The organism is Microvirga sp., from assembly GCF_014699075.1.
GTDB lineage: Bacteria > Pseudomonadota > Alphaproteobacteria > Rhizobiales > Beijerinckiaceae > Microvirga.
Genome location: NZ_JACXAB010000024.1, coordinates 1 through 57,671 on the forward strand (window position 1 = coordinate 1; position 57,671 = coordinate 57,671).

Here is a 57,671-nt window from a genome sequence, read left to right on the forward strand (position 1 = left end):
GTCAGCACAATCTTGGTATGCCAGAGGGATCCATGCTCCAGCCTGGAGCTGCTCCTGATCGGATGTCTGCTTCTGCGTAGATACTGTTGAAAAAGTCCGCAACTGCCAGTTTTCGCGTTGCTGGCATACAGGATGCTGGGCCTGACCTGGTGCTCTGACGCTAGTAATAGACGGACCCGGCAGCGCCCGGGAGTTTTTCAACGAAATCGCGTACTAAGCAGACATTCACATAGCCATCCTCTACATCTTACTTTGACCCACAACAGACCTTCCGCAGTTAACTGACTTACGAACTCACCCCGGGGGCAGTGGGCGGGGACGAGAGCCGCTGTCGATGGCAACGAACGTGAAGACCGCCTCTGTCACCTTAATCTCTTCGTCCCCGTCACGGGAGCGGCGCCAGGCTTCAACCTGGAACTTCATGGACGTCCGTCCCGTGGAGATCAGGTCAGCGTAAACCGAAACCTCGTCACCCAGATGAACCGGAGTGTGAAAGACCATCCCGTCGACCGCAACGGTCACGCAGCGCCCCCGCGCACGCCGAGCGGCTGCATTGCCGGCGGCCAAGTCCATCTGCGCCATCAGCCAGCCGCCGAATATGTCTCCCGCCGGGTTCGTATCCGAGGGCATTGCAATCGTCCGGATCACAGCCTCGCGCGCACCGGGGAGTTCAACGCTCATGATGGCTCCCTTCCTGGCTCCAGCCGTCTCGCTCAGTGCTCCAGGATCGGCCTGATTTCCTGAAGATTTCCGATGGTGTGCTCCAGATGGCGGCGCAGGGCCTGCGAGGCCTCTTCATTCCGCTCCCGCTCCAACAGGTCGAGGATCTGGAGGTGCTCCTCGCATTGCTGGCGGTAGCGCTTGCGGTCGACCATTGAGCGATAGGAGAGCAGGCGCCGGACGCGGTTGATGCGCCGGACCGCCTCTAGGAAGAACGGATTGCCGGATGCGCCGATGATCGCCTCGTGGAACCGCACGCCCCGCTCATGGAGCGCGGCGGCACTGTCCGTCTCGATGGCGCCGCCGAGAAGGCGGAGCTCTGCCTCGCGGCAGCGGGCGGCGATGTCACGATCAAGGCGGTAGGTCGGCTCCAGCAACGCGGCGGGTTCGAGCGCTAGACGTACCCTATACGTTTGCTCCAAGCTCTCTGGCGTTGTCAGCATCGGCGAGAACGACCAGCCGTAGCCAGGGCGACGTTCGGCCCAGCCCTCCTGGGCAATCCGGCCCAACACCGCATTTAACTGTGCCTTGCTGATCCCGTAGGATTCCTTGAGGTACGCCTCGGAGGCAGGTTCAGGCAGGCGGCCTTGGAGGTGGTCTTCCGCAATCCTGAAGTAGACCTCGGAAGCATCATCCTTGGTGGATAGGCCAAGGGTCTCGGGAGACACGTCCTTCACGTCCGACACGAAGTAGCCGCGGTTGCGCTGATGCGTCAGGACGCCCTTAGCGGCGAGCAGTTGCAACGCCTGACCGACCGGAAAGCGCGAGACGCTGAACCGCTCGGCTAGTTCCTGTGCAGTGAGGTGCGTTCCTGTGGCTAACGCGCCACTTCGGATATGCTCCAAGATCTGTGCGGCGAGACCTTCGGTCAACTCGCGTTTTCCGTTGACCGTGCGCTCCCCGGCTGAACTCATGAACATACCCTCGCACTCGACCTTCAAGATGGCTCCACCTTCTCCTTAACCGATTTGTCGAGATCCCGGTACTCCGGGACGCGAGGCCGAGAGAGCCTCGCCCCTCACGCTGTCAGTCCTCGGCTGCTCGGAATCGGCTCAGCCCCTTCATGACAAACGGTGCCAGGAGCGCCATCGCAGACAGGGACAGCAACGTGGCCGAGCCTGGGTTCTCGAGGAAGACCATCGGGTCGCCCAAAGTCATCTGCATGGCCCTCCGGAGCTGAGCCTCGGCCATGGGTCCCAAGATGAGGCCGACCACCATGGGAGCAACCGGATAGTCCCAGCGGCGCATCAGCAAGCCCAGGAAGCCGAACACGAACAGCATCCCGACCTCGACCACAGAAGGCTTGGCTGCAACCGTGCCCATGGCGGCGAACACGAGGATGCCCGCATAGAGCCACGGTTGCGGGATTGCCAACAACCGAACCCACAGCCCAACTAAAGGCAGGTTGAGGACGAGGAGCATGGCGTTGGCGATGAAAAGGCTGGCCACCAGTCCCCAGACCAGGGCCGGGTTCTCAGTGAACAGGAGGGGCCCCGGGTTGAGCCCGTACTGCTGGAACCCGGCCAACATGATGGCCGCCGTAGCTGAAGTCGGGAGGCCGAGGGTGAGCAGCGGGACGAGCGTTCCCGCCGCAGAGGCGTTGTTGGCGGCTTCGGGACCGGCGACACCCTCGATGGCTCCATGGCCGAACTCCTCCGGATGCTTCGAAAGCTTCTTCTCGGTTACGTAGGACAGGAAGGTGGGCACCTCGGCGCCACCGGCCGGCAGCGCCCCGATGGGGAAACCGAATGCCGCTCCCCGCAGCCACGGCTTCCATGACCGCCGCCAATCCTCCCGGGTCATCCAGAGCGAGCCCTTAATGGGCACGATCTCCTCGGGATTGCTCTTGAAGCGCGACGCCACGTACAGGGCCTCACCCACAGCGAAGAGGCCGACGGCAAGCGTCGTGACTTCGATGCCATCGAAGAACTCGGGAACCCCGAAGGCCATGCGGGCCTGTCCGGTGAGCTTGTCGATCCCGACGAGGCCCAGCATCAGTCCGATCGTCAGGCTCGTCAGCCCACGCAAGGGCGAGTCGCCGAAGGTGGCAGACACCGTCACGAAGGCGAGCACCATGAGAGCGAAGTAGTCCCAGGGGCCGAAGTTGACGGCCAATTCCACCAGCCACGGCGCCAGGAACGCAAGACCGATGGTTGCGATCGTGCCCGCAACGAAGGAGCCGATGGCGGAGGTTGCCAAGGCGGGACCGCCGCGGCCCGCCTTGGCCATCTTGTTGCCCTCGATGGCGGTTGCCACCGAGGCGCTCTCGCCGGGCGCGTTGATCAGGATCGCGGTCGTCGACCCTCCGTACATGCCGCCGTAGTAGATGCCTGCGAACATGATGAGCGAGCCGGTGGGATCGAGCTTGAAGGTGACGGGCAGGAGCAGCGCCACCGTCAGGGCCGGACCGATGCCGGGCAGCACCCCAACGGCGGTGCCAAGAAGAACGCCGACAGCCGCAAACAGCAGCTTCGAGGGCTCAAGGGCAACCAGGAAACCCTGGCCGAGGGAGACAAACGAGTCCATGGCAGGCTCCTTCAGAACAGGTGCTCAAGTGGCCCCGCCGGCAGGGACAGCGTCAGGAGCTTGCTGAACAGCAAATGGATTGCGACACCGAGGCCGAACCCAATGGTGGCATCGACCAGCAGCGCGCGCCGACCGAACGCTCGTGAGGTGACGGCGAAGAGGATGGTCGTCGCGAGAATGAAACCGGCACCGAACGCGATGCAGAGCAGCAGGGCCACCAGGCCGAATGCGATCCAGCCAATGGCGATGCCATCAGCGTGCTCCGGGACGGGCAGCCCATCCCTGAACGCCACCACGATATGTCCCAGACCGAGGGCGGCAAGTGCCCCCGCAACCACATACGGCATCGCCGCAGGCCCGATCCCGTAAGTGGCCGACAGCGTCTGGGCAGCTGCATCTCGCCAAACCAGCGCGGCGAATACGAACAGGGTGAGACCGACCACCAGCGCGCGCTTGTCCGCACGCCGCTTTGCAAGCAGCGACATTGCAAGATCATCCTGTGACGTTGAAGCAGGAAAAGGGGAGCCCGCATGGGCTCCCCAGGTGTCAATTGTCAGGACTTCACGAGACCGACCGACTTGAGCACATCGCCGACGCGAACCTGCTCCTCCTTGAGGAAGGCGGAGAAGGGTTCGCCGGCGAGATAGAAATCTTCCCAGCCGCGCTGCTTGAGGATCTCGGCCCATTCCTTCGACTTGACCACCTTCTCGACAGTCTCGGTCAGGGACTTCTTCTGCTCGGCCGTGATGTCCGGGCCGGCCACGATGGCGCGCCAGTTCACCACCTCGACGTCCAAGCCCTGCTCCTTGAGCGTCGGAACGTCGGCGTTGGCGAGACGCTTGCCGGACGAGATCGCCAGCGCCCGCAGCTTGCCGGCCTTGATCTGGCTTTCGAACTCGCCATAGCCGGAGATGCCGGCCGTCACGCGGCCACCGAGCATGGCCGCCAGGGCCTCGCCGCCGCCCGAGAAGGCAATGTAGTTGACCTTCGACGGATCAGAGCCCGCCGCCTTGGCGAACAGGGCCGCCAGAATGTGGTCGGCACCACCTGCTGAGCCCCCAGCCCAGGTGACCTTCGCCGGATCGGCCTTCACGGCATCGGCCAGTTCCTTGACCGACTTGATCGGCGAGTTGGCCGGCACGACGATGACGAGCGGATCGCCAGTCAGGCGTGCGATTGGCGTCACCTGATCAAGGGTCACCGGTGACTTGTTGGTGAGAATCGCGCCGACCATGGTGATGCCGTTGACCATGAGCTGGCTCGGATCACCCTTCGCCTGGTTGACGAACTGGGCCAAGCCCACCGTGCCGCCGGCGCCGGTGACGTTGACCACCTGCACGCTCTTCGCAAGCCCTGTCTGCGTGAGCACCTGCTGGATCGAGCGGGCGGCCGAGTCCCAGCCGCCGCCGGGGCCGGCGGGGGCGATGATCTTGAGTTCCTGCTGCGCGAAGGCCGATGATGCGACGAGCGTCATAGCGGCAAAAGCGACACCGCGGATTGTCTTGGTCAAATGGCTCACGAGTTCCTCCCTTTGGGTTGCGTGAGATGTTGAACGCGAAGCGGACGTTGCCGCTCAGCGCCTGATGCTCGGCGAGGCTTCTCGCCGAAGGTTTTCACCGTCGCCGGTGGTCTCGGATGCGGGCGTCTCGCGGCTTGTGGCCTCCGCGTTGACGACGCGACGCAGGATGAGGGGGATGATGCCGCCGCCGCGCAGGATCTCGACCTCGAGGCTGGTCTCAATGGCGGCCGTAGCCATGAAGGCTTCGCTCTCGCCAGAGGCGCGACGGATGCTGACGGGCACCGCACAGCGCGAGCTGATCCTCGCCGGATCGGCATCGATCAGGATCTGATCGCCCGGACGCAGGTGCAAATCGTTCGGATGGCGCTCCGCCGGAAGGCGTAAGGGCAGGATGCCCATGCCAATCAGGTTCGAGCGATGGATGCGTTCAAAGCTCGAGGCCAGCACCGCGCGGGCGCCAAGCAGCGCTACGCCTTTGGCCGCCCAGTCCCTGGACGAGCCCATGCCGTAACGCTCACCCGCCACGACGACGACGGAGGCGCCTACATCGGCGTATCGCTCGGCGGCCCGGAACAGAGGCAGGTGCTCGCCGGAGCCGACATGGATCGTGGAGCCCGGTGCGATCTGCGGATCGAGGAGGTTGCGGACAGACTTGTTGGTGAACAGCCCCCGGACCATCGCCTCCCAGTTGCCGCGGCGGGACGCGAAGACGTTCAGGTCACGAGGGTTCTCGCCGCGCTCGACCAGATACTCCGCCGCCTCGCTTCGCGGCGGAACGGCGCCGGCCGGGGAGATGTGGTCGGTGGTGATGTCGTCGCCAAGCACGAGCAGGGGATGGGCCGCATAGGTGCCGAGCAGCGTGCCCTTGCCGAAGCCCGCGAAAGGCGGACGCCGGATGTAGGTCGAGTTCTCATTCCAGGGAAACAGGGGCGTGCCGGGAGCGTCGAGCACTCGCCAAGTGTCGCTGGCCTCGGCTTCGTCGTACGAGGCGTCGTAATCGCCGGCATCGATGGCCATGGCCAGCGCCGCGTCGATCTCATCGCCCGTGGGCCAGAGATCAGCCAGCCGGATGTCTTCGCCTGACGCCGAGCGGGCAATGGGATCGGCGAGGATGTTGCGATTGACATCACCGGCTAATGCAAAGGCGACCACAAGAGGAGGAGAAGCGAGAAAGCCTGCCTCAAGCTGCGGATGCACGCGCCCCGGGAAGTTGCGGTTGCCCGACAGCACGGCGACGGGAACGATGCCACGCTCCGTCATGGTCTGCTCGATCACGGCGGGCAGCGGGCCGGAATTGCCGATGCAGGTGGTGCAGCCGTAGCCGACAATCCCGAAGCCGATGGCTTCCAGATCCTCCAGCAGTCCTGCGCGGCGCAGGTAGCGCTCCGCCGTGGGAGACCCGGGTGCAAGGGAAGTCTTGACCCAGGCCGGTGGGGCGAGGCCCAAGGCACGCGCCTTACGGGCGACGAGGCCGGCAGCGACCAGCAACCTGGGATCGGTGGTGTTGGTGCAGCTCGTGATCGCCGCGATGGCGACGGAACCGTTGCCGGGCTGTTCGGCTGACGCTGGAGCAGGCCGAGCTGCCAGCAATGGCGCCATTGCCTCAATGGTTTGGCTTGCCGGAATGCGGTCCTGCGGCCGGCGCGGACCGGCGAGGCTGACCTCGACCTCGTCGAGGTTGATCGCGACCACGTCCGTGAAGCAGGGAACGGCTTTCGGATCGAACCAGAGGCCTTGCCGCCTGGTGTAGTCCTCCACGAGCTGCACGTGATCGGCGGAACGGCCGGTCTCGCGCAGGTAGCGCAGGGTCTGATCGTCGATGGGGAAGAAGCCGGAATTGGCGCCGAACTCGGGCGTCATGTTGGCGACGACGGCGCGGTCGCCGGCGGAGAGCGTCGGGACGCCCTCGCCGAAGAACTCGATGAAACGGTCCGCCAGATCAATCCGGCGCAGGCGCTCGGTCACGGTGAGTGCAAGATCGGTCGCTAGCACGCCCTGCCGGAGGCGGCCGGTGAGGCGGACGCCGACGATCTCCGGCACACGGATCATCACCGGCATCCCGAAAAACACGCTCTCCGCCTCCAGGCCGCCGACACCCCAGCCGAGCACACCGATGCCGTTGATCATCGGGGTGTGGCTGTCGGTGCCGATCAGGGTATCGGGCATGGCCCAGGACACACTGTCCCGTTCCCTGGTGGTGACGACAGTCGCCAGGCGCTCCAGGTTGAGCGTGTGCATGATGCCGGTGCCGGGCGGATGGACGCGGAACCCGGTCAGGGCGCGCGTGGCCCACTTCATGAAGCGGTAGCGCTCCGCATTGCGCCCGTACTCACGCTGCATGTTGCGCTGAAGGGCATCGCGGGAACCGAACACGTCGACACCGAGGGAATGATCGGTCGAGACGTCGACAGGCAGAACGGGATTGAGCAAGCTCGGGTCGCGCCCTGCCTCTGCTAGGGAAGCGCGCATGCCGGCGATGTCCACCAGGGCCGGGCCGCAGGTGGTGTCATGCATCAGGACGCGGCCGGGCAAGAACGGGATCTCCTCCTCGCTGCGTCCAGTACAGAGCCAGTTCAGGATCGCCGTCTTGGCCCGGGGAGCATCCTCGCTCGCATTGCGCAAGACGTTCTCCAGCATGATGCGCAGGATGTGCGGCAACCGCTCGAGGTCGGCGCCAGCCGCCGCAGGCAGGTCGATCATGCGGTGACGTTTGCCAGCGCTCGTGATGTCGGCAGTCTTGGGCATCGGACCGCTCTGCGTTTCCTGGTTAATAATTGTGCGGCCGGTCTCTCAGCGGACCTTGCTCGCTCAATGCGACACATAATTTGCATAATAATAACGATAAATGCAAGTCAAATTGCATTTAGGATGAGAGATATGTTAACTGATCTCCGTGCCAGCAGGCCGCTGCTGTGGCCGGCACGGGAGGAAATCACATGAAAGCAATGACTTCGGGGGCTCTCAAAGCCATATTGGCCGTCAGCCTTGGCGCAATCTCCACGACCGCTTTCGCGCAGGCCGACTACCCGACCCGCCCCATCAAGCTGATCGTGCCTTTCACCGCAGGTGGAGGTGTCGATACGGTTGCTCGCATCCTCGGCGAGGAACTCAAGGGCGTTCTGGGCCAGTCCGTCGTTGTAGAAAATCTGCCGGGCGCCAGCGGCATGCGGGGGGCGGAAACTGCCGTTCGCGCGGAGCCGGACGGCTACACCCTTCTGCTGTCATCAGCCGGTGAAGCCGCGGTGAACCCGCACCTGTTCAAGAACATCAAGTACGCCCCGAGCCGTGACCTCACCCCGGTCACCCTGGTGGTCAAGGTTCCAAATGTCCTCGTGGTCAATGCCGCATCGGGCATGAAGTCCCTCGATGACCTGCTCGCGTTCACCAAGAGCAACGCAGACAAGGCGTCGTTCTCGTCCAGCGGGGTCGGCAATCCCCAGCACTTGGCCGGCGAGCTCCTCAACCGCATGGCCTCAGTCAAGCTAACGCACGTTCCCTACAGAGGCGCGGCCCAGCAGGTGACGGATGTCCTCGGGAATAACGTCACGGCAACCTTCGCGAGCTACCTGGCTGTCGCCTCCTTTGTCGAGGCGGGGCAGGTCAAGGCGCTCGCCGTCACCTCGTCGGAGAGGATCCCGAGCCTGCCGTCAGTCCCTGCCATGGCCGAGCACCCGCAGCTCAAGGGCTATGACGTGACCAACTGGTTTGGCCTGTTCGCGCCGGCCGGCACACCCGGCCCCATCGTCGACAAGCTGAACAAGGCGGTGGTCCAAGTGCTCAGCAATCCGGCTACGGCCAGGAAGCTGGCGGACCTGGGCAGCTACCCGTCGCCCATGAAGCCTGAGGAGTTCAAGAGCTTCCTCACGGCGGAGTCGGAGAAGTTCAAGAACATCATCACGACTGCCGAAATCAAGGCACAGTAAACGTGCGCGGCGTCGGGGGTTCGGCACCATATGACAACAGCCTCACCGTTCTACTTCGCCTATGTCGGGTCGCGCACGACACGGGAGCGCAACGCGCGGGGGGACGGCATTAGCGTCTACCGTGTCGATGCCGCCACCGGTCGGTGGACCCATGTGCAACTGATGGACGGGCTTCTCAACCCGTCCTTCCTGGCCTTGGATCGCAGCGGCCGGTTCCTGTACTGCGTCCATGGCGATGCCAGCGAGATCAGCGCCTTCAGCATCGATCCCGGAACCGGGCGGCTGACCTTCATCAATCAGGAGACCACCGCGGGCAAGAACCCGGTGCACCTGAGCGTCGATCCCGGCAACCGCTTCCTTATCGTGGCCAACCACGTCACGTCGAGCCTGGCGGTGGTGCCGCGGCACGAGGACGGCTCGATCGGAAAGCATGTGGATCTGGTCATCCTCGAGGGACAGATCGGCCCGCATCGTGTCGAGCAGCCCTTCGCCAAGCCCCATCAGGTCGAATTCGATCCGAGCGGGCGCTTCGTCATCGTCCCGGACAAGGGACTCGATCAAATCTTAACGTTCGCGGTTGATGGCGTGACGGGCAAACTCCTCGCGGTGGATGCGCCGCCCGCTCCAGCCAGAGAGGGTGCCGGACCACGGCATGTTGCGTTCCATCCTGGCGGTGCCGTTGCCTATGTCGTGAACGAGCTCGACTCCACCGTCACGGCCTACCGGCTCAATCCCGGGCACGGCAACCTGACGCCGTTTCAAGTTGTGAGCGCGCTGCCGGACACGTTCATCGGCCCCAGCCGCGCCGCCGAGATCATGGTGTCGACGGATGGGCGGTTCGTGTACGCGTCAAATCGGGGGCACGACAGCATCGCCATCTTCTCCGTCGATCCGCCATCGCGCCGGTTGACGAGTATCGGCTGGGAGAAGAGCCATGGCAGAACTCCTCGCTTCTTCACGCTCGATCCGTCCGGAGCATGGATGTTCGTTGCCAACGAGGACAGCGACAATGTCGTGACCTTCAAGGTCGATCGGAAGACTGGGATGCTGTCGCATGAGGGGGAGGCCGTCCGAACCGGCAGCCCCGTATGCATAGTCTTCGCGACCACGGTGTAGGTGCGTGCTCGAGACGTCCGGGCACGCCGAATTCGAAAAGGAAATGGTCTCATGGCGAATGTCGACCAGAGAACGCGCGAGTTGCTGGCCCCAACGGGAAGCCTGCGGATAGCCGTTGCGGTAGGCAGTGCAATCTCTGCGGTCTGGACGAGGCGGGATGCAGAAGCGGGTGAGCCCCGCGGCCCGACGGTGGATCTCGCCAGGCACATCGCCGAACGCCTTGGCGTTCCATTGTCTCTCGTCGAGTGCGCAAGCTCGGGAGAGATCATCGAGACTGCCTCATCAGGAACCTGGGATGTGTCGTTCGCTCCCGTAGATGCCGAGAGAAAGAAGCTTGTCGACTTCGGTCCGAACTACTTTCTCGGCGAAAGCACCTACATGGTTCCGGCCGGATCGCCGATCACCAGCATCGAGGAGGTGGATCGCAAGGGCATCCGAGCCTATGGGATTGAGAATACCGCCACGATCCGCAGTGCACGCAAATCCCTGAAGAACACATCGGCCATCGGGCTCCAGGGCCTTGATGAGGCTCTCGAAAGGTTCCGCAATGGCGAGGTGGATGCGCTCGCCCTCGGAAAGGAATCCCTCCGAAGCCTGCTCCCGCGGTTTCCTGGCGCACGGATGCTGGACGGTCATTTCCATGCTGCTGGCACTGCGGTGGCAGTGCCCAAGGGCCGAACCGAAGCATTGGAGATAATCAGCGGCATGATTGAAGACCTGAAGAGCGATGGAACCGTTCGCCGGTTCTTCGATGCTCACGGCATGGAAACGGCGACGGTCGCACCCGCCGGATCACGTTCCTGAAGAAGTACACGCTCCGGTCAGCCCGACGATCCCCTGATGGTGAGCAATGTCGGCTCCTGGCACTCCCGAGACGTAAGCACGAGGTCAGAAATCCTCGTGAAACCGGACACTCCGAAGCGTCCATAAACATCGCTATCTGACCCACAGGCGACATTCGAAGGATCACTCGCGGCCCACGTCATCACTACGGTCAGGAGCACCGCTGCTGATGTGCTTGTGATATGGCGCACCTCACCCACTGAGCATCGAGCCGATGGCGATCAGACACCCAGCGCCAGACCCAAAGCGGCCGAAGAGCCCAGAGAGCTAAAGGCACAACGGACCATCGCAACACAGAAAGCCGCCCCGCGTGGGCCGAGCGGCTTTCCCAAAATTCCACCAAAGCACTCTATCGATCCACGACAGCGCGGAACGTGATCTCAACGAGCTGTTGCGGGAAGGCGAGCCGTGACACGCCAATTAGGTTGCTCGCGAGCTGGGGTATCTCTGCACTATAAACCTGCTTGCGAACCTTGGAAGCCGCACTGAACGCTGCGTCGACGTCCAGCACGTAAAGTGTCTCCTCTACGACGTCATCGAAGGAGGCTCCGAACTGTGCTAGCAGGATCCGCGCATTTTCGTAAGTCTGGCGGATTTGCGCTTCCATGTTGTCGAAAGATTGGGGCTTTCCAGTTTCATCGAGATCGGCCGGAGCCACAAGGTTGCCCACAGAGTCGTGGCTCAATTGCCCAGAGACGTAGATCGTATCCTTGACCTCGATCGCCTGCGCATATCCGAAGGCTTTCTCCCAGGCGACGCCGTGATTTGCTGCCTGAACCGGTGCCGTAGTTTTGCTATCACTCATCCATTGCGCTCCCTAGCTTGCTGTCGGTCGACTGTACGATAGGCGTGGTAGGCCCCTCAGCCGCTGCAATTCCGACCTGTTCCGCGTAATGGCGGGATGTTCCCCGAGTTGGGTCAGCCCTGCCTTAAGCCTTGATGAAGGCCAGGACGTCGGCGTTGAACTTGTCCGCCTCGATCTGCGCCAAGCCATGCGATCCGCCCGGGTAGACCTTGAACTGGGCGCCCTCGACGATCTTCGCGGCCTTTTCCGCCGAGGCCTTGATCGGCACGATCTGGTCGTCGTCGCCATGGATGATGAGCGTCGGCTTGTCGATCTTCTTCAGGCCCTCGGTGTAGTCGACTTCCGAGAACTCCCGGACGCAATCGTACTCGCCCTTGATGCCGCCCATCATGCCCTGAAGCCAGAAGGACTCACGAAGGCCGTCATTGACCTTCGCACCGTCACGGTTGAAGCCGTAGAACGGGATTGTGAGATCCTTGAAGAACTGCGAGCGGTCGCCCGCCGTGCTCTGGCGGATGCCGTCGAAGACCTCCATGGGCGTGCCCTCCGGATTGGTCTCGGTCTTCAGCATCAGCGGCGGCACGGCCCCGACGAGCACCACCTTCGCGACACGCGCGGAGCCGTGGCGGCCGATGTAGTGCGCCACCTCGCCACCGCCGGTGGAATGGCCGATCATCACGATGTCGCGCAGATCAAGCATCTCGATCAGTTCGTCCAGGTCGTCGGCGTACTGGTCCATGTGGTTGCCGTTCCAGGTCTGGTCGGAGCGGCCGTGGCTGCGGCGGTCATGCGCGACGACCCGGTAGCCCTGCTGGCCGAAGAACAGCATCTGGCTGTCCCAGGCATCCGCGGACAGCGGCCATCCGTGCGAGAACAGGATCGGCTGACCCGTGCCCCAGTCTTTGTAGAAAATCTTGGTTCCGTCCTTCGTCGTGATCGTGCCCATTGAAAGTCTTTCTTATGCTTGGGTGGGCGTTGCCGCCGCGCCCGATGCCATGGGCAGGGGACGGGAGGCTGTGCCGCCGCGGCGCCGAGGAAGGCGTCGCGGCGGGTGACGGGAGGGGCGATGTGCGGCTGATCGTGCAGCGCAACCGCCCCTCACCGCAATCTCAATGCGTGTCCCGGTTGGGTCTGCCGACCGCCAGGAAGTGTTGCACGAGAGGCGGCTCGGCCCCTTGATGGAAGCGGCGTGTCTCGGCCTGGATGTCGGCGTCGGCCTTCGAGACCCGCTTGTGCTGGCGAAGGTGCTCGGCCCAGGACTCGACGAAGAACCACTCCACGATGTGCTCGGGATCCGCCGCGTCCTCGGACACACCCCAGGCGTAGGCGCCGTCGCGGCGGCGCCCTTCTGAGAGACGCTCAAGAGCCGTCAGGAAGGCGGAGCGATCCGCCTGCCGGATGCGGTAGGTGACCATGATCATCACCGGTCCCCGGTCATGCGCGACGGGCTCGGCCATCGCCGGCTCGGGCCAGTGCAGCGAGGGCGTGAGATCGCCTTCCCCGCTCGGCAGGGGAGCCCGGTGCGCCAGCAGCGCCGCGATGGCGAGGCCAGTGCCCGCCACGATCAGGGTCGTGTCGGTCGTGATCTCCTGGGCGAGGAAGCCCCAGCCCAGGGAGCCCGCCGCCATGGCGCCATTGAACGCCGTGAGATAGATCGCCAGACCACGGCCCCGGATCCAGTTCGGCAGGATGGTCTGCATGGTGCTGTTGAGCGTGGTCAGCATGGCGATCCAGGCGATGCCGAGCACGAAGGTCGCGATGATCGCCACGACCTCGGAGTTCGTCAGGGCCAGGAGGGTGGTCGCGCCGGCCGTCACGAGCGACATGGCGAGCACGAGCCGGTCTTGACCCAGCCGGGCGCGAACCCGCGGCAGCAGGAGCGCACCCAGGATGGCGCCGGCCCCGACGCTGCCGAGCATCAGACCGTAGAAGTCCGGGCCACCGCCGATCTCCTGGCGGGCCACGATGGGGAGGAGCGCCCAGACGGCGCTGGCGAAGGCGAAGTACAGCACCGCGCGCCACAGGATGCGATGCAGGTCATGACTGACCCGGGCATAACGCAGACCCGCCCGCAGCGCCCCGCCGAAGTGCTCCCGCAGGCCATCATCCGCATCGGCTTCCCGCCGCCACCAGAGCAGGGCCCCGCCAACGAGGATGTAGGTCATGACATCAAGGCCATAGACCGCCGCCGCTCCGAGGCCTGCCAGCAGGAAGCCTCCCAGGGCCGGACCGATGGAGCGGGCGATGTTGATGCCCAGGGAGTTCAGGGCCACGGCGCCCTTCAGGTCGGAGCGGGGAACGAGCTCAGGCGTGATCGCCTGCCAGGCCGGGGTTGCAAGCGCCGCACCGACTCCGCCAAGGAACGTAAGGGCCACAAGGCTCTCGACCGTGACCGATCCGGTCCAGGACAGGAACGCGAGCGTCGAACTCACGATGCCGAGCATGATCTGGATGGCGATCAGGAAGCGGCGCCGGTCGAGGATGTCGGACAGCACGCCGGCCGGAATGGCCAGGAGGAAGACCGGGAGGGTGCCCGCCGCCTGGATCATGGCGACCGCGGCAGGCGAGGCGGAGATCTCCGTCACGAGCCAGGAGGATGACACGTCTCGCATGAAGGTGCCGACGTTGCCCAGCACCGTCGCGGTCCAGATCACCGCGAAGAGGCTGTGCCGCAGCGGCGCGAAGGTGCCCGGTGGCGGGGGAGGCGCTGCCCCTTCGGTGATCGTTCCTTGAGCTCCGGTCATGGCTGTCCTCTCCGGGAGTTGACGAACAGGGCCGACATGATAAGTCCGCCCACGATGGCGGCATGTTCGAAGAAGGTTGCCGTCTGGCGCCCCCGATCCGGACCCTCGAACATCCAGAACGGATGCGCGAGCACGGTAGCTATGACGGTGAACACGGCCAGGATGCCGGCGCCGAGCCAGCAGGTGCGGCGGGTCAGGAAGAGCGCCGACCCGCCAAGTTGCGTCAGGATGACGGCGGCGGCGATCAGCGCCGCGGGCTGAAGGCCAAGGCCTGTGACCTCGGCGGTGGCTCCGCCGAAGTCGACGAGCTTCACGACGCCGCTGATCAGGAAGGGCGATGCGAGCGCCAGGCGTGCCAGGGCGTCAAGCCCGGGCAGGGCCAGCATCCGGTTGATCGGACGGGGAGCCGCGATATCAATCATCGCATCCTCCCTCAGAACGCCCAGCACGAGCAGCCGAGCACGCCCCAGAACGAGCGGGCGTCCGAGGTTGGCGTGTTGGCGCCCCAGGCGCTGGCATGCGCGTGGCCATGCACGCCGCAGGAACTGGCGCAGGCGCAGGCCGCCGCCGCGAAGGCGTATTTGCGGGCCTCGTCATTGCCGGCGCGCTGCTGGTAGCCGCCATAGCTCCGGACGGGCGACCAGTCCGGCATGGGTGGAGGCAGCGACGGCGCGAGATCCTTGAACTCGGCGTCGCCATGCACGGGCGTGCCACCGAGAAGGGTGAGGACCGACGTGATGTCCTGGATCGCGTCCTCCGGAACGGCGAAGTAGTCGTCGGAGAGCACCGCCAGATCGGCCAGTTGGCCTTGCCTGATCTGACCCTTCTTGGTCTCCTCGTTTGAGAACCAGGTGTTGGCCTCGGTCCACAGCCGCAGGGCACTTTCGCGATCAAGGCGATTGGCTGCTGGATAAAGCGTCAGACCACCCAGCGTCCTGCCGGTCACAAGCCACGACAGGGAGATCCAGGGATTGTAGGAAGCAACACGGGTGGCGTCCGTGCCCGCGCCGACGGGCACGCCGGCCTCCAGCATGCGCTTGATGGGCGGCGTTTGCTCCGCCGCCTTGGTGCCGTAGCGCTCGACGAAATCCTCGCCCTGGAACGCCATCCGGTGCTGGACCGCAATGCCGCCGCCCAATGCGGCGATCCGGTCGATGTTGCGCTCGTCGATGGTCTCGGCATGGTCGAAGAACCAGTGCAGGCCCTCGAAGGGAATGTCGCGGTTCACCGTCTCGAACACGTCAAGCGCCCGGGTGATGGTCTCGTTATAGGTGGCGTGCATCCGCCAGGGCCAACGGTTCTCGACCAGCAGGCGGACGACCGGCTCGAGGTCGCCTTCCATGTTGGGCGGCATCTCAGGCCGCTCGACCTTGAAGTCCTCGAAGTCGGCCGCGGAGTAGACCAGCATCTCGCCAGCACCGTTGTGGCGGTAGAGATCGTCGCCCTGGCCGGGCTTCACCTGCTTGGACCAGCTGTCGAAGTCCTTGAGCTCTTCCTTCGGCTTCTGGGTGAACAGGTTGTAGGCAAGGCGCACCGTGAGCTGGCCTTCCCGGTGCAGCTCCTCGATGATCTGGTAGTCGTCCGGATAGTTCTGGAAGCCGCCGCCGGCATCGATTACGCCGGTGACGCCGAGCCGGTTGACCTCGCGCATGAAGTGGCGCGAGGAGTTCTTCTGGTACTCTGGCGGGAGCTTCGGACCCTTCGCCAGGGTGGCGTACAGGATCGTAGCATTGGGCCTGGCGATCAGCAGGCCGGTGGGATTGCCGTTCGCATCCCGCTGGATCTCGCCGCCGGGCGGGTTTGGCGTGTCCTTGGTATAGCCAACCGCCCGCAGCGCCGCGCCGTTGAGCAGGGCACGGTCATACAGGTGGAGGATGAAGACAGGTGTGTCGGGCGAGACGGCGTTGATCTCGTCGAGGGTCGGCAGACGCTTCTCGGCGAACTGGTGCTCGGTGAAGCCGCCGACCACGCGCACCCATTGCGGGGCTGGGGTGCGGTCCACCTGCTCTTTCAGCATCCGCATGGCGTCCGCCAGGGAGCGCACGCCGTCCCAGCGCAGCTCCATGTTGTAGTTGAGGCCGCCGCGGATGATGTGCATGTGGCTGTCGATCAGCCCGGGAATGACGCGGCGTCCCTTGAGGTCGATCCGCTGCGTGGTCGGTCCGGCGAGAGGCATCACCTCCTGCTCGTTGCCGACGGCTGCGAAGCGCCCGTCCCGGATGAGAACGGCCGAGGCTTCGGGCTTCTGACGGTCGAGGGTCGTGATCCTCCCGTTGAACAGGATCAGGTCGGCTTGCATGGACGTGGCTCCCATCGGGGACTGGGTTGGGTCTGAAGCGCCGGCGGACGCGTGTGATCCGTGAAGGACAAAGCCCGCTGCGGCGCCGAGAAACGTGCGGCGCGTGGTCATGACGCCCTCCTTTGGGCATCGGGGGTCTGTTGCGAGGATCTGGCCCCTTCCGGCAGGTGGCCGAAGACGTGCGGACGCACCTGATGCGACCAGGACTGTGTCGCTGGCGCCTTCTGCCAGAAGCTCTTGATGAGGGGAGGGATCTGCTCGCCGACCAGGATGCCGAGCAGCCCCACCAGGGCGACCACCGGCGGCGCCGGCGAGCGCACGTTAAGCAGGCTGTAGATGATGCCGACCAGCAGGCCGGCCCCGAGCGACAGAAGGTAGACTTTCAACAACGCCTCCCTGGAGGAATGCACAAGGAGGGGCGACGTATCGGTGACGATGCGGCGCCCCTTCGGCAGGGGGCGGGACACCTGCCTTCAACGACTTATTCGGCAGCGACGGCCGGGGCGGATCCGTGAGCGCCTTCGCTGGCGCCGAACATAGTCTTGGCGTAGATGATGCCGAGGCCGTAGGAACCGCCGAACTTCTTCGCGATGCCCGTGGTCATGTCGTAGGTCTCGGTGCGGGCCCAGTCGCGCTGTAACTCCAGCAGGTATTGCAGCGAGGTCATCGGCCGGACGCCGGCCTGGACCATGCGTTCCACGGCACGCTCGTGTGCCTCTGTGGAGACGTCGCCACAGGCATCGGTGATGATGTAGACCTCGAAGCCCTGGTCGAGCGCCGAGAGGGTCGGGCCGACGATGCAGACGGAGGTCCAGAGGCCGGCGAAGACCAGGCGGTTCTTCCCGATCCGGTTCACCTCGTCGATGACGGCAGCGTCCTCCCAGGTGTTCATGGAGGTGCGGTCCAGGAGCTTCTGGCCTGGGAAGGCGTCAGTGATCTCGGAGAACATCGGGCCCGAGAAGCTCTTCTCCGCAACCGTGGTCAGGATCGTCGGTACCTTGAAGCCGGCGGCCGCCTCGGAGATCAGGGCTGCGTTGTTGCGCAGGTTCACCGCGTCGATGGACTTGGTCGCAAACGACATCTGCGACTGGAAGTCGATCAGGATCAGGGCGTGATCGGTGGGGCTGACGAGCGTCGAGCCGGGGGTGGGAGTGGCTTTTGGCATGGGTTGTCCTCGCGTTTAGGTTTCGTCCGATGCTGTGTTCCGTGTGAGGCACCGACCAGCGCACCGATGACCGGTCGGGCAAGCTCAGGCTCCCACGAAGGCCAGGAGGTCCTCGTTGAGTTGATTCTTGTGGGTTTCGGTGATGCCGTGCGGCCCGCCCGGATAAACCTTGAACGTGACATCCCTCACGAGCCGCGCGGACGCGCGTCCCGCCGCATCGAGTGGCACGATCTGGTCGTCGTCCCCGTGCAGGATCAGCGTCGGTCTGTCGAAGGTCTTGAGGTCGTGTGTGAAGTCGGTTTCCGAAAAGGCTTCGATGCAGTCATAAGCATTCTTGTGACCGGCCATCATGCCTTGCGCCCGGAAGGACTCGATGAGGCCCTGGGAAAACTTGGCGCCGGGCCGGTTGAACCCGAAGAACGGTCCCGCGGCGAGGTCCCGGTACAGGTCGGCGCGGTTGTTCAACGAGGCGGCGCGCATTCTGTCGAACACCTCGATGGGCGTGCCGCCGGGATTGGCCTCGGTCTGCAGCATGAGCGGTGGAACCGCGGCGATCAGCCCGAGTTTCGCGACGCGTTTCGTGCCGTGGCGTCCGACATACCGCGCGACCTCGCCGCCACCGGTTGAGAAGCCGAACAACACAGCGTCCTGCAGATCAAGCCAATCCATCAACTCGGCAAGGTCGTCCGCGTATGTGTCCATGTCGTTGCCATGCCAAGGCTGGCTGGAACGACCATGCCCACGGCGATCATGCGCGATGCAGCGGTAGCCGTTCGCGGCCAGGTGCAGCATCTGCGCCTCCCAGCTGTCGGCGTTCAAAGGCCAGCCGTGACTGAAAACAACCGGAGGACCGCTCCCCCAGTCCTTGAAGTAGATCTGCGTTCCATCCCTGGTACTGAGCATCGTCATCGGACCGGGTCCTCACGTGATAGGTTGATCAGCCCAGGCCATCGAACGATGGCTCGACCAGGTGGTTCGCATCCTCCTGTTCCAAGGAGTTGTTGGCCTGCTGCTCCCGGTGTGGAGTTCACCCCGGAGGTCTGCGTGGATCATCGCGTTTCCGTCAGGGCCGCCGATTTCCGCAGCCACAGTGCCCCGATCCGGTCCGGACAGGGAGTTAATCGCCGTGAATTTCTGTGAAATGGCGCAAATACGCGGCGTCCTCGCGAGCGGAGTTGCGTCCGACGATCCTGAGACGCGTCGGGCAAGACTTGGAACCGCTAAAGAGGCTCCTGACGGAGCAATCCGTGCGGGATTCGGTCAGGATAAGGGGGATTGCGTGCTTCTTCGGGCTGCGAGAGCCTCTGCGAGAGCCGCGGCTGCGGCGACATCGGCTGTCCGGAAGCCCTCCTCGAACTTGGCGAGGACCGGGGCGAGCAGTCCGAGAGCGTCGTCAGGACGCCCCAGCGACCTGTGCAGTCGTGCCAAACTGGTTACGGTCCGTAGTTCCCAAGAGAGGGCTCCCTGCGTGCGCGCCAATGCCAGTGAGCTCGCGAAGGCCTGCTCGGCCGCTTCCGGTTGTTCTCTCAGACAGCGAAGCAATATCTCGCCTTTGACGCGCATGAGTTCGGGTCTGAACCAATGTTCTTCCTTGGCTTTGCTTCCGGCCAGCGCCTCCTCGATCACCGCCATCGCTTCCGCGACCCGGCCCGCTGCCGCGAGCCCTTCCGCCAGAGCGGCTTGGAACGGTGAATGCTGCACATGGAAGGCCGTCTGCGGCAGCTCCGTCAGAGCTGTCTTCAACAGTTGCGACCCCGCTTCCGCGTCTCCTTGGTCGATCAGCATCTGTGCGCTGTAGGCCCGCACCCAGGTGCCGTAATTGACCTGACGTTTCGTGAGCTCCTGGAGGCGGTTCACAAGGCGCTCGGCCGCGGAACGATGCCCGGTCAGGAGCGCTAGCCGGCAACCGCAAAGAGCGACAGCGGCGAAATCCGAGGAGTCGTGCTGGAGCGCGCTCGTTTCATCGACGATGTCCAACGCGACACGCATGGCCCGGTCCGGGAAACCTTGCAGCCACAACGTGTGCGCAAGAACAGCAGTCGCTGCGGCGCGTTGGTCGAAGTGGTAGCGGGCAAGATGCGACCGGTCAGCCGGCGCGACATACCGGGCCAGCATCTGCTCGACCACGAGACGGGCGTCGGCCAACTCGCCAAGAGCCCAATGCGCCGCGCCGGCCATCCGGAAGCCAATCAGGACGTCATCGTCGAGGCCCGCTCCCTTGGCGATCTCCTGGAACCGATGCGCGGTCGAGAGGCCTTCGCTGTGGGGGCCGCTCGTATAGTGGTGGAGCCACAGCCCCCACAGCGTCCGCAACTGGTAATCAACATCGCCCAAGCGCTTGGCGATGGCGAGGGCGGCTGACCAAGCGGCTTTCGTTTCCGGGCTGGCTCCCCTGATGTTGATCGTGGCGCCCGCCAAGGCCGCATAGAGCTGCATCTCACGACGACCGCCCTGGGCGGCGGCCGGTCCAAGCGCAACGAGGGCGCGCTCCACACACGAGCGACACTCCTCCAGCAGTGACAGGCTCAGCCAAAGCGGAACGGCAGCGGCCGTGAGCGTGGCCCCGAGATTGCGGTCACCCTGCTCGGAGAAGCACCAGTCCAAGGCAACGCGCACATTGCTGATCTCAGAGTCACTCCGCGTGAGGCACGGTTCCGGCGCAGCCCCGGGGCCGCCTGCGGGACGGGAGAGAGCCGCCGCGAAATATTCGGCATGGCGGCGCGCGAACTCGAGGTCCTCGCCACTGTCTGAGAGCTTCTCCCGTGCATAGGCCCTGACGGAATCGAGCAGCCGGTAACGGATCGTCGGCGCCCCCTCCGCCACAACGAGCGATTTCAGCACAAGGTCGGCCACGATGTCCGCGAATTCGGCCGGAAGGAAGTCTGCGCCCGTCACGGCAGTCGCCGCTGCCAGCGATACCGCTCCCTGGAAGACCGAGAGCCGCCTGAGCACGGTGCGTTCCATGGGGGAGAGGAGCTCGTAGCTCCAGTCGATGGCGGACCGAAGCGTCTGATGACGCTGCAGTGTGGTCCTGCGCCCGCTCGTCAGGACGCGGAAGCGGTCATCCATCAAGGAGGCCAGGCCTGCGATGCCGAAGGCGTGCACCCGCGCCGCCGCCAGCTCAATCGCCAAAGGAATGCCATCCAAGCGGCGGCAGATCTCGATCAGCAGCGGGACCTCGGTCTCCAAGAGAGCGAAACTATCGTTGCTGGCCTTCGCCCGCTGGAGGAATAACTGCAGGGCTGGATAGGCCAGGGCCGCCTCGTGGGAGAGGCTCCCGCCTTCCGCGGGGAACGCGAGCGGCGTCACATGGACGACGTTCTCCCCCTCGGCGCGCAGAGGCTCGCGACTCGTCGCGATGACGCTGATGGCCGGGGCCTCGATCATGATCTGCTCGGAGAGGCTCGCGGCAGCGTCGATCAGATGCTCGCAGTTGTCGAGCAACAGGAGCATCTGCTTGTCGCGCAAGGTGGCCAGCAAGCCGGGAAGCGGGTTCTCCGACCGCACCGGGTGGCCGAGGGCTGAGGCGAGCGCCGTCGGAACGAGCCGCGGATCCTCCAACGTGGCGAGCTCGACGACCCGGACCCCATCCGCAAACCTGTGGGCATTCTGGGCGACAGCGAGAGCCAATGAGGTTTTGCCCACGCCGCCGGGGCCGACCAGCGTCACCAGCCTTTCCGACAGCTTTGAGTCGACTAGGGCGACGAGCTCCTCCCGACCCACGAGCGGCTTCAGGGGAAGGGGCACGCTCGGTGCGGTCGGCACCGGACCTGGCTTGGGATCGGGTTCTTTGGAGGGCGCCGTTGGCGCTGTCACATCGACCGAAAGCGCGTAGCCTCGACCCGGGACGGTGACGATATAGGGTTTGCCGGAGGAGCTCTCGCCAAGGGCCCTGCGCAACGAGGAAACCTGCACCCTGAGATTGCTCTCCTCGACGAACACCCCCGGCCAGACGACGCTTGAGATCTCATCCTTGCTAACAATCTCGCCTGCCTTACCCGTCAGGACGAGGAGAATGTCAAAGGCACGGCCGCCCAAGGCAACCGGTTCGCCATCCTGCAGAAGCAAACGCTGGGCTGGGACGAGCCGGAACGGACCAAAAGCGATCTCGGAAGTCGTTTTAAGAATAGTTTCCGAAACGGGCCCCTGATCCTGCAGCTCAGAGTGACCTTTCTCATGCAACGGCAAGCTCACCGGTTCGTCCCCTGCCTTGATCGATTGATGCTCTTGCTGCGCGGGATCGGCAGAAGCGAAACCTGAACGACTGGGACGTAAATCGTCTTGCTGCCATCTACAACCGAGTCTGCGCATATCTTCCGCGTCAATTCAATCTCCCAGGGTCGGCTTGTCCGTTCACAAGCCTTCAGGGGAATTTTGTTGCAGGGCGATCTCAGCTGCGAGGAGGTCGAGGCCCACACGGATACGTGGGGATTGACGGTATGCCCGGCAAATGGGGTGGGGCGAGAACGAAGCCGCGTCTACTTGCTTGCTGGCAAGCCTCCCCGCAACAGGCAGTTCTGGGTCTAAATAAACCCGCAAATGTCGATTGATGGCAGGTTCCAGAAGTAAGCCGAATTTTTGTATATGGCGCGACAAGCGGGCCTCCATCTGGTTCGTTCAACATTACACTTTGCCCCAAAGGCGACACCCAACCTCATTGTTTTGAACTGTGACTTACTGGTGGGGCTGACGTCGTCGGCAGTAGGGCAGGAGCATGCCTCCCGTTAGCCCGGGCACGCTGCGCCACCTGACCTGAGTCCGGCAGCAACCTCTGACCGATGCCGCCTGCTTTGCTTGACCGCAAGAAGCGGGATAGCCCACCTGACTTACCTGATGACATGATCAGGCCAACTCCCACCAGTTTGTGTCCTCAGCTTGCGGATAGATCATCTGGCGGCTGCCCGGCCGCCGCCAGAACAACGACTTTTGCGCCAACTGGAACTCGCTTGTACAGATCGATGATGTCTTGGTTGAGGAACCGCACGCAGCCGGACGATACCATCGAGCCGATCGACCACGGCTCCGTGGTGCCATGCAGACGATAAAGCGTGTCCTGTCCGTCTCTGTAAAGATAGAGCGCGCGCGGGCCGAGCGGGTTCTCCGGCCCGCCATCCATGCCGTTCTCATACTTGGCGTAGCGATCCGGTTCCCGCCGGATCATGTCGCGGGTCGGCCTCCAGCGGGGCCATTCCGCTTTGCGGCCGACGATGGCGGTGCCCTGGAAGTTAAACGCCTCCTGTTTACCGACGCCAACGCCATACCGAATGGCATGATTGCCCCCGAGGGTGAGATAGGCGAACCGTGTGGCAGTGTTCACCACGACTGTTCCGGGCTGCTCCCGCGTCACGTAAGGAACGATACGCCTCAGAAATCGGCTGTCGATTGCGGTGGTGTCTACGGCCGGGAGCGGGAACGGCTCTGTGACGATATCCGTGTACAAATCTCCATGGAGCGGATCTACCACGGGTACAACTGTCGACAACTGAGGCTTAGGCTGTGACGTGCACGACGCAAGCAAGGCAGAAGACCCGAAGACGAACATGCGCCGGCTGATCATGGTGAATTCTCCACGCAACTATGGTGATAGAGGTTGCTTACGGCTTCGAATGACCCCTGCCGGGGCAGTAAAAAGTCGATGACGAGGGCCGAGGGATTGCAGCGCAAACCGGGTGGCTTACTGACCCGACTCGGGTGACGAGCGCCGCGCTCTGACAAGCTGGAGAGCCACCGCAGCAAATCCGAGCCCTAGTCCAAGCCCGACCACTGCGGACCAGCCGCCTGCTTGCCAAGCCACCGTTCCGGATGCCGAGCCGAGGGCTCCGCCGAGGAACATGGATCCCATCAGGATTGTGTTGAGGCGAGCCCGCGCCTCCGACTGCAATGCGAATACAATGCTCTGATTGGCGACCAAGGCTGCCTGCATGGCGACGTCTAAGATGATCACTCCAAGGATAAGCCCCACGAGCGATCCCGAGATGCCAAAAACTATCCATGAGATGGAGGTCAGGGCAGCTCCTGTCAGTACTATCCGAGTGGAGCCATGCCGGTCAGCGAACCGGCCAGAAACAGGTGCTGCGACAATCCCAATGGCGCCCACGATGCCGAACAGGCCGGCGATGTCTGCACCAAGACCGTAGGGAGGCTGCTCGAGGCGAAAGGCGAGGATGGTCCAAAAGAGTGTAAACGCCGCGAAGATGAGCGCCTGAGTGACCGCCGCAAGGCGCAGCGCCGGCAATCCAACCCAGAGATGCGCGAGGGAGCGGATGAGCGCACCATAGGAGTGCGACGTGTCAGGCCGGCTCGTAGGCAGGTAGAGCGCCATGAGACCGCCGGCACCGAGCGCCATCGGAGCACTCAGCCAGAACATCTCCCGCCATCCCACCTGGGCGGCCATGAACCCGGCCAGCGTCCGACTCAGCAGAATGCCTGTGAGAATGCCGGACAAGACGACCCCGACGGTGGCACCGCGACGCTCGGGGGAGGACAGATGAGCGGCCAGGGGCACGATCTGCTGCGCGACTGTCGCAGCAAGGCCGACAATGAACGAGCTTGCGACGGCAAGAGCCGGAGTTGGCGCTATGGCGCAGAGCACGAGTGCGAGCGCCAGCGCACCGAACTGTACGACGATCAGCCTCCGTCGCTCAATCCGGTCACCGAGAGGGACGAGCAGGACAAGTCCCAGCGCATATCCCAGCTGAGTTGCGGTAGGGATCATGCCTGTTAGCGAGCCGGGCATGTCTCGCTCCATCACACCGAGCATCGGCTGGTTGTAGTAGATGTTGGCGACCGCAATTCCGGCGGCTACCGCCATCGCGAAGATGGTTCCGCGTCCTAGAGTGGTCGGAGCGGTGAGATCCACCGGGGTCTGCGCGAGCATTGTACCTCTCCATCGGCTGATGCGGCGCGGGTTCATCCGCGAGCCAATGGGCATCAAGCTATTCTATCTCGCAAGGAGCTGTAGTACCCTAGATTGATAGGCGACTATATCTTCAGGCGATAGAATGGACTTCCTGACACTCTCGGTATTTGTTGAGGCAGCCGGTGCGGGGAGCCTTGCTGCGGCTGCTCGGCGGCTGCGCATCGCCCCGATGGCCGCCACACGGCATCTCGCTGCTCTGGAAAGGGAGCTCGGCGTCCGCCTGATGCACCGGACAACACGCTCGCTGGCTCTGACCAACGAGGGACAAACCTTTTTGCCTCATGCGCAGGCTCTGCTGGAAGAGCATGATGCCGCATTGGCGAGTATGCGCCAGGCGGCATCGGGCGCATCAGGCCTCTTACGCGTGACAGCGCCATCCAGCTTCGGCCGCAAGGTACTGGCCCCTGCAGCGGTTGCCTTCATGAAGGCCAACCCTGACGTTCGCGTTGACCTTCTCCTGACAGACAGCGTCGTTGATATCGTGAGCGAAGGCCTCGACCTTGCTGTGCGGATCGCGAAGCTGAGTGATACGAGCTTGATCGCTCGCCGCTTGGCTCCCAATCCAAGGGGGCTCTTCGCATCACCGGAATATCTCAAAGCGAGAAGGCCGCCATCAACCCTGGCTGACCTGCGGAACCATGAGTGTCTAGCGATTACGGGCACCACCCATTGGAGCTTCAGCGGCCCCGATCAAACGGCACCCGTGAAGATCGGTGGCCGTTTCACGGCGAGTACCATTGAAGGAGTTTATCAGGCGTGCATCGGTGGGCTCGGTATCGCACTCCTCTCGGAGTGGATGGCGAAGGAGGGTCTCGCGAGCGGCGCACTCGCGGAGGTCCGGATCACGGACGCAGCACCCGAGATGCTCGCGATCTGGGCCATCTACCCAACGCGACGGATGGTCCCGGCCAAGGTGAGGTTGTTTATTGATGCACTCTCAAGCGCGTTGAACTCGGCGGCATAAGACCTCCGACTCGGCAGCAGGGGAGAACGACTGCTTCTGGCACTGAGCTGAAAGGAAACGGAACGTCCGCTTCCGACAGTAACACCAGAGGTTCCTGTCAATGGACGAATTTCACCACCTGACCCAGAGCTGTCCTTCGTCCGTCAAGTCTCTGGTCACGACCTGTTATGCCAAGCATTCAGGCCCTTGGCTGCATCAACGGAGCAAGGGCGTCGCTCCTTGTAACAGGGCGGGACCATTGTTCCGGATCGCTGCATACCCCTGTACAGGTCTGGGGGAGGCCGGGAAAAAGCCCAGATCCGAGGGTTGTCGGCGCACTAGCCGCCGTAGCGGCTCTCCGCTTGCACGGCACGCCTTGTCGGTCGAGAGCTACCTCAGCCAAACCACATGGAGACAGAACCGCCGGGCTTGAGACGCTTCCGCCAAGAGAGCTGAGGAATAGCGCTCATCGTTCGGCGGAAAATGGCTGACAAATTGCTGCAGACGGCTATTGTCCGCCTGAGGCCTCCGCCATGCGGAGCCGCCCACATGTCCCGGAGTCTGAATGACCACGGGCCGTTCTGGCGAGGTAAGCCCAATCATGTCGACGACGTCGCAAGCGAGCATCAATGCAGTGCTCGAAACCGCTGTGCCCGTGGCTGCGGCCGAGGAAGTGAAGGCAATTGCGCTTCAGCATTTCAGCATTCGCGGCGAGCCGACTCAGCTGCCTGGCGAGCGGGATAGCAACTTCCACATCAGGACGGAGGACGGCAATGATTTCCTTCTGAGGATCAGCAATCCTGTCGAAGACCGTCAGGTGACGGATTTCCAAACCAAACTCCTGCTGCACATCGAGCAGGCAGATCCCTCGTTGCCTGTGCCGCGCATTGTCAGATCCGTCGAAGGCACGCCCGACATCATGCTCGCGCTTCCGGGTCAGCCGCCAAGCGTCGTGCGCCTCTATACGTTTCTCCAGGGCGTCCCCATGTACAAGGCACAGCCCAGCCGGCGCCAGCGGCGGAACATGGGCGGAGTGCTCGCCCGGATCGATCTCGCCATGCGGGAGTTCCAGCATCCGGCTTCCAACCATGAGCTGATGTGGGACATGAAGCACGCCCACCGCCTTCGCCCCCTGCTAGTGCATATTGAGGACCTGCAACGGCGTGCTCTTGTGGAGCGGTTCGTCGACCGGTTCGAGCAATTCGTGCTGCCGGCCATGCCGAACCTGCGCACGCAAGTCATCCACAACGACCTGAACCCGCACAACGTGCTCGTGGCGGGCAGCGATCATGGCCATGTGACCGGTGTGATCGATTTCGGCGATGCGGTGCTAGCTCCCCTAGTGAACGATCCTGCGGTCGCCGCGGCCTATCGGAATGTGGATGCCGGGCATCCGCTTGAAACTGTCTCCGACTTCATTGCCGGATACCATGCCGTACTTCCGCTTGAGGACGCCGAGTTCGAGATCCTGTTCGACCTCGTTGCGACCCGCATGATACTGACGGTGCTGATTACCAGCTGGCGCGCCGACATCCAGCCGGAGAACCGCGAATACATCCTGCGCAACGCGCCGTCAGCCTGGGCTGGGTTGGAGCGCTTTGCCTCCTTGGACAGCGTGGAAGCGCGCGCCTATCTTCGCCGAAACAGCCGCCCGGAGTGACCGATGTCCATGATCAACGCCTATGATCCTTCCAAGGCGACCGATGTAGCCGCGCGCGAGCAGGAGATGATCGCCCGTCGCCAGCGCCTGCTCGGGCCAGCCTACCGGCTGTTCTATGCCAACCCAGTCCATGTGGTGCGCGGGGAGGGTGTGTGGCTTTATGATCCCGATGGCCAGGCTTATCTCGACGTCTACAACAACGTGGCGTCCGTCGGCCATTGCCACCCGCACGTGGTGGCTGCGCTGTCCAAGCAGGCGTCCACTCTCAATACCCATACTCGCTACCTGCACGACATGGTTCTCGATTATGCCGAGAAGCTTCTCGACTATTTTCCGATCGAGAACCCGCAGGTGATGTTCACCTGCACGGGCAGCGAGGCGAACGACTTGGCCTTGCGCGTGGCGAAAACGCATACAGGCGGCACCGGTATCATCATCACCGACTTTGCCTACCATGGCGTCACGAGCGTCATCGCAGAGATGTCGCCCTCGCTCGGTGCCGGGATGCGGCTCGGAGAGCACGTGCGCACCGTGCCGGCCCCGGACCATTATCGATCGAATGGGCAGGACGTGGGCGTAGCCTTCGCACAGCATGTTCGTGCCGCGATCGACGATATGAGGGCTCATGATATCAAGCCCGCTGCGCTGATTGTCGACACGATCTTCTCAAGTGACGGTGTGTTCTCGGATCCAGCAGGCTTCCTGAAGCCAGCGGTCGAGGAAATCCGCAAGGCTGGCGGGATTTTCATCGCGGACGAGGTCCAGCCCGGCTTCGGTCGCACAGGCGAGGCTATGTGGGGATTCCAGCGCCATGGGGTTGTGCCCGATATCGTGACTCTCGGAAAGCCCATGGGCAACGGTCATCCCGTAGCCGCCATGGTGGCGAAGTCTGAGGTCCTAAGTGAGTTCGGGAAGCGCGTGCGCTATTTCAACACCTTCGGCGGCAACCCCGTTTCCTCGGCCGTCGGCATTGCAGTGCTGGAGGTCATTGAGCGGGAAGGCCTAGTGGAGAGTGCGAGAAGCGTGGGCACTTATCTCCGACAAGGCCTGCGGGAGTTGGCGAACCGCTATCCGATCATCGGCGATGTGCGCGGGGCCGGTCTGTTCGTCGGCGTGGAGTTGGTGCGCGACCGTGCAACCAAGGAGCCCGCGGCGCAGGAGACGGCGGCCCTGGTGAACGGCCTGCGCGAGCGGCGAGTGCTCATCAGCGCGACGGGACGCGCGGCGAACGGCCTGAAGATCCGCCCACCGCTGGTCTTCTCGAAGGCGAACGCCGACCAGTTCCTATCCGCCATGGACGAGACCTTGGCTGGCATCATCTCCCGGTCTTGAGCAACCTGATAACAGCGAGCGACCGGCGCTGCCGCCGGTCGCTAATCATCTGGTTCCTGCCGATTATGAGATTAGATCGGCCCATTCTTCAACAGCTGCTCACGGCTCAAGCGGAATGCGGCCGCGCGGCGATGCCCTTCGAGACCTTCGCTCTCGCTCTGGCGGCAGGCGGGCGGCGCAACGGCCGCAACACCGCGCTCGTCAAGCCATTGGTGCGTGCAGATTTTCACGTAGGAGCCGACCCACAAGCCGCCCGTGTAGCGACCGGCGCCCATGGTCGGAAGCGTGTGGTTGGTGCCGCAGCACTTGTCCGAATAGACCACGCTGGCGAGCGACCCAATGAACAGCGAGCCATAGTTGCGCAGCTTCTTGGCGGTCGCATGCGGATCGCGCGTGTGCACCTGCAGGTGCTCGGCTGCGATAAAGTCTGAATAGGCGATCATCGTCTCATCATCGGTGCAGACGGCGATCTCGCCATAGTCGCGCCAGGCAGGGCCGGCAACGTTTGCGGTGGGTAGACCCTGAAGCTGGCTTTCGACTTCCGCGAGAGTGGCCTCGGCCAGTTCCCTGCTTGTGGTGATGAGGCCCACACGGGTGCGGATGTCGTGTTCGGCCTGCGCCAGAAGGTCCACCGCGATCATCTCCGGATCGCCCGTCTCGTCTGCCACCACGAAGATTTCGCTGGGACCGGCGAGCTGATCGATGCCCACAGGGCCGAACACCTGGCGCTTCGCCTCGTTCACGAAGGCGTTGCCGGGACCGACGATCTTGTCGACAGCCGGCACCGTCTCCGTGCCATAGGCCATCGCGGCAATCGCCTGCGCACCGCCGATGCGGAAGATCCGGTCGGCGCCTGAGAGATGGCAGCCGGCGATCATGGCTGGGTGGGCCGTCGGTGGAAGGCAGGCGATCACCTCCTTGCAGCCGGCGACCTTCGCAGGCACGATTGTCATGATCGGAGCGGACAGTAGGGGATAACGCCCGCCGGGCACGTAGGCGCCAACGGTTTCGATCGGGATCACACGGTGCCCCAGGTTGAGGCCGGGCAGAGCTTCGACCTCGAGGGGCAAAATGGTGCCGAGCTGAGCCTGTGCGAAGGCGCGGACGCGCTCGATGGCGAACTCCGTGTCCTGCCGGGTCTGCGGATCGAGGTTGCGCACGGCCTCGGCGCGCTCCTCATCCGTGACTTCGAAGGCGGCCACATCGACCTTGTCGAACGCGTTGCCGTATTCTCGCACAGCCGCATCCCCGCGCGTGCGCACGGCGCCAATGATGTCACGAACGGTGGCTTCGATCGCGCGATTGTCCGTGTCGGCGTCGCGCTTCGGGGCTTTGAGGTGTGTAACCTTCTCGGTCAGGGTCGACATCGGTCGTAACATTGTTTGTTCCTTTTGGCAGGGATCAACTCTCGATGATGTCGTGGAGCTTCTCAATTAGCCCTGACCCTCTTGTTCATTATTCTAACCATGCGTAAGATGATGAAAATTATGAGCGGCTTGGGACCGCACCGAACCCCTATCAGGTTTAGACGGGGGCGAGGCCCCCGAACTAAAATGAGGTAGGCATGCCGAAGATCGGGACCCGGCTCAGAGAGCTTCGCCGCCGGCGAAACCTCGGAGTCCGTGAGGTGGCCTTGAGATCCGGCATCTCACATTCCTCAATCTCCCTCATCGAGCGGGACCGCATGAGCCCATCGGTCGACACGCTCAGCGCCATTCTGGATGCTCTTGGCACCACCCTGACGGGCTTCTTCTCGGACCTGAACTCCACCGTGCGTCATTCGCCATTCTATGAGGCCGATGAATGGGTTGAAATTGGGAAGGCGCAAACGGTCTCCTACCGCATGCTGGGCATGAACCATCCCAACCGGCAGATCCTGATGCTGCACGAGACCTATGCGGTCGGAGCCGATACGGGAGAGCCATTCTCCCATTCGGCGCAGGAAGCTGGAACAGTGCTCCGCGGTGCCGTTGAGGTTACGGTGGGCGACGAGTGCCGAGTGCTCAAGGCAGGGGATGGCTACTATTTCGACAGCCGCATGCCCCACCGCTTCCGTAACGTTGCCAACGAGCCGAGTACCGTTCTCAGCGCCGTCACGCCGCCAACCTATTGACCTTCAAGTTGACGGGGGGTGGCCGGTTCGATGTTTAGTATTTTCACCGCTAGGCGGCCAAGCCGCTTCCAACTTCCGCCAGGGATGTGCTTGCCTGCCGGAGGAACCAATAACCAGAGAGGGATCCAATCATGAGACTTGCCAAGAAACTGACGCTCGTCGGCTACCTTACGGCCCTCGTTGCGGGTGCGGCCGTCACATCGGCTCAGGCTCGCGATCTCACCATCGTGTCCTGGGGAGGCAACTACCAAGACGCGCAGAAGAAGATCTATTTCGAGCCCTTCGCCAAGAAGACCGGCAAGCCGGTTCTCGACGAGAGCTGGGATGGCGGCATCGGCGTGATCGCTGCCAAGATCAAGGCGGGCGTACCGAACTGGGACGTGGTGCAGGTCGAGTCCGAGGAGCTCGCGCTCGGTTGCGCGGACGGCTATTATGAGAAGCTCGATTGGAGTAAGCTCGGTGGCAAGGACGCCTACCTTCCGGCCGCTGTCAGTGATTGCGGCGTGGGCGCCATCGTATGGACGACCGCCCTCAGCTATGACGCGAACCGCTTGAAAGAAGCGCCGCAATCCTGGGCTGACTTCTGGGACACCAAGAAGTTCCCCGGCAAGCGCGGCTTCCGCCGTGGCCCCAAATACGCGCTTGAGTTTGCCCTGATGGCTGACGGCGTGCCTCCCGTTGATGTCTACAAGGTGCTGAGCACGCCGGAGGGCATCGATCGCGCGTTCAAGAAGCTCGATGAGTTGAAGCCGAACATTGTATGGTGGGAATCGGGCGCTCAGCCGCTGCAGCTCCTGGCCTCTGGCGAGGTGGTCATGACTACCGCCTATAACGGCCGCATCTCGGGCATCAACAAGACCGAAGGCAAAAACTTCAAGGTTGTGTGGCCCGGCAGCCTCTACGCCATCGACAGCTGGGTGATCATGAAGGGCAGTCCGAACAAGGACGCCGCGATGGACTTCATCGCCTTCGCGAACGTGCCGGAAAACCAGGTGAAGCTGCCAGAGTACATCGCTTACGGCCTTCCGAACAAAGCGGCCGCAGCCGCCGTACCGGCAAACCTGCAGAAGGACCTGCCGACCGCGCCTGAGAACCTGACTGGCGCGGTACCGCTCGACGCCGACTTCTGGATTGACAACATCGAGGAGCTCAACAAGCGCTTCAACGCTTGGCTCGCAAAGTAACGGCGAGGCAATCCACGCAGACAGGAGCGGGTGATATGCGAGTTTCAGAGGCTCGATGGCGCGCCCGATACATTACCCTGCTCCTGGCTTGGCCAATCCGCCATTGAATTGAGGCGCGGGCGAAAGCCCGCGCCTCTCCTGCAGAGAGATGGCTTTTGCCATTATGGCCGATCTGAGGGCGCAGGATGCAGCACCCGCCAAGGCGTCATCTGCGGCAATTACAATCGAGGGCATAGCAAAATGCGACCTTTCATTCAGTTCGAGTCGGTCTCAAAAGCCTTCGGCAGTCTCACCGTGGTGAACTCGCTCGATCTCGCCATTGAAAAGGGCGAGTTCATCAGCCTTCTGGGCCCGTCCGGCTCCGGCAAAACCACGATCCTGATGATGCTGGCGGGCTTCGAGCGACCGACCCAGGGCGCAATCTATCTCGATGGCAAGCGCATCGATCACCTGCCGCCTTACCGCCGGCAGATGGGCGTCGTGTTCCAAAACTACGCCCTTTTCCCTCACATGAGCGTCGCCGAGAACGTGGCCTTCCCGCTTGAAATGCAGCGCGTGCCGCGCGCCGAGATCACTGAGCGGGTCGAGCGCGCGCTCGACATGGTGAAGCTCAAGCAGTTGAAGGACCGGCGGCCCTCGCAGCTCTCGGGCGGCCAGCAGCAGCGCATCGCGCTCACGCGCGCCCTCGTGTTCGAACCGAGCGTGATCCTCATGGACGAGCCGCTCGGCGCGCTCGACAAGCAGCTGCGGGAGCATATGCAGCTTGAGATCCGTGATCTGCACAAGCGCCTCGGTCTCACCATCGTCTTCGTGACCCACGACCAAGCCGAGGCACTCACGATGTCGGACCGGATCGCGGTGTTCAACGCTGGGCGGATCGAGCAGATCGACGATCCTGAAGTCATCTACGACACGCCGCGCACACGCTTCGTGGCGGAGTTCATCGGGGAAACCAACCTGATTGAGGCTAAGGTCGCGAGCGTCGATAATCAGGTCGCCCGTCTCTCCCTCGGCGCCGGCCTCAGCGCGCGTGCGCATGCTGGGAATGGTCTCTCAGCTGGGCAGACGGCATCCTTCTCCCTGCGTCCCGAGCGGATTCGTCTCGGGGCAGCACCAGGGGGGAGCAACGCACTCGATATGACCATCACCGACTGCATCTATCACGGCGATCACATGCGGGTTCAACTCACCCGTGACGAGTTCAGCTTGGTGGCGCGGTGCGAGCGGCTGGCGGGCAACTGGGCTGTCGGCGCTCCCGTCGTCGCCTCGTTCGACCCCAGCGATTGCACGGTGCTCACCCAATGAAAGCAGCTATCCTTCGTGAGCGCTCTGGTGCCCTGCTGCTGGTCTCGCCAGTCCTCGTCTTCATGGCCGTTTTCTTCCTGTGGCCACTCTGGGCGATGGTCACCGCCGCCTTCGTCGACGACGCAGTCAGCAAGGTTCTGCCGCGAACGGCGGCCAGTATCGTTTCCTGGGATGGCCAGGGTATTCCCTCGGGAGCAGCCCACAAGGCACTCGTGCAGGATCTCACGGCCGCCACGGACGAGCAGGCTCTAGGCGAGGCCGTGCGCCGGCTCAACAGCGCGGCATCGGGCTTCCGCACCCTGCTCGGGCGGACCATCCCTGCAGTCAAAGCCGCGTCTGATCCCGCACAGGTTGATCTTCTCACGGTCGATCCGCGCTGGAAGGACACACGCTTCTGGGTAGCGCTCAAGGAAGCGATGCCGCCCTATACGGATCGCAACATCCTGGCCGCCGTCGACATGAAGCGCGATGGGTCGGGCAGCATCGTGCTCGAGGGTGCGGACGCCTCGGCTCACCGCCTCATCATGCTGCGCACTCTTCTGGTCGCGGCCATGGTGACAATCGCCTGCGCTGCCATTGGGCTTCCCTACGCGATGCTTGCGGCTTCGCTGACAGGGTGGAAGCGGTCGGTTCTCCTGCTTGCGGTTGTCCTGCCGCTCTGGACATCGCTGCTTGTGCGTACGGCTGCCTGGTTCATCCTTCTGCAGAACGAAGGCCTCATCAACCGTGCGCTGCAGGCGATCGGGCTCATTGATTCTCCACTGCCATTGATCTTCAATCGGCTTGGCGTGGTGATTGCCATGACCCACGTGCTTCTGCCCTTCATGGTGCTGCCGATCTACAGCGTAATCCTTGGCATCCCACGCAACCTCATGTCTGCTGCGCAGTCGATGGGAGCAGGACCGGTTCGAGCGTTCTGGCGCGTGCTGCTGCCCTTGAGTCTGCCAGGTCTTCTCTCCGGATCGCTGCTCGTCTTCATGGTTGCCATAGGCTATTACATCACTCCGGCGCTGCTCGGCGGAGCGAATGATCAGATGATCAGTTCCGTGATTGCGTTCTACGCAACCGGCACCGCCAACTGGGGGCTCGCAGGCGCTCTCGGCCTGATCCTCCTCGTAGTAACCACCGTGCTTTACACCATCTACGGGCGCTTCTCGACGTCCTCCCAAGTGCCAGGAGCTTGAGGCTATGTTTCGGGCGCTTCAGTTCACCTTCGGAGCCGCGATTGTCATCTTCCTGTTGATGCCAATCTTCGCCATCCTGCCACTGGCGTTCACGTCTAGCGTGTTTCTCAACTATCCCATCCCTGCCTACTCGATGCGCTGGATGCACGAGCTCACCACAGCCGATGTATGGCGAACTTCCATCGTCAACAGCCTCATCATCGGCGGCGGCGCGACAGTGTTTGCGACCGTGCTCGGCACGTTGGCCTCCCTCGGGATGCGCAAAGGGGCTCTGCCGATGGTCGGCCTGCTGCGAACCTTGTTCCTGCTCCCGATGGTGGTGCCGGCTGTTGTCCTCGGTGTTGGCATGCAGATCTTCCTCGTTCGGCTTGGGCTTGCGAGTACCTATCTCGGCGTCATCATCGCACATGCAGTTCTGTGCATTCCCTTCGTGATCGTCAGCGTCTCGGCTGCCCTACAGGGAATCGACCCATCCATCGAGCGCGCGGCGAGCAGCCTGGGGGCTCCGCCCGTCACGGTGTTTCGGCGCGTGACCCTGCCGCTGGCTATTCCGGGTGTGGTGTCGGGCGCGATCTTCGCCTTCGCAACCTCCCTCGACGAGGTCGTGCTGACCCTGTTCGTGGCGGGCCCGAACCAGAGGACGCTAGCGCGGCAGATGTTCTCGAGCATCCGCGAGAATATCAATCCGACAGTCGCCGCGGCAGCGCTTCTCCTCATCATCGGTACGCTCTGCCTCGGCGGGCTCGCTGCTCTGCTGCGATGGCGTCAGAAGCGAAGCGCTCTCGAGACAGCGCCATCAGCAATATGACTAAGCTCTCTTCATAGCTGAGGGTCATGGCTAAAGCCTCGGTTCACATCGCCGTCAACCGAGGTTCAAAAACCAAAGGATTAATGATCATGCGCGGCCTCCCTAATTCCATTCAAGCCCGTGATGTGGAATACGTGCTCCATCCCGCCACCAATGCCAGGAAGCACGAGGAGATCGGGCCTATCGTGATCGATCGCGGCGAGGGGATCTACGTCTACGACGATCAGGGAAATCGTTATCTTGAGGCTTTGGCCGGCCTATGGAGTGTGGCTGTCGGCTTCGGAGAGAAGCGCCTCGTCGAAGCTGCAGCGCGGCAGATGGCGAAGCTGCCCTATTATCATACCTTCTCCCACAAGACTAACGAGCCTTCGGTTCTGCTGGCGGAGCGTCTGGTGAAGATGACGCCGGATCGTCTCAAGCGCGCCTTCTTCACGAACTCGGGATCCGAGGCGAACGACAGTGTCATTAAGATGGTGTGGTACTACAACAATGCACGGGGGCTGCACCAGAAGAAGAAGTTCATCTCCCGCACCAATGCGTATCATGGGATCACTCTTGCCTCAGGCAGTCTAACAGGTCTTCCTACCAACCAACGAGATTTCGATCTTCCATTCGTCCCCGTGCGACACGTCACCTGCCCGCACCACTACCGTTTTGCTGAACCGGGCGAGAGCGAAGAAGCGTTTGCAGATCGTCTTGCCGCCGAGCTGGAAGCGGTCATTCTGGAGGAGGGCCCCGAGACGGTGGCTGCATTCATCGGTGAGCCGCTGATGGGCGCGGGTGGTGTCCTGCCGCCTCCCGCAACCTATTGGGACAAGATCCAAGCTGTTTGCCGCAAGTACGACGTTCTGATCGTTGCTGATGAAGTGATCAACGGCTTCGGCCGCCTCGGGACTATGTTCGCGTGTGACTATTACGGAATCGATCCCGACATTATGGTATTGTCGAAACAGATCACGTCGTCCTATCAGCCTCTCGCGGCTGTGATGATAAGCCAGGAGCTTTATGACGGCATCGCCGACAATTCCCATAAGATCGGCACGTTCGGTCATGGCTTCACCGCATCCGGCCATCCGGTTCCTGCGGCGGTTGCGCTCGAGAATCTCGACATCATCGAAGAGAAGAACCTGGTCGAGAATGCGCGGCGCGTGGGCGAGGTGATGCAGGTCGAACTTCGCAAGCTGGCAGGTCGCCCCCTTGTTGGTGAGGTGCGTGGCGTCGGGTTGATCGCAGCTGTTGAGCTGGTGGCGGACAAGGCGACGAAGGCAAAGTTCGATCCCGTTGGCAAGATCGGTGCGCACGTCTTTTCACGCGCTCATGGGAATGGATTGATTATCCGAGCCATTGGTGATGTCATCGCGTTCTGCCCGCCACTGATCATCAATGAAGAGCAGGTCCACGACATGGTGAAGCGCTTCAAGCTCACGCTCGATGAAACGGTTCAGGAGTTGCTGAATAGGGATGTGGCATCCATGTAGCCGAAAGACATGCCGTCTGTTACATGCCGCCGATGAGAGCTTATGGGAGGGGAGTAGAATTCATCTCCTGTAAACCCCCACTGAATGATGGAGTTCGGATGCTGCCGGTTTCATGCTCATGACCGGCAACATCGGTTTGTTTCTCCAGAGTGCGACGTCAGTTGATGGCACTGAGCGGAAGCAGACCGAATGTCTCCTACGACCGCAATACCGGACGTTCTAAAGCCAGTTGCTCTCTTGTTTGAACCTCACTGACACAATCCCAAGACAGGAGTTCAATCCTCTGTCCGAAAATGCATCGACCAAGTGAGTTTGCTCGGGTTTGTCAGTCTTGGTGACGCACAGGAACGGGTGCAAGAGCGCGGGCGACGAGCGGAGCCTTAACGATCTGCTCACCATGCTGAGTGGAAGGCGCGTTGCCTTGTGAACACGTTCTCTGGTTCGGGGTTAGCTAACCGAACTCCTGAAGGAAGGGCACCCGCATGATCCCGATCTCACCGCTCTGGAGCCGAGCATCCCAAGCCGCATGTGCGACCCTGGAGGCAAGCCCCATCCATGTGCTCGTGGTTGAAGATGATCTCACGGTTCGCGCCGTGGCAGCCGAGGCCTTGGAGGAAGCCGGGTTCGTGGTTCTGATTGCTGCCAGTGCCGAAGAGGCCGAGATCATTCTCAGCCAGGAGATGATTGATGTCCTGTTTACGGACATCGATTTGGGTGGGCGCGACGGTTGTGACCTCGCCCATAGAGCGTTCAAAGCACAGCCTGATCTTCCGGTCGTTCTTGCTTCGGGCCGGTCACGGAGGTGTCACGCAGCGCGTATCCCCGTGGGTGCAGCGTTTCTCGCCAAGCCTTACCGTCTGTCGCATTTGATCGATGAAGTGCATCGTGCGGTACAGGGGGAATCAATTCCGTAGCCATTAGCCTCGGATCTCTATCAGCACGGCACGATCGCATTTCATCCAACGGAGATATCCATGCGCTTTGCTCTCACGATGCTTGCCGCCTCCTTCCTTCTGGCTTCTCCTTGCATTGCTCAGGTACCAGGCGAGGTCGAGGCGTGCCGCCTGTCGGGCCTGGCGGCTCTCAAGGAACGGTCACCCTCGCTTGAGCACCTGACCTTCGACGTGGAGTCGCTGGCGATCTCAAAGGCAGACACTCGGGTCGAGGATACACCGATCAAGATGGTGGTCATGGGCGAGGCTTACCTTCAGCGCGAGAAAAGCGACAAGCCGAACCGTTTCGTGTGCCTCGTCAGCGACAAGGGCAAGGTCGTTCTCACCTTCTTTACCGAGCAGTAGTTCCAACCGTACGCGTCCGACCGCTCAGCGCCATGCCGGCTACCGGCGTGCCAGGACGATCTCGGAGGTCTGCTGGGTGGGGCCGCCGGGCGTGAGATTGTCCGCAACGGTAATGCGCAACGTGCCCTGACCATCGTTCCTGATGACCATAGCGGCCTGCTTGTCGCCATTGACTGGGCGGGGCCACTCGATCCTGAGATTCACGGCATCGCCGCTGCGGGTGCCTGTCAACTGAGCGGGACCGATCCGAGAGCCCGTGTAGGTGCCATGATAGGTGCCGGAGCGGGGATCGTAAGCGAGGTCAACACCGATCGGGCGAGTGAAGATGAGAGCGGCGCGGCAGGTTCCCTGCGCGCTGATCCGGTTTTCGGCCGGGCTTCCGGTGACGGAGCAGGTTACCTGCCGGGGCTGAGAACTGCCCTCGCGCTGGACTTTGCCGGAACCGGACCAGGTGCCGCGAAAGCGCTCAAGAAAGTCGATCTCGGCGGCTTGAAGGGGATTGCACGTAAGCGCGGTGATAATGCACGACAGGGAGACGGCTGCGATCAGGTGGGGCGAGGCTGTGGTCATGCAAGCATTTCCCGTGATCTGCATCAACGCTAGGTCTCCGTGCGCGTTCCCAATACCGGCGAAGCAGGAATTGAGCCCGGACGGACTTCTTTCACTGGCAGATTCTGTAACGATCACTTGATCCGTGGCGTTCAATGTCGACGTGGAGATGATCGCCATGCGCCTCGTCCGAGCCCGGACCCAGGATCGTCGTGAACCAGCCGCAGGCAGCGGTCCTAAGCGCCGCAAGTGCCGGATCCGGCGCGGCGCCGGCGTCCGGCCTGACCCGCAGAGTCACTCCGTTGGCGAACTCGAAGCCGGAAATGTCGATGGCAAGCCCTTCTGCGTGGGACGAAAGCTTACCTGTTGTTGCACCATTCCGGTTGCGGCATTCGAAGCCGGGGCCGGTCCGGACAGCCTTGAGTTCCGTGTCCTTGATGCCGGCCACCAGGGGAGCGACCAGATCTCCCATCCAGTGCCCGAGTTGATCGGCAAAGCGGCAGGCCAGGATAGGCTCGTCCGTCAGGCGAACCGAGGATCCCTGCCGGGATGGCACCGGAACCGCCCTCAGCCGAACCGGGGCTTCGATCCGGCAGCGATCATCCGAACTTGGAGGCTGCTCCGCCGTCTCGATGTCAAAGCCCGCCGCTTTGAGTGCAGTTAGGCACATGGCGGGATCGGTTTGAGACGGTGCCGCAGCCTCGGTTAGGGGCTTCTCGGCTTGGGGAGCAGGCGTCTGTGCGGGAACGGCAGCATCACGGGGTCGCGGCGGGGGCAGAGGTGGATCCGGTTGGCCCGCTACAGTGCTGCTCCACAGCATAACCATTATCGCCAGTGCCTGTCGGTTCTTCACCATGCTCTCGCCTTGCTCTCAGAAGCAACGCAACGGTCACGCTTAGGGTTCAACCGATGCAGATTATTGCCGGGCTTCTGCAACAGATGGAAGGCGTTGTTTCTGCCGCTACGCTGAAACCGGCTCGAGAGCTGACAGTTGCCCTGACTAACGTATGTTGGCCTGACGCTCATGGTGCTGCGGCAGGCTGACGGGACAATCCAGGGAGAAAGCCGATGCCTCACGACGCCTCAGGCGACGTGCGCCTGCCCCATGTCGCTGACGTTTGCCCGGACGTCGCGACCTTCATGATCGCCAGAGCCTTCGCCGAGGTCTATCGCGATGTGCTTGTAGAACCTGTTCCTGAACCGCTCGCGGCAATTCTGCGGCAGATGGGCAGCAGTGAGGACCAATATGACCATGATGCAGCCTGAGGCGCATATCGCCCTGATCGTCGAGGACGATCCCGATGTTCGGGAACTCGCTGCGGCGCTGCTGGAGGAAACGACGCTCGACGTCGTGGAGGTTGAGAATGCTGAAGCAGCGCTGCATTGCCTCCAGGATCGGGGAGGGGAAGTGGCGATGATCTTTGCCGATATTCGCCTGCCCGGCACGATGGATGGCGTACAGCTTGCAAGGGCAGCCTGCACCCTATGGCCTACGATCCGGATCGTTCTGACGTCCGGTGCCGCAAGTGATCGGCCGGACGCATTGCCGGACTCCGTCACCTTCATACCGAAGCCGTGGCGCGGCCTCGACGTGCTGGTCGAGGCGGACAAGGCCATACGCGAACCGCAGCCGCCGGTGGCCTGAATAAGACCCTCTGAATCCATCAGGCCAACCGTTGTCCTCCTGGTTGAGGACGAGCCATTGGTACGGATGACTGCCGCCGATGACCTGGATGACGCCGGCTTCCGGGTGTTGGAGGCCAAGAACGCCGACGAGGCGCTGGTGGTGCTTGAGGCGCACTCTGACGAGGTACAGGTGCTGTTCGCGGATGTGAACATGCCGGGATCAATGGACGGCATGGCCTTGGCCGAGCGTGTCTACCAGCGCTGGCCGCATGTGCTGCTGCTGATCTCATCCGGCTACGCCCGACCGCATCCAGACGAGATCCCGGATCATGGCCGTTTCGTGCCCAAGCCGTATCGCGGTGAGACTCTCGTCCGGCGTATCACGGAGATGATGCGGACGCCGCGGCGATCGTAAGGTTCGGAAGGGCGTTTGCCTGTGGTGTGACGGAGATCCTCACCGACGGTTCAACACCAAGCTTCTCGTCGTGAGCGCATCACCCGTCGCGGCAAAGGCTGCCGTGTTGTCGAAGATGCACCAAGTTTCGACCCCCGCTGCGGCATCGCTCGCAATCCTCTCGGCAATGGCGGCGAGATATTCCGGTGTGTAGGCAGAGTAGTAGATCCTGGGAGAGCCGTGCAGGCGATAGTACGATAGGCTACGCCAGCCACCTGGCTCGTCCGCGCCTGACACCGGGGCCGGATCGGCTGCCACCCGGGCAATCCGAAGCTCGTCGAGCAGGCCCTCGACGTCCGGCGTGAACCAGGAGGCATGGCGCGGCTCGCAAACAAGGGGGCCTCCGACGCGGCCTCGCAACCCGCTCAGGAAGGTGTCAGCAACACCAACTTCGAACCTCAAGCTTGGAGGCAGTTGAACCAGCAGTGGACCCAGCTTGGGTCCGAGGCCGCTCACCTCCGACAGGAAGCAATCCAGCAGGCCATTAGTGTCGTTGAGACGGAGCTCGTGGGTGATGGCCTTCGGGACCTTCACGGCAAAGCGGAAACTCTCCGGCACCGACGCGGCCCAGCGCTCATAGGTGGTCGTTCGATGGGGGCGATAGAACGAGGAGTTGATTTCGACCGCGTTGAGGACGGCACTGTAGCGCTCCAGGTGGGATCCCGTGAGTGGAAAAGGGGCTGCGTGCTCCTTCGGAACGCTCCAGGCGGCCGTGCCGATCCGGACCATGGGAGTGGCTCCGTCTGTGATGGTACCGAGCCTGCGGGGCCTCGGGTGATCGGGATCATAAATGTCGTCCATATCCTCTCATCGATAAAGCTAACTTCCGTTCCGCCTTGATGGGGTTCATGGACAGCCCTTGATCGGTCGAACGGCCTTGCCGTGCCAACGCCGTCTGCCGAAAGGGCGTTCCGCCCATAGACCAATCCCCACAGACCAATACATTGAAACGCTAGCCACGAGCTTGCTTCCGACCTGGGCCGGAAGGTCGCCCTATGCTGAGATCATCATTTCAAACGTCACGAAATTGTTCGTGCATTTCGGCTCAGGAGATACGTCTTGGCCTTGCTTGGGGTCGCGGTCATCAACGGGCGGCGCTAGGCAGAACAGAGACGTCGCTATTTGAAATCACGGGTAGCCACCTTGATCGCCGGGACGCTCTCTCGAGCTTTCTCAGGGACGGCCGAGAAAGCTGCCGTCTCCGCCGATCCGATCCTCAGCCTGTCCCGGGTGCCGATCTTACTCTCGTCCCCGCGTCCGTACCTCAGACGTAACTCGCCGTCTCGGTCCGCAACTGAGCGCAGGAGGTCCGAGAGGTCGAGAAAGTGCTCGGCAATAAGGTGAGTGACGCCGCCTTCGCGCTGAAGCCGTCCCCGGCAGCCGATCATCCCGGACGAGAGGATCAGCCGCCGGTGCTTCTCGAACACAGTCGACCAGATCACGAGATTGGCGACATCAGTCTCGTCCTCGATCGTCATGAAGGTCACGCCCTTGGCCGAGCCAGGCTTCTGGCGCACAAGGACGAGGCCAGCCACGGTAACCCGCCGCCCGTCCCGAACTCGGTGTAGATCCTCGCAGGATCTGATCCGGCGTTCGGTCAACTCCTGTCTCAGGAAGGAAACGGGATGCCGGCGCAAGGTCAGGCCTTTCGAGCGGTAGTCCTCGACAACCTCCCTTCCTTCGGTCATCGGGACGAGCTCGACCTCCTGCTCATCAACTTCCGGTCTGATCATCCGGTCTCGCTCATCGGCGGCCGCGAACAGCGGCATGACCTCGTCCGAGAGGCCCTCGATGGTCCAGAGCGCGTCGCGTCGGTTGACGCCAAGAGAGCCGTAGGCGTCGCCTTCGGCCAGATGCTTCAGCGCTTTGACCGATATCCCGGCGCGACGCCAGAGATCCTCGATGGAGGCGAATGGCTGCTCGGTGCGGATAATCGGGATCAGTCCGCCATCCCCATTGGAGAGGCCATGCACCATCCTGAGACCGAGGCGGATGGCAAAGCGCCGAGGGTTTCGGGTCTGCTCCAGGGTACAGTCCCAGCGCGAGTGGTTGACGTCGACGGGACGCACCTCGATCCCATGAGCCTGCGCGTCCCGCACCAGTTGGGCGGGTGCATAGAAGCCCATCGGTTGCGAGTTCAGGATCGCGCAGCAGAACACGTCCGGATGGTGGCACTTCATCCAGGACGACGCATAGGCAATCTTGGCGAAGCTAGCCGCATGGCTCTCCGGAAAGCCGTAGGAGCCGAAGCCCTCGAGCTGCTTGAAGGTGCGCTCGGCAAAGGCCGCGTCGTAACCACGTGCGACCATGCCCGTGATCAGCTGCTCACGGAATCTGGACACGCCAGCCGTGAACTTGAAGGTCGCCATGGCACGGCGGAGCTGGTCGGCTTCGGACGGCGTAAACCCGGCGCACTCGATGGCCACCCGCATGGCCTGCTCCTGGAACAGCGGTACCCCCAGCGTCTTCTCCAACACGCGCCTGAGTTCGGGTCGCGGGTATTCGACCTCTTCGCGCTTTTCTCGCCGGCGCAGATAGGGATGCACCATGTCGCCCTGGATCGGGCCGGGGCGGACGATCGCCACCTGGATGACGATGTCGTAGAAGGTCTTCGGCTTCAGCCGCGGCAGCATCGCCATCTGGGCGCGGCTCTCGATCTGGAACGTGCCCACCGTATCTGCCTTCTGGATCATGGCGTAGGTTGCCTTGTCCTCACCCGGGATCGTGGCGATGTCGTAACTCTCACCCTTGTGCTCGCGCAGGAGATCGAAGGCACGCCGCATGCAGCCCAGCATGCCAAGACCCAGCACATCGACCTTCATGAACTTCAAGGTGTCGATGTCGTTCTTGTCCCATTCGATGACCTGACGATTCTCCATCGCGGCTGGCTCGATAGGGACCAAATCGTCGAGCCGATCCTGCGTGAGCACGAAGCCGCCCGGGTGCTGGGAGAGATGGCGCGGCGCCCCAATAAGCTCGGAAGCCAATTCCAGCGTCATCCGCAGGCGCGGATCGTCGAGGTTGAGGTTGAGCTCCTTGGCTTCCTTGTCGGAGACACCATCATTGCCCCAACCCCAGACGAGGCCGGCCAGTCCCGCCGTCACATCCTCGGGAACACCGAGGGCCTTGCCAACCTCGCGCACGGCGCCCCGGGCGCGGTAGCAGGAGACGACAGCGGTTAGTGCCGCCCTGTGCCGGTCATAGGTGTCATAGATCCACTGGATCACCTCCTCGCGGCGCTCATGCTCGAAATCGACATCGATGTCCGGCGGTTCGCGTCTTTCCTGCGAGACAAAGCGCTCAAAGAGCAGGTCGTGCTCGGTCGGGTTGATCGAGGTGATGCCGAGCACGAAGCAGACGGCGGAGTTCGCGGCCGAACCGCGTCCCTGGCATAGGATGCCACGCTCCTTGGCGAAGGAGACGATGGCATGGACCGTGAGGAAGTAAGAGGCGTAGTCGAGTTCCTCGATCAGCCGCAGTTCATGGCGACAAGTGGCGGCAACTACATCGGGGATGCCTTCGGGGTACCTGCGTCGCGCCCCCTCCCAGGTCAGGCGCTCCAGCTTCTCCTGCGCCGTCTCGCCATCTTCTGTCTCGGACGGGTACTGGTAGCGCAGCTCGTCGAGCGAGAAAGTGCAGCGGTCGAGGACTTCGCGAACGCGCCGGAACGCCTCGGGATGGAGCTCGAACAGCCGCTCCATCTCGGCGGGGTCCTTGAGGTAGCGGTCGGCATGACGCTCTAGCCTGTAGCCGGCCTCGTCGATGGTGCAGCCCTCCCGAATACAGGAGACGACGTCCTGCAAGCGGCGGCGGTCGGAATGGTGGTAGAGCACGTCGCCCATAGCGATGGTCGGCACCCGGGCGGCGTGCGACGCCTGCTCGATAGCATGCAGGCGCAGGTGCTCGTTGGGGGCAAAGCGCCGGATCAGCGCCATGTAGGCGCGGTTGCCGAAAGTACTTTTGAGACGTGCAAGGTTTTGGTCGAGGACGGCGTCTGCTTCATCGCCCAGCAGAATGGCAATGAGCCCCTCGCTCCAGGCGACCACATCATCCCAGACAAGATGGCACCGGCCCTTGCCGCCACGGCTCTTGCCAAGGCTGAGCAGCCGGCACAGCCTGGAATAGGCAGCGCGATCCGTTGGATAGACCAGGAGAGACGTGCCGTCGGTCAGATCAAGCCGGCATCCGACCACAAGGCGGACGCCTGTGTCCCGGGAGGCCTCGTAGGAACGCACAATGCCGGCCAGAGAGTTGCGGTCGGTGATGCCGAGTGCCGTGATGCCGAGGAGCTTGGCCTGCTCGAACAGCTCCAGCGGGCTTGAGGCACCGCACAGGAACGAGAAGTGGGTCGTGACCTGGAGCTCTGCGTACATGGGAGAGATAATCCTCTGTCAGGAGAAGAAGCCGTGCATCCACCAGCGTCCGCCCTCCGCAGTGGGCGCATCGCGGAAGATCCAGAAGCGACCACCTTGTTCGGTCTCGACGCGATAATAGTCTCGGGCCGCCAAGCCCTTGTCGCCGTTCCACCACTCCGACGTGATGCGCTCCGGCCCATCGGCCTTGGCGACATTGTGCCGGACCTTGCGCCAGACGAAGAAGCGGGGCGGGTGATCCGGCAGTAGGGCCGTTGCCACCACGGGCTCAGGCGGATCGAGCAGGCGCGTGGGCCGTGGTAGATTCTCGGGCCAGACCGAGCCCGTCGGCGGTGCAAGGGCCGGGATCCGGCGCGCCATCCGTTCGGGGACGAGGCTTTGGACGGGTGCGAGGCGATACACCTTCCTCATGCCGATGCGGGCACCAAGCCGATCAACAAGCTGGCCCATGTCCGCCTCGCTGGCGCCCTCCTCGCCAAGGTCACGAACTTGAGTTTGCGTCTCCGCGAGCGGCTCGACCTTACTCGCAATCAGGACGATCTCCTCGATGCCGAAGCCAGGATCGATGCTTTGCAGCCGCTCGTCGAAAAGCTTCGCGAGATGCGCCGCATCCCTGTTGGCTTTGGCCGTGCCAACCCGCAGGCAGACGCTCTTCTGATCGACGCGCTGGAACAGCAGGTCGAGACGGCGCACACCTTCACCACGGCGCTCCAGTTGCCGGCACAGATCCTTGGCAAGGCGCAGCAGCACGCTTTTGAGGTCCTCAAGCCGACCGATGGGCTCCGCGAAGGCACGAGACGCCGTCGGTGTTTCCTTGGGGATCAGCGGCGTGATCGGTTCGAACGCATGACCCAGCGCCTGATCGAGACGCAGCGCGACGTCACGCCCAAAGCGCCGGACGAGAGGGGCCCGCGGCATGGCGGCCAATTGACCGACCCGCTCGATGCCTAGCTTGTGCAGGGCAGTGAGCTTGTCGGCGGCAATGCGCAAACCGCGGATCGACAGGGTTGCCACGGCATCTACGGTGCGGCCCGTCGGTACGACACCGGCGGCTCCGTAGCGAGCCACTGCCCAAGCCGCCCCCGGGGCATCGGCGACCGCCGCTCTAGCGACGATGCCCTGTCGGGTCAGACGGCTGGTCAAATCAGCGAGAAGCTCTTCCTCGCTGCCAAAGAGATGCGCCACGCCGGCGATATCGATCCAGAGACCGTCTGGAGGGTCAGCCGCCACCACGGGCGAGTAGCCGATCGCCCAGCGGGTCAGCTCCCGCAAAGATGCCTCGTCCTCGTCCGGCGCGGCTTCAACCACATGCAGGTTCGGCACCAGGGCCTGTGCCTGGGCAAGTGCCATGCCGACATGCAGCCCTGTCTCCTGTGCAGCCGCGCAGGCGGCACGGACGACACGGCGTGATCCGACCGTGTGGACGGTCACGAGTGGCTCATGACGCGGCGGCCCGCTGGTCCGCCGCCTGATCCGATCGGTCGGCCAAGTCGGCAGGTAGAGCGAGACGACCCTTCGCATCGCAGGCCTCCAGTATCCAGGTGCGGGGTTCAGCGCCACGGCAGCGCAGGAGTTCGACCTGCCAGCGTTCCCGTCCGAGACCGGGTGCCGGCATGAGCTCAGAAGGGGCAGGCTCGATGCGCCAGCGGGTCACTGCGGCTGTCGGCAGATGGACCAGATCCTTCTCAGCCAATGTCCACCAGCGCCGGATGACGAGCGCGGTCACGCCCGTGGCTTCAGCCGCCAGTTGCAGACGGCGCGAGGCGATGAGGCTCATGCGCGTGACTTCACCGACGACGGCTGCCAGTCCCTTCTCGCGCAGGCCTTCCTCGATCAGCGGCAGGATCTCGCGCTCCCGCTCGGCCTCGGCATAGATGACGCGATCGGGATGCAGGCCGGCGTGCAGGAGGCCAGGCGCGAACAGGTCGCGACGGCTCAGGCACCAGAGCACGGGCCCCTTGAGACGGGCCGCGATCCCTGCGGTGAAGAGTGTGGTGCTGCCGGCGAACTCGGAGGCGAGGCCCGCCTCGATAATCTCGTGCAGCGCACCCCGGGCGAGGCCGCCGCCGGGCAGGTGCTCATCGAGAGCGCGAAGACCGAAAGCCAGAGGCTTGGTCTTGTGTGACCCGCCATTGAGCCGAGCTATCTGGAGCCGCAAATCGGCAAGCCTGTACTGTTGCCCGGGGTTCATGGAGTCCGTGCCGAAGCCAAATCTGTTGTTGACGATGTTCCTATTATGTTCTCATTCAAGGGTGAGTCAAATACACGCAGGAGTAGCTGTGAATTGCGAGGAGAAGAGTGTTGCAGAAGGTTCAGCAAAATGCCTGCTTCGATCATCTTTCTTGTGATCGGAGAAGGTGGCTACGCTGAGCTGGGAAAGGGCATAAATTGAAACGCACTGCCAGGATTCCAGCCCCGTCTCAAGGAAATTCTTCAATCCGACAACACCTCCGCTGCAATATTGGCAACACGTCTGCGGGACAGCTAGCACTCTATTCATCCGAATTTGTTCTAAGTTGACACGCGGATGGGGCAGCGGCTGATGTGATGCCGTGTGGGGGTTGTCTATGCGTATCGTTCCTGTCGCTCTTGCAATCGCAGTTTGTGCGGTTGGCTCATCGGTTCGAGCCGACTCATTTACGCTGTCCGGGGACACCCGTTGGATTGCTTTAGCGAGCCGGCAGAGCATTGATGAGGCGATTGGTATCGCCCGCGCCTACCGCTGGCGCTTTCCGACTGTCAGAGTCATGCAGGCGACGAACGGATGGTACGCGATTGTCGCCGGTCCCGAGCGGATCCCGAACCCACGGGCTTACAAGGAATCCTTGGTCCGCACCGGCGAAATTCCGAGCGATACGGTCATTACCAAGGGCCAGGGATACGTTGCCGAGATCTGGCGGCCCTCGATGTTCAAGCCTCTGATACAGGCAAAGTACGACGGCTCGAAACAGGTCAATCTGCGCTCCGGCGAACTGGTTCTCACCGTCTCGAGCCTTGCAAGCGGGAAGGAGAGCGGGCACTTTCCCGTTTTGTCCGGGTCTGCAAACGGCCGTCTGGCCTTCACGGCGCGCCTTGAGGAAAGCTCGAACGAGGTGCCAAACGCCGAGGTTGCCGTCGTACGCCTCGACCCCACCAGCTCAGAGCCGCAGGTGGTCTTTTCGTCCTTCTGGGGTGGCGCGCATTGCTGCACTGTGACCAAGATCGTCACGAAGGTCGGAACAGAGTGGCGCGTCGTCCCAGGCAAGACCATCGACGGGGACGGCGGCTACACCTTCGATGACATTGACGGGGATGGCGCCGCAGAGCTCCTGAGCGTCGACCAGACCTTCTTCTACACCTTCGCGCCGTATGCAGGATCCTGGGCACCCGAGAGCATTTCGAAGCTCTCCGGTGACCGTATCGTCGATGTGACAGCGCATCCAAGCTTCCGCACCTACATGCGCCAGGAACTCTACCGGATCGAGTATCTCGCCGGCCGGGAGCCGTACCTGTGGCGCTCGAACGGATTCCTCGCCGCTTGGGTGGCGACAAAAGCCATCGTGGGCGAGTTCGACGATGCCTGGAACCGGATGCAGCCCCTGTACGACCGGGGCACCGACTGGCCCCTGACAGAATGCACCGTGGCGAAGGTGGGCGGGTCCTGTCCGACCGGGAAGGAGCGCGCCATCACGTTCCCGGTGGCCTTGCGCAAGCACCTCGAGGAGGAGGGATATATCCCGAGGAGAGCCCCAGCCCATCAGCCGGAAAGTGTCGCGGTCGCGCGGCCCACGCCTGTCGCGCCGAGCCCGATTCCCAAGGAGGAGAAGCGTGCGTCCTCGGGGACAGGCTTCTTCGTCACCCGGGAGGGACATGTCGTCACGAACAACTACGTGATCGAGAACTGCTCTTCTGTCCAGATCAAGCCCTCCAACGGTTCGCCGCTTCCGGCAAGGATCCTGGCCCGGGACACGACCAACGACCTAGCATTGCTGAAGACAGACCAACCGACGGACAAGTTCGCAACTGTCCATTCAGGCGTTCGTCTTGGAGAAGCAGTCGCGGCCTTTGGCTTCCCGCTCAACAGCGTCTTGGCGAGCTCCGGCAACTTCACCATCGGCAACGTGACCGCACTGGCTGGAATCGGAGACGATAGCCGCTTTCTCCAGATCTCAACTCCGGTTCAGCCGGGGAATAGCGGTGGGCCCTTGCTGGACGAGAACGGCAATGTTGTCGGTGTGGTAACATCCAAGCTCAACGCCCTCAAGACAGTGGTTGCCATTGGAGACGTCCCTCAGAATGTGAACTTCGCGATCAAGGCAGGGGCGCTGGCCACGTTCCTGGAGAGCACCCGGGTCGAGGTTCCGGCTGCCTCTAGTGCGTCACACCTCTCGCCACCCGATCTGGCTGACGTAGCCAGCAGCATCAGCGTGTTCGTCAGATGTGAGTGAGAGGCTGGTTTATCAATCCGGCATGCGGTAGCAAACCCCACTAGACTCGAGCGAGTCTATCCCGTAGATGCCAGCTCGCCGTCTGGAGCTGAGCAAGGTGGGGACCGAGCAGGTCGTTGTCAAAATCGACGCTATCAAGAACCAAGTCCCGGCCATCAATCAGGTGATCGCGATCTACGACCCAGTGCATATGGCCTCATCATGTCCCAGGGTCTGGACACAACCATCCGAACGGCGAGGTTCCGTTTCCGACCCATAGAGAAAGTTGAACTTTAACCGCGAGCAATAACCCTGGGTCTTTTCGAGCGTATGGCATAGGCTCGCCACATGGGACTATTGACCTTCAGCATAAACATCACCCTGGACGGCTGCGTCGACCACCAGGAAGGAATAGCTGACGACGAGACGCACGCGTTCTTTACTCGCCTCTTGGACGAGGGCGGGGCGATGCTGTGGGGCCGCATCACCTACGAGATGATGGAGAGCTACTGGCCGGCGGTCGCTCGCGGCGACGTGGAGGCGCCCCCGGCGATATGCGAGTGGGCGGTCAAGCTGGAGGCCAAGCCGAAATACGTGGTGTCGTCGACGCGAAAGGACTTCCCGTGGACCAACAGTCACCACATCGCCGACGAGCTTCGAACAGGCGTGCAGAGGCTCAAGGACGCAACGCCGGCGGGCGTGCTCCTCGGTAGCGGCAAACTCGCGACCGAACTGGACCGCTTGGATCTGATCGACGAGTACAAGCTCCTCGTCCATCCAAGGATCGCTGGCCATGGTCCGACCCTGTATCAGGGCGGGCTGCCCAGCACGCGACGGCTTGAGCTGGTCTCGGCAAAGCCCCTCCGGAATGGCGCGCTCGCCATGCACTACCGGCGCGAACACTGACTTTGAGCAACCTCTCGGACAACTTGTGGACCTGCGCGTCGCGGGAGCGCCGCCAATTAGCCTTCCCCAAAATTCTCGCCGCAAGCCATTGATGGATATAGCACGCGCCACTCTCGATGCTCGGACGGTCTCAGAATTGCACACCTGCGACGTAAGAGCTTAGTCTGCTTCGGCACCTGACAGCCGACGTTCGCTGGGCGACCGGAAGGTGAAAGATTGACCCTAAGCAGACTTTCCTCATCCCGTCGTGGTACACGCGGCAGCACTCGCACTTATCAGCGTCCTTGTCGGCTGGTGAGGAAGCCGCACCCGCGGCGGCACGTCAGGTGATTGAACGGCTCAATCGAAGAAAGCCGTACGGCGTCTACGTGAGAGCGCCTTCTGCAACGTGTTCAAGCGGGCGGTCGGCGGCTCTCCCAAACGGTACCGTTTCGCTCGCACGGCGGACGGCAACGAAGATCGCATTGCCTGAGATGCGGCAGACTGGGGATGTCGTCGGCAGAGCCGTCCGACAGTCGCTGAGATCCCGGGCGCCAACCCTCGAGGAACCCGGGCGAGTATCACATTGCAGCGGGCTGTCGTCTTGCACGGGGTCAACAGGGCGTAGCCTGCACCGGTCACCGTCATGCCGGACTGGCAAGCCGTCACGCTCCGCCACGCTTCGACATGGGCCTACCTGCCGTCCCTAAGGAGAGGCTCGGCAGCTAGGCCGCCTATCTCCGAAGTGGTATGTTCTCATGATCGCGGGGTTTGTCTAGCTTGTACCCGCTTAACTCCTTCGCGTTGAACGTGAGAAGTTCACCATGGGGCAGACTCGGTTCGCGGACACGACGCTTCATATCAGTCGCTTGCAGCGTGTCGTGTCTCCCCCCGTCATCCCGGAAGTGTTTCTCGGCGATACGCGCCTCGTTGGGCGATGGCGGAACGAACCCTTCGAATATGATCTGCCACCCCTAAAGCATCACGTGCTCTCCGCGAAGTATGCCGGTGAGGGCCTTTCGTCCCTGAAGATCGGCCGCCGGACGATCTCCGCGCTCTCGATGGCGGGAACGATCACGCTCGCGCCGAGAGGCCATTCTGGGATCTGGCGGGCAGAGGGGGTGGTCGAGGTCTCGAACATCTTCCTGGGGCACGAGCGCCTCCTGGCGTGCGCGGATCAGGTTGGGAACGGGCGGGCGCCGGAGTTGCTCGACCGGGTCAACTTCAGCGACCCCAGGATGGTCACCATCATGACCTGGATCGACGAGGAGGTCAGGTCGGGAGGCGTCATATCGAACCTGTACATCGAGCACCTCCTAGACCTGGTGTGCCTCCAACTCATCAAGGATCACTCGGAAACCGCGATGCCGATCGTTTCCGGACCGCGCGGCCTGGCATCCTGGCAGGTCAAACGGGTCACAGATTACATGCGCGACAATCTCGCCGAGAACATCAAGCTCCAGGAACTGGCGGATATCGTCAACCTGAGCCGCTTTCACTTCTGCACGGCCTTTCGTATTGCCACAGGGCATACACCCCACGGATGGATGACCCGCCAGCGGATCGCTTATGCCAAACGGCTCCTGCGGGATCCGGCAATGCACATCACCGATATTGCTCTCATCGTTGGCTACGGAACACCGTCCTCGTTCTCGGCGAACTTCCGGAAAGTGGCCGGCCTGACCCCGAGTGAGTTCCGGCGCCGGCTCTGAGAACTCCGCCTCGGGCGCAACAGCCATCTCACTCCCACGATCCCGAGCCTCTTCCGAAGCCGCTTCCCAAAGGTCGAGGTCCCGGCTCACATCTTTGTTACCCATTCACCGCAATATTCGGACAGTCGTCGCAACATCGCGACGGCCCGACCGGCACCGAACGATCATTCTCCCGCTCGCGGGCAACGAAAGGACCCCGCAAGCCGAACAAGACCTGTCGCGTAGTTCCTCACGTTTCAATGCGTTCTTCCGGGTAAGGCCGGCACACCGATCAGGAGCCGCATGACCATGTCTGACCATGATAGAATCCCCTTGCGCCAGGCACGACCCATGGCAGAAAAAGGCGCAGCCGGAAGTAGGCTGTCCCGCCGCTCGGTCCTACAAATGGCCGGAGGAGCGGCTTCCCTTGCCGCAGCTTCCGTAGCGACCACGCAAACCGCCTCCTCGGACGGCCCGCCAGCCACGTCCACGACGCGTGTCCGGCTGGTCGTCAACGGCAGCGCACGGGAACTCGAGCTCGATCTTCGGCAATCGCTCCTCGACGTCCTTCGGGAGAGGCTCGACCTCACAGGGACCAAGAAGGGCTGCAACCAGGGCGCTTGCGGTGCCTGCACCGTGCTCGTCAACGGACGGCGCGTAACCTCTTGCCTGACGCTGGCCGTCATGCACGACGGTGCCGAGATCACTACAATCGAGGGCTTGGCAAGGGGCGATGAGCTCCATCCGCTCCAGGCTGCCTTCATTGAGCACGACGGGTTCCAGTGCGGCTTCTGCACGCCCGGCCAGATCATGTCGGGTGTCGCCTGCATCGCCGAGGGGCACGCCACTTCGCCCGAGCAGATCCAGTTCTGGATGAGCGGCAACATCTGCCGCTGCGCCGCCTATCCCGGGATCGTCGCGGCTGTTGCCGACGCAGCAGGGAGGACCTGACGATGCTTCCTTTCAGCTTCGAGAAGGTGCGGACCGAGCAAGACGCGATCCGCGCGGCCGCGGCGGGCGCCCGCTACATCGCAGGCGGCACCACACTCATCGATCTCATGCGTGACGAGGTCGAGCGTCCTGAGCGTCTGGTCGACATCAATGCCCTGCCGATGGCCGACATCCGCGCCGATGGATCCGATCTCGTGATCGGCGCACTCGCCCGGATGAGCGATGTCGCGGCCCATCCGGAGACGAAGCGCCTTCAGCCCCTAATCGCCGAGTCCCTGATTGAAGGAGCCTCGCCGCAGCTTCGCAACATGGCCTCGATGGGGGGCAACCTGTTGCAGCGCGTGCGCTGTCCGTACTTTCGGATGCTGGACGCGGCCTGCAACAAGCGCGATCCCGGCTCGGGCTGTTCGGCGATCGAAGGCCTCAATGCCGGGCACGCCATACTCGGGACCAGCGACCATTGCGTCGCTACACATCCGTCGGATGTGGCCGTTGCCCTGGTCGCGCTCGGTGCCACGATGCGGGTGCGAGGTCCCCAGGGCGAGCGCACCTTCCCAGTCGAGGAGCTCTTCCGGCTCCCTGGAGACACGCCGCATCTCGAGCACACCCTGCGCCCCGGCGAGCTGATCGTCGAGATTCGGGTGCCGGGCGGACCGTACGCCCGGCAGGCCCGCTATCTCAAGGTTCGTGACCGTGCCTCCTACGAGTTCGCGCTCGTCTCGGCCGCCGTGGCCCTGGAGACGGAAGGCGACACCATCCGCCAGGCCCGTGTCGCGGTGGGCGGCGTCGGCACGCGCCCGTGGCGCATGCGTGCGGTGGAGGAGGCGCTCAGGGGCAAGGCCACGGACCGCAATGCCTTCGAGGCTGCGGCTCACCTCGCTCTGGAGGGAACTCGGCCGCTTTCGCATAACCACTACAAGGTCGAGCTGCTGCCGCGGACCATCGTTCGCGCGCTCGAGATGGCGGGAGGAACAGCATGACCATTACCCTGATTGGGAAACCAGTAACCCGCGTCGACGGGCGGGCCAAGGTCACAGGCGCTGCGCGGTACGCAGCCGACTTCAATCAGCACGCCCAGCTCCATGCCGTGATCGTCAGTGCGACTGCCGGCCTCGGCCGGGTGACGGCGGTGGGCGAAGCACCTGTGAGGGCCATGCCGGGTGTCGTGGAGATCATCAGTCACCTCAATGCCCCTCGATTGGCCTACGGCCCTCACAAGGCGTTCATCGATCCGGAGGTCGGGGAGCGGCTGCATGTCCTTCAGGACGATCAGGTCCGGTTCTACGGCCAGCCCGTTGCAGTCGTCGTGGCCGATACGCTCGACCACGCGGAGCGTGCCGCTAACGCGCTGCACGTCAGCTATGCGGCCGAGCGGCCGGTCGTCGATCCGCGCGATCCGAAGGCGCAGGCGGTCGAACCATCCGGCTCCAGGGGCCATTCCCACGCGGCCCGCGGGGATGCGGATCAGGCGCTGGCAGATGCCCCCGTGAAGGTCGACGTGACCTATGACATGGCACGCGAGAACCACAATCCCATGGAGCCGCACGCGGTCGTCGCCGCCTGGGATGGCGACAGGCTCACACTGTGGAGCAAGAGCCAGTTCGTCGTGAACGAACAGGCGGAGATCGCAGCGATCTTCGGCCTACCGGTCCAGAACGTGCAGGTGAACTGCCCGTTCATCGGCGGAGCCTTCGGGACATCCCTGCGGACATGGCCGCACGTGACCCTCGTGGCGATGGCAGCCCGTCAGGTCGGGCGCCCCGTCAAACTTGTCCTGAATCGCAGACAGATGTTCTTCACCACCGGACATCGGCCGCGCACCCTGCAACGCATCGCCATCGGGGCAACCCGGGACGGCAGGCTCACGGGCATCATCCACGAGGGCAATGGCGAGACGAGCCGTTACGAGGAGTTCACCGAGGCACTGCTCTCCGCCACGAGCTACATGTACTCGTGCCCCAACGTGCGGACGAGCTACCGGCTGACGCCGCTCGATATCGGGACGCCCAACCACATGCGGGGGCCGGGCGAGTCGAGCGGGATGTTCGCCCTCGAATCCGCGCTCGACGAACTCTCCTACGCGCTGGACATCGACCCGATCGAACTGCGCCGCCGCAACGAGCCGACTATGGACGAGGGCGAGAACAAGCCGTTCTCCAGCCGCTCCCTGGTGCAGTGCTACGAGCGGGGAGCCGAGCGCTTCGGCTGGGCCCAGCGCACTCCGGCGCCCCGCTCCATGCGGGACGGCCGCCTGCTGGTGGGCATGGGTGTTGCCTCAGCCACCTACCCGGTCTGGTACCTTCCCACGAGCGCCCGTGTCCGGCTGCATGCGGACGGCACCGCCGCGGTCGAGGTCGCGGCAAGCGACATGGGGCCGGGCACCTACACCTCGATGACGCAGGTGGCGGCCGAGACCCTCGGCATCCCGGTCGAACAGGTCCGCGTCAGCATCGGGCGCTCGGACTTCCCCCCAGCGCCCCCGCATGGCGGCTCGATGACCATGGCCTCGGTCGGCTCGGCGGTCCGCGCCGCCTGTCTCGCAGCGCGGGACGAGGTGGCGCGCCGTGCGATCGCCGACCAGCGCTCACCGGTGTTCGGCGCAGCCCTGGAGAGCGTCGAGTGGGTCGGCGGAAACGTCCGCCGGCTTGGGGACGCCTCGGCGGGACAGCCCTATCGCGACATCCTCGCGGGCAGCGGGCAGCCAATCGAAGCGCATGCCGCGAACCACCGCGATCCCGAGGCCGCCCGGCGCTACTCGATGCACTCGTTCGGGGCCGTGTTCGCCGAGGTGGCGATCGACCCGGACGTCGGCACGATCCGGGTGCGGCGGGCCCTCGGCGCCTACGGGGCGGGCCGCATCGTCAATCCGCTCCTGGCCTCAAGTCAGTGCACTGGCGGCATGATCGGCGGCATCGGTATGGCCCTGATGGAGCAGACGGCCCTCGATGCGCGGGATGGACGTCCGGTCAATGCTCACATGGCCGACTACCTCATGCCGGTGAACCTGGACATCGGGCAACTCGAGGCTCTGTTCGTCGACGAGGACGATCCGCACGTCAACACGCTCGGGGTGAAGGGACTGGGCGAGATAGCCCTCGTCGGAATGGCGCCTGCGATCGCCAACGCGATCCATCATGCGACGGGCAAGCGTGTTTGTCACCTGCCGATCCGCATTGAGGACGTTCTGACAGCCTAGGGTGGCAAGGGGAAATGGGTAGCCAAGCGATCCGGGACACCTAATCCCAAGCTCATACGCTTTGCCTGCCTGGTCCTGCCCATGGGCGAACTCGTGATCGATTGCGACGTTGCTCGTCCTAAGGGCTCGTGTATGCCCATAGTGGGTCGATAGTGCAGCACGGCCCCGTGCAGGTGAGGGCTCCGTACAAGGCCGCGCTGCTGAGCATGCCACGGAGGGCGGTCTCATGTTCTGCCCCTACGGCCGAGATTGTCCATCCCAAGGTGCATGCCCAATCCAGGTCATAGCGCGATCCCGCATGGAAAGCGGCGGACCCGCCGGTGCGAATGGGCAGCTTTGCCCCACAGCGGCTAGGCCGCCTTGCGACAAGCCTCGCCGATAGTCTCGCTGATCTGCCGGCGCACGTCCTCGATGGCCTGCTCGCGGGCTTCCGGTCCGAAAGCCAGTTTCTCTGCTCGCAGGAAGATCACGTCGGTGATGCCCATGAAAGCGAGAAGGTTGCGCAGATGTGGCTCTTGCGAGTCCATCGGCTGGGCGGGGCCCTCGCTGTAGAGGCCGCCGCGGCTCTCGACCACGAAAGCACGCTTGCCCTTAAGCAGACCCTCGGGACCGCTCTCGCTGTAGCTGAACGTGATGCCGGCCCGCAGCACGTGGTCGAACCAGGCCTTCAGGGTTGAGGGCATACCGAAGTTGTACATGGGCGCCCCGATGATGAGCGTATCGGCTGCTTTGAGCTCGGCGATCAGCCCATCCGAGAGGGATGGGGCGGCAGCTTGAGCCGAATTGCTGAGCTCCCCTCCGCGCAGCGCCGTGGCGGAGTCGATGGTCAGGTGCGGAACGGGATCGCGGCCGAGATCCCGGGCGATGACCCGCAGGGCGGGATCATGGGATCGCAGGCGGGCGACGGTTTCCGCGACAAGCTGGCTGGACACGGAGGCTTCTCCGAGCGCGCTGCTGGTGATCACGAGAGCTGTGGACATGAGACAATCCTTCCAAGGGTTCTGGTCCTTGCGGTACGACCGAGGTAATGGTTCATCGGATGCAGCAGAAGGCGCATATTCGGCACCATGCTGTTGCCAACGGAGGAACACTGCTGTGACCGAGCTGGAGGAGCTGAGGACTTTCGTGGAGGTCATCGAGAGCGGCGGCCTCAACCGTGCCGCAGCTCGCCTGGCAGTCTCGAAGTCCATCATCAGTCGGCGGATCACGCGTCTCGAGACGGATCTCGGCACCCGGCTCCTCAGCCGCAGCACGCGCGGAATCATCCCGACCGAGGCCGGCATCGAGTTCAAGGCACGGTGCGACCGGATCCTTGCGGAACTGGACGAAGCACGCGATGCGGTGGCGCAGCAGGGGCGATCCGTGCGTGGGCGACTGCGCCTGTCCGCACCGCTGGCGTTTGGCGTGCGGCACCTGGCGCCGGTCCTGGCGGACCTCGCCTCAGCCCACCCTGATCTTGAGATTGACGTGTCCTACACCGACCGTGTGGTCGACCTAATCGGCGAGCGGTTCGATGCTGCGGTCCGTATCGGCTCCCTCAGGGACTCCAGCCTCGTCGTCCGCAAAATAGCGCCCGTTCACGCGGTACTGGTAGCAAGTCCCGGCTACCTGGCCCGTCATGGGCGGCCGAGGACACCGCAGGATCTCGTTGGCCAC

Annotated in this window: 49 protein-coding genes (1 of these 49 running past the window's edge); 24 read left to right on the forward strand and 25 right to left on the reverse strand. The window is 63.2% G+C overall.

The features are described from left to right. Positions 1-294 precede the first annotated feature (294 nt). From IC232_RS22070 to acnA, 6 genes are all read right to left on the reverse strand, one after another. On the reverse strand, positions 295-681 hold the full coding sequence (locus IC232_RS22070) for an acyl-CoA thioesterase (protein ID WP_190847110.1): 387 nt from the start codon (positions 679-681) through the stop codon (positions 295-297). A gap of 32 nt (positions 682-713) precedes the next feature. Then, positions 714-1,634 carry a GntR family transcriptional regulator gene (locus IC232_RS22075; protein WP_190847111.1) on the reverse strand — a complete coding sequence of 307 codons (921 nt, stop codon included), beginning with the start codon at positions 1,632-1,634 and terminating at the stop codon, positions 714-716. Positions 1,635-1,746: 112 nt separating this feature from the next. Next, positions 1,747-3,246 (reverse strand): tripartite tricarboxylate transporter permease, encoded by a 1,500-nt coding sequence (locus IC232_RS22080; RefSeq protein WP_190847112.1) that lies wholly within the window; start codon positions 3,244-3,246, stop codon positions 1,747-1,749. 11 nt (positions 3,247-3,257) lie between these two features. Next, a complete protein-coding gene (locus tag IC232_RS22085) occupies positions 3,258-3,731 on the reverse strand; it encodes a tripartite tricarboxylate transporter TctB family protein (RefSeq protein WP_190847113.1) in 474 nt (157 codons plus the stop codon). A gap of 68 nt (positions 3,732-3,799) precedes the next feature. Beyond that, a complete protein-coding gene (locus IC232_RS22090; protein ID WP_409564953.1) occupies positions 3,800-4,765 on the reverse strand; it encodes a Bug family tripartite tricarboxylate transporter substrate binding protein in 966 nt (321 codons plus the stop codon). A gap of 54 nt (positions 4,766-4,819) precedes the next feature. Beyond that, positions 4,820-7,510: an aconitate hydratase AcnA gene (gene acnA, locus IC232_RS22095; protein WP_190847114.1), complete on the reverse strand. Its 2,691-nt coding sequence runs from the start codon at positions 7,508-7,510 to the stop codon at positions 4,820-4,822. Between the two features lie 191 nt (positions 7,511-7,701). On the opposite strand from acnA, the gene IC232_RS22100 reads away from it, so the two are divergent. Genes IC232_RS22100 through IC232_RS22110 form a run of 3 tightly spaced genes read left to right on the forward strand, consistent with a single transcriptional unit; the run spans position 7,702 to position 10,608 of the window. Next, positions 7,702-8,688: a tripartite tricarboxylate transporter substrate binding protein gene (locus tag IC232_RS22100; RefSeq protein WP_210335460.1), complete on the forward strand. Its 987-nt coding sequence runs from the start codon at positions 7,702-7,704 to the stop codon at positions 8,686-8,688. A 30-nt stretch (positions 8,689-8,718) separates the two neighbouring features. Next, positions 8,719-9,804 carry a lactonase family protein gene (locus IC232_RS22105; protein ID WP_190847115.1) on the forward strand — a complete coding sequence of 362 codons (1,086 nt, stop codon included), beginning with the start codon at positions 8,719-8,721 and terminating at the stop codon, positions 9,802-9,804. A gap of 51 nt (positions 9,805-9,855) precedes the next feature. Further along, a complete protein-coding gene (locus IC232_RS22110; RefSeq protein ID WP_190847116.1) occupies positions 9,856-10,608 on the forward strand; it encodes a transporter substrate-binding domain-containing protein in 753 nt (250 codons plus the stop codon). Between the two features lie 388 nt (positions 10,609-10,996). Here IC232_RS22110 and IC232_RS22115 read toward each other — a convergent pair whose 3' ends face one another. The 11 genes from IC232_RS22115 to IC232_RS22165 all read right to left on the reverse strand — a co-directional run bounded on the left by IC232_RS22115 (position 10,997) and on the right by IC232_RS22165 (position 24,537). Continuing rightward, positions 10,997-11,452 (reverse strand): Rid family hydrolase, encoded by a 456-nt coding sequence (locus IC232_RS22115; protein WP_190847117.1) that lies wholly within the window; start codon positions 11,450-11,452, stop codon positions 10,997-10,999. A gap of 124 nt (positions 11,453-11,576) precedes the next feature. Beyond that, the gene (locus IC232_RS22120) at positions 11,577-12,398 is read right to left on the reverse strand and encodes an alpha/beta fold hydrolase (RefSeq protein ID WP_190847118.1); all 822 of its coding nucleotides are present in this window, start codon (positions 12,396-12,398) and stop codon (positions 11,577-11,579) included. 163 nt (positions 12,399-12,561) lie between these two features. Then, positions 12,562-14,196: an MFS transporter gene (locus tag IC232_RS22125; RefSeq protein WP_190847119.1), complete on the reverse strand. Its 1,635-nt coding sequence runs from the start codon at positions 14,194-14,196 to the stop codon at positions 12,562-12,564. Continuing rightward, positions 14,193-14,618, reverse strand: a complete 426-nt coding sequence (locus IC232_RS22130; RefSeq protein ID WP_190847120.1) for a DoxX family protein — start codon at positions 14,616-14,618, stop codon at positions 14,193-14,195. Before IC232_RS22130 ends, IC232_RS22125 begins: the two co-directional genes overlap by 4 nt. 11 nt (positions 14,619-14,629) lie before the next feature. Then, on the reverse strand, positions 14,630-16,606 hold the full coding sequence (locus IC232_RS22135) for an amidohydrolase (RefSeq protein ID WP_190847121.1): 1,977 nt from the start codon (positions 16,604-16,606) through the stop codon (positions 14,630-14,632). Next, complete coding sequence (locus IC232_RS22140; protein ID WP_190847122.1) at positions 16,603-16,881, reverse strand: XapX domain-containing protein; 279 nt, start codon at positions 16,879-16,881, stop codon at positions 16,603-16,605. The genes IC232_RS22135 and IC232_RS22140 overlap by 4 nt, the downstream gene beginning before the upstream one ends. 95 nt (positions 16,882-16,976) lie before the next feature. Further along, positions 16,977-17,660, reverse strand: a complete 684-nt coding sequence (locus IC232_RS22145) for a hydrolase (protein WP_190847123.1) — start codon at positions 17,658-17,660, stop codon at positions 16,977-16,979. Positions 17,661-17,744: 84 nt separating this feature from the next. Further along, positions 17,745-18,569: an alpha/beta fold hydrolase gene (locus IC232_RS22150; protein WP_190847124.1), complete on the reverse strand. Its 825-nt coding sequence runs from the start codon at positions 18,567-18,569 to the stop codon at positions 17,745-17,747. Between the two features lie 351 nt (positions 18,570-18,920). Beyond that, positions 18,921-21,971 (reverse strand): ATP-binding protein, encoded by a 3,051-nt coding sequence (locus IC232_RS22155; protein WP_281413413.1) that lies wholly within the window; start codon positions 21,969-21,971, stop codon positions 18,921-18,923. A gap of 559 nt (positions 21,972-22,530) precedes the next feature. Beyond that, positions 22,531-23,100 carry a L,D-transpeptidase gene (locus IC232_RS22160; protein ID WP_312895218.1) on the reverse strand — a complete coding sequence of 190 codons (570 nt, stop codon included), beginning with the start codon at positions 23,098-23,100 and terminating at the stop codon, positions 22,531-22,533. Between the two features lie 234 nt (positions 23,101-23,334). Beyond that, on the reverse strand, positions 23,335-24,537 hold the full coding sequence (locus tag IC232_RS22165; RefSeq protein WP_210335461.1) for an MFS transporter: 1,203 nt from the start codon (positions 24,535-24,537) through the stop codon (positions 23,335-23,337). A 124-nt stretch (positions 24,538-24,661) separates the two neighbouring features. On the opposite strand from IC232_RS22165, the gene IC232_RS22170 reads away from it, so the two are divergent. From IC232_RS22170 to IC232_RS22180, 3 genes are all read left to right on the forward strand, one after another. Further along, the gene (locus tag IC232_RS22170; RefSeq protein WP_190847127.1) at positions 24,662-25,543 is read left to right on the forward strand and encodes a LysR family transcriptional regulator; all 882 of its coding nucleotides are present in this window, start codon (positions 24,662-24,664) and stop codon (positions 25,541-25,543) included. A 580-nt stretch (positions 25,544-26,123) separates the two neighbouring features. After that, complete coding sequence (locus IC232_RS22175) at positions 26,124-27,182, forward strand: phosphotransferase (RefSeq protein ID WP_190847128.1); 1,059 nt, start codon at positions 26,124-26,126, stop codon at positions 27,180-27,182. Between the two features lie 3 nt (positions 27,183-27,185). Beyond that, complete coding sequence (locus tag IC232_RS22180) at positions 27,186-28,514, forward strand: aspartate aminotransferase family protein (protein ID WP_190847129.1); 1,329 nt, start codon at positions 27,186-27,188, stop codon at positions 28,512-28,514. Between the two features lie 71 nt (positions 28,515-28,585). Here IC232_RS22180 and hisD read toward each other — a convergent pair whose 3' ends face one another. After that, the gene (gene hisD / locus IC232_RS22185; RefSeq protein WP_190847130.1) at positions 28,586-29,893 is read right to left on the reverse strand and encodes a histidinol dehydrogenase; all 1,308 of its coding nucleotides are present in this window, start codon (positions 29,891-29,893) and stop codon (positions 28,586-28,588) included. Positions 29,894-30,078: 185 nt separating this feature from the next. Here hisD and IC232_RS22190 point away from each other — a divergent pair, with 185 nt between their 5' ends. The 8 genes from IC232_RS22190 (at position 30,079) to IC232_RS22225 (ending at position 37,884) form a co-directional block, all read left to right on the forward strand. Further along, positions 30,079-30,627 carry a cupin domain-containing protein gene (locus IC232_RS22190; RefSeq protein WP_190847131.1) on the forward strand — a complete coding sequence of 183 codons (549 nt, stop codon included), beginning with the start codon at positions 30,079-30,081 and terminating at the stop codon, positions 30,625-30,627. A gap of 131 nt (positions 30,628-30,758) precedes the next feature. Continuing rightward, entirely contained in the window at positions 30,759-31,811 is a 1,053-nt protein-coding gene (locus IC232_RS22195; RefSeq protein WP_190847132.1) for an ABC transporter substrate-binding protein, read from the forward strand. 240 nt (positions 31,812-32,051) lie between these two features. Further along, positions 32,052-33,116 (forward strand): ABC transporter ATP-binding protein, encoded by a 1,065-nt coding sequence (locus IC232_RS22200; protein ID WP_190847133.1) that lies wholly within the window; start codon positions 32,052-32,054, stop codon positions 33,114-33,116. Then, positions 33,113-34,300, forward strand: a complete 1,188-nt coding sequence (locus IC232_RS22205; RefSeq protein WP_190847134.1) for an ABC transporter permease — start codon at positions 33,113-33,115, stop codon at positions 34,298-34,300. The genes IC232_RS22200 and IC232_RS22205 overlap by 4 nt, the downstream gene beginning before the upstream one ends. A gap of 4 nt (positions 34,301-34,304) precedes the next feature. After that, positions 34,305-35,108 carry an ABC transporter permease gene (locus tag IC232_RS22210; protein ID WP_190847135.1) on the forward strand — a complete coding sequence of 268 codons (804 nt, stop codon included), beginning with the start codon at positions 34,305-34,307 and terminating at the stop codon, positions 35,106-35,108. Between the two features lie 89 nt (positions 35,109-35,197). Continuing rightward, on the forward strand, positions 35,198-36,586 hold the full coding sequence (locus IC232_RS22215; protein ID WP_190847154.1) for an aspartate aminotransferase family protein: 1,389 nt from the start codon (positions 35,198-35,200) through the stop codon (positions 36,584-36,586). Positions 36,587-37,068: 482 nt separating this feature from the next. Next, positions 37,069-37,500 (forward strand): response regulator, encoded by a 432-nt coding sequence (locus IC232_RS22220; protein WP_190847136.1) that lies wholly within the window; start codon positions 37,069-37,071, stop codon positions 37,498-37,500. A 60-nt stretch (positions 37,501-37,560) separates the two neighbouring features. Continuing rightward, the gene (locus IC232_RS22225) at positions 37,561-37,884 is read left to right on the forward strand and encodes a hypothetical protein (protein ID WP_246812336.1); all 324 of its coding nucleotides are present in this window, start codon (positions 37,561-37,563) and stop codon (positions 37,882-37,884) included. A 39-nt stretch (positions 37,885-37,923) separates the two neighbouring features. Here the strand turns inward: IC232_RS22225 and IC232_RS22230 are convergent, their stop codons facing one another. Together IC232_RS22230 and IC232_RS22235 are read right to left on the reverse strand one after the other, a co-directional pair. Then, a complete protein-coding gene (locus IC232_RS22230; protein ID WP_190847137.1) occupies positions 37,924-38,454 on the reverse strand; it encodes a hypothetical protein in 531 nt (176 codons plus the stop codon). Positions 38,455-38,545: 91 nt separating this feature from the next. Further along, a complete protein-coding gene (locus tag IC232_RS22235; protein ID WP_190847138.1) occupies positions 38,546-39,103 on the reverse strand; it encodes an extensin family protein in 558 nt (185 codons plus the stop codon). Positions 39,104-39,501: 398 nt separating this feature from the next. Here IC232_RS22235 and IC232_RS22240 point away from each other — a divergent pair, with 398 nt between their 5' ends. The 3 genes from IC232_RS22240 to IC232_RS22250 are packed head-to-tail and all read left to right on the forward strand — an operon-like array spanning position 39,502 to position 40,474. Continuing rightward, positions 39,502-39,699, forward strand: coding sequence for a hypothetical protein (locus IC232_RS22240; protein ID WP_190847139.1), 198 nt, complete (start codon positions 39,502-39,504; stop codon positions 39,697-39,699). Continuing rightward, positions 39,680-40,078, forward strand: coding sequence for a response regulator (locus IC232_RS22245; protein ID WP_190847140.1), 399 nt, complete (start codon positions 39,680-39,682; stop codon positions 40,076-40,078). The genes IC232_RS22240 and IC232_RS22245 overlap by 20 nt, the downstream gene beginning before the upstream one ends. Before the next feature lie 39 nt (positions 40,079-40,117). After that, positions 40,118-40,474, forward strand: a complete 357-nt coding sequence (locus tag IC232_RS22250) for a response regulator (protein ID WP_281413416.1) — start codon at positions 40,118-40,120, stop codon at positions 40,472-40,474. Between the two features lie 39 nt (positions 40,475-40,513). Here the strand turns inward: IC232_RS22250 and IC232_RS22255 are convergent, their stop codons facing one another. The 4 genes from IC232_RS22255 to IC232_RS22270 all read right to left on the reverse strand — a co-directional run bounded on the left by IC232_RS22255 (position 40,514) and on the right by IC232_RS22270 (position 47,077). Further along, on the reverse strand, positions 40,514-41,242 hold the full coding sequence (locus IC232_RS22255) for a DUF72 domain-containing protein (protein WP_190847157.1): 729 nt from the start codon (positions 41,240-41,242) through the stop codon (positions 40,514-40,516). Between the two features lie 389 nt (positions 41,243-41,631). Continuing rightward, positions 41,632-44,886: an error-prone DNA polymerase gene (locus IC232_RS22260; protein WP_190847141.1), complete on the reverse strand. Its 3,255-nt coding sequence runs from the start codon at positions 44,884-44,886 to the stop codon at positions 41,632-41,634. An 18-nt stretch (positions 44,887-44,904) separates the two neighbouring features. Continuing rightward, on the reverse strand, positions 44,905-46,407 hold the full coding sequence (locus tag IC232_RS22265) for a DUF6504 family protein (RefSeq protein WP_190847142.1): 1,503 nt from the start codon (positions 46,405-46,407) through the stop codon (positions 44,905-44,907). Beyond that, on the reverse strand, positions 46,325-47,077 hold the full coding sequence (locus IC232_RS22270) for an ImuA family protein (RefSeq protein ID WP_190847143.1): 753 nt from the start codon (positions 47,075-47,077) through the stop codon (positions 46,325-46,327). Before IC232_RS22270 ends, IC232_RS22265 begins: the two co-directional genes overlap by 83 nt. A gap of 376 nt (positions 47,078-47,453) precedes the next feature. Between IC232_RS22270 and IC232_RS22275 the strand changes: the two genes are divergently transcribed. The 6 genes from IC232_RS22275 (at position 47,454) to IC232_RS22300 (ending at position 56,015) form a co-directional block, all read left to right on the forward strand. Further along, a complete protein-coding gene (locus tag IC232_RS22275) occupies positions 47,454-49,313 on the forward strand; it encodes a S1C family serine protease (RefSeq protein WP_190847144.1) in 1,860 nt (619 codons plus the stop codon). Between the two features lie 327 nt (positions 49,314-49,640). Next, positions 49,641-50,198 carry a dihydrofolate reductase family protein gene (locus IC232_RS22280; RefSeq protein WP_190847145.1) on the forward strand — a complete coding sequence of 186 codons (558 nt, stop codon included), beginning with the start codon at positions 49,641-49,643 and terminating at the stop codon, positions 50,196-50,198. A gap of 803 nt (positions 50,199-51,001) precedes the next feature. Further along, positions 51,002-51,889 (forward strand): helix-turn-helix domain-containing protein, encoded by an 888-nt coding sequence (locus IC232_RS22285; protein WP_190847146.1) that lies wholly within the window; start codon positions 51,002-51,004, stop codon positions 51,887-51,889. Between the two features lie 330 nt (positions 51,890-52,219). Beyond that, entirely contained in the window at positions 52,220-52,819 is a 600-nt protein-coding gene (locus tag IC232_RS22290; protein ID WP_190847158.1) for a (2Fe-2S)-binding protein, read from the forward strand. Positions 52,820-52,821: 2 nt separating this feature from the next. Beyond that, a complete protein-coding gene (locus IC232_RS22295) occupies positions 52,822-53,799 on the forward strand; it encodes an FAD binding domain-containing protein (RefSeq protein WP_190847147.1) in 978 nt (325 codons plus the stop codon). Next, positions 53,796-56,015, forward strand: coding sequence for a xanthine dehydrogenase family protein molybdopterin-binding subunit (locus tag IC232_RS22300; protein WP_190847148.1), 2,220 nt, complete (start codon positions 53,796-53,798; stop codon positions 56,013-56,015). Before IC232_RS22295 ends, IC232_RS22300 begins: the two co-directional genes overlap by 4 nt. Positions 56,016-56,365: 350 nt before the next feature. On the opposite strand, the gene IC232_RS22305 is transcribed toward IC232_RS22300, so the two are convergent. After that, a complete protein-coding gene (locus IC232_RS22305) occupies positions 56,366-56,995 on the reverse strand; it encodes an FMN-dependent NADH-azoreductase (RefSeq protein WP_190847149.1) in 630 nt (209 codons plus the stop codon). Between the two features lie 115 nt (positions 56,996-57,110). On the opposite strand from IC232_RS22305, the gene IC232_RS22310 reads away from it, so the two are divergent. Further along, positions 57,111-57,671, forward strand: partial view of a LysR family transcriptional regulator gene (locus tag IC232_RS22310; RefSeq protein ID WP_190847150.1) — the 5' portion only. It continues 375 nt past the right edge of the window; only the first 561 of its 936 coding nucleotides appear in the window; the start codon lies at positions 57,111-57,113; its stop codon lies off the right edge, out of view.

Coding starts and splice junctions, on each gene's coding strand:
- IC232_RS22285 (WP_190847146.1), top strand. CDS start 51,002: ATGGGGCAGACTCGGTTCGCGGACACGACGCTTCATATCAGTCGCTTG.
- IC232_RS22280 (WP_190847145.1), top strand. CDS start 49,641: ATGGGACTATTGACCTTCAGCATAAACATCACCCTGGACGGCTGCGTC.
- IC232_RS22135 (WP_190847121.1), bottom strand. CDS start 16,606: ATGACCACGCGCCGCACGTTTCTCGGCGCCGCAGCGGGCTTTGTCCTT.
- IC232_RS22265 (WP_190847142.1), bottom strand. CDS start 46,407: ATGCGAAGGGTCGTCTCGCTCTACCTGCCGACTTGGCCGACCGATCGG.
- IC232_RS22190 (WP_190847131.1), top strand. CDS start 30,079: ATGCCGAAGATCGGGACCCGGCTCAGAGAGCTTCGCCGCCGGCGAAAC.
- IC232_RS22105 (WP_190847115.1), top strand. CDS start 8,719: ATGACAACAGCCTCACCGTTCTACTTCGCCTATGTCGGGTCGCGCACG.
- IC232_RS22215 (WP_190847154.1), top strand. CDS start 35,198: ATGCGCGGCCTCCCTAATTCCATTCAAGCCCGTGATGTGGAATACGTG.
- IC232_RS22225 (WP_246812336.1), top strand. CDS start 37,561: ATGCGCTTTGCTCTCACGATGCTTGCCGCCTCCTTCCTTCTGGCTTCT.
- IC232_RS22100 (WP_210335460.1), top strand. CDS start 7,702: ATGAAAGCAATGACTTCGGGGGCTCTCAAAGCCATATTGGCCGTCAGC.
- IC232_RS22170 (WP_190847127.1), top strand. CDS start 24,662: ATGGACTTCCTGACACTCTCGGTATTTGTTGAGGCAGCCGGTGCGGGG.
- IC232_RS22290 (WP_190847158.1), top strand. CDS start 52,220: ATGGCAGAAAAAGGCGCAGCCGGAAGTAGGCTGTCCCGCCGCTCGGTC.
- IC232_RS22155 (WP_281413413.1), bottom strand. CDS start 21,971: ATGCGCAGACTCGGTTGTAGATGGCAGCAAGACGATTTACGTCCCAGT.
- IC232_RS22145 (WP_190847123.1), bottom strand. CDS start 17,660: ATGCCAAAAGCCACTCCCACCCCCGGCTCGACGCTCGTCAGCCCCACC.
- IC232_RS22275 (WP_190847144.1), top strand. CDS start 47,454: ATGCGTATCGTTCCTGTCGCTCTTGCAATCGCAGTTTGTGCGGTTGGC.
- IC232_RS22115 (WP_190847117.1), bottom strand. CDS start 11,452: ATGAGTGATAGCAAAACTACGGCACCGGTTCAGGCAGCAAATCACGGC.
- IC232_RS22125 (WP_190847119.1), bottom strand. CDS start 14,196: ATGACCGGAGCTCAAGGAACGATCACCGAAGGGGCAGCGCCTCCCCCG.
- IC232_RS22270 (WP_190847143.1), bottom strand. CDS start 47,077: ATGAACCCCGGGCAACAGTACAGGCTTGCCGATTTGCGGCTCCAGATA.
- IC232_RS22200 (WP_190847133.1), top strand. CDS start 32,052: ATGCGACCTTTCATTCAGTTCGAGTCGGTCTCAAAAGCCTTCGGCAGT.
- IC232_RS22295 (WP_190847147.1), top strand. CDS start 52,822: ATGCTTCCTTTCAGCTTCGAGAAGGTGCGGACCGAGCAAGACGCGATC.
- IC232_RS22150 (WP_190847124.1), bottom strand. CDS start 18,569: ATGACGATGCTCAGTACCAGGGATGGAACGCAGATCTACTTCAAGGAC.
- IC232_RS22260 (WP_190847141.1), bottom strand. CDS start 44,886: ATGTACGCAGAGCTCCAGGTCACGACCCACTTCTCGTTCCTGTGCGGT.
- IC232_RS22070 (WP_190847110.1), bottom strand. CDS start 681: ATGAGCGTTGAACTCCCCGGTGCGCGCGAGGCTGTGATCCGGACGATT.
- IC232_RS22245 (WP_190847140.1), top strand. CDS start 39,680: ATGACCATGATGCAGCCTGAGGCGCATATCGCCCTGATCGTCGAGGAC.
- IC232_RS22180 (WP_190847129.1), top strand. CDS start 27,186: ATGTCCATGATCAACGCCTATGATCCTTCCAAGGCGACCGATGTAGCC.
- IC232_RS22305 (WP_190847149.1), bottom strand. CDS start 56,995: ATGTCCACAGCTCTCGTGATCACCAGCAGCGCGCTCGGAGAAGCCTCC.
- IC232_RS22205 (WP_190847134.1), top strand. CDS start 33,113: ATGAAAGCAGCTATCCTTCGTGAGCGCTCTGGTGCCCTGCTGCTGGTC.
- IC232_RS22175 (WP_190847128.1), top strand. CDS start 26,124: ATGTCGACGACGTCGCAAGCGAGCATCAATGCAGTGCTCGAAACCGCT.
- IC232_RS22300 (WP_190847148.1), top strand. CDS start 53,796: ATGACCATTACCCTGATTGGGAAACCAGTAACCCGCGTCGACGGGCGG.
- IC232_RS22165 (WP_210335461.1), bottom strand. CDS start 24,537: ATGCTCGCGCAGACCCCGGTGGATCTCACCGCTCCGACCACTCTAGGA.
- IC232_RS22085 (WP_190847113.1), bottom strand. CDS start 3,731: ATGTCGCTGCTTGCAAAGCGGCGTGCGGACAAGCGCGCGCTGGTGGTC.
- IC232_RS22240 (WP_190847139.1), top strand. CDS start 39,502: ATGCCTCACGACGCCTCAGGCGACGTGCGCCTGCCCCATGTCGCTGAC.
- IC232_RS22130 (WP_190847120.1), bottom strand. CDS start 14,618: ATGATTGATATCGCGGCTCCCCGTCCGATCAACCGGATGCTGGCCCTG.
- IC232_RS22210 (WP_190847135.1), top strand. CDS start 34,305: ATGTTTCGGGCGCTTCAGTTCACCTTCGGAGCCGCGATTGTCATCTTC.
- IC232_RS22120 (WP_190847118.1), bottom strand. CDS start 12,398: ATGGGCACGATCACGACGAAGGACGGAACCAAGATTTTCTACAAAGAC.
- hisD (WP_190847130.1), bottom strand. CDS start 29,893: ATGTTACGACCGATGTCGACCCTGACCGAGAAGGTTACACACCTCAAA.
- acnA (WP_190847114.1), bottom strand. CDS start 7,510: ATGCCCAAGACTGCCGACATCACGAGCGCTGGCAAACGTCACCGCATG.
- IC232_RS22255 (WP_190847157.1), bottom strand. CDS start 41,242: ATGGTCCGGATCGGCACGGCCGCCTGGAGCGTTCCGAAGGAGCACGCA.
- IC232_RS22075 (WP_190847111.1), bottom strand. CDS start 1,634: ATGAGTTCAGCCGGGGAGCGCACGGTCAACGGAAAACGCGAGTTGACC.
- IC232_RS22195 (WP_190847132.1), top strand. CDS start 30,759: ATGAGACTTGCCAAGAAACTGACGCTCGTCGGCTACCTTACGGCCCTC.
- IC232_RS22230 (WP_190847137.1), bottom strand. CDS start 38,454: ATGACCACAGCCTCGCCCCACCTGATCGCAGCCGTCTCCCTGTCGTGC.
- IC232_RS22080 (WP_190847112.1), bottom strand. CDS start 3,246: ATGGACTCGTTTGTCTCCCTCGGCCAGGGTTTCCTGGTTGCCCTTGAG.
- IC232_RS22220 (WP_190847136.1), top strand. CDS start 37,069: ATGATCCCGATCTCACCGCTCTGGAGCCGAGCATCCCAAGCCGCATGT.
- IC232_RS22110 (WP_190847116.1), top strand. CDS start 9,856: ATGGCGAATGTCGACCAGAGAACGCGCGAGTTGCTGGCCCCAACGGGA.
- IC232_RS22235 (WP_190847138.1), bottom strand. CDS start 39,103: ATGTGCCTAACTGCACTCAAAGCGGCGGGCTTTGACATCGAGACGGCG.